55 protein-coding genes (2 of these 55 running past the window's edge) are annotated in these 55,945 nt (G+C 71.5%); 29 read left to right on the plus strand and 26 right to left on the minus strand.

Going from position 1 to position 55,945, the window contains the following annotated elements; all coding sequences use genetic code 11:
* The 6 genes from ABD361_RS19595 to ABD361_RS19620 all read right to left on the minus strand — a co-directional run.
* Positions 1–1,163: the beginning of a SpoIIE family protein phosphatase gene (locus ABD361_RS19595; protein ID WP_344436737.1), read on the minus strand. 1,369 nt of this gene lie to the left of the window's left edge; the window shows 1,163 of its 2,532 coding nt (coding positions 1–1,163); the start codon lies at positions 1,161–1,163; the stop codon falls past the left edge of the window.
* Between the two features lie 188 nt (positions 1,164–1,351).
* Positions 1,352–1,771 carry an ATP-binding protein gene (locus ABD361_RS19600; RefSeq protein ID WP_344436711.1) on the minus strand — a complete coding sequence of 140 codons (420 nt, stop codon included), beginning with the start codon at positions 1,769–1,771 and terminating at the stop codon, positions 1,352–1,354.
* 168 nt (positions 1,772–1,939) lie between these two features.
* Positions 1,940–2,341, minus strand: coding sequence for a (deoxy)nucleoside triphosphate pyrophosphohydrolase (locus ABD361_RS19605; protein WP_425583264.1), 402 nt, complete (start codon positions 2,339–2,341; stop codon positions 1,940–1,942).
* Between the two features lie 59 nt (positions 2,342–2,400).
* Complete coding sequence (locus ABD361_RS19610) at positions 2,401–2,580, minus strand: SPOR domain-containing protein (protein WP_344436710.1); 180 nt, start codon at positions 2,578–2,580, stop codon at positions 2,401–2,403.
* A gap of 159 nt (positions 2,581–2,739) precedes the next feature.
* Positions 2,740–4,383, minus strand: a complete 1,644-nt coding sequence (locus tag ABD361_RS19615; RefSeq protein ID WP_344436709.1) for an APC family permease — start codon at positions 4,381–4,383, stop codon at positions 2,740–2,742.
* Positions 4,384–4,645: 262 nt separating this feature from the next.
* The gene (locus ABD361_RS19620; protein WP_344436735.1) at positions 4,646–5,398 is read right to left on the minus strand and encodes a GntR family transcriptional regulator; all 753 of its coding nucleotides are present in this window, start codon (positions 5,396–5,398) and stop codon (positions 4,646–4,648) included.
* A gap of 329 nt (positions 5,399–5,727) precedes the next feature.
* On the opposite strand from ABD361_RS19620, the gene ABD361_RS19625 reads away from it, so the two are divergent.
* Entirely contained in the window at positions 5,728–6,480 is a 753-nt protein-coding gene (locus ABD361_RS19625) for a carbonic anhydrase (RefSeq protein ID WP_344436708.1), read from the plus strand.
* A 142-nt stretch (positions 6,481–6,622) separates the two neighbouring features.
* On the opposite strand, the gene ABD361_RS19630 is transcribed toward ABD361_RS19625, so the two are convergent.
* Entirely contained in the window at positions 6,623–8,290 is a 1,668-nt protein-coding gene (locus ABD361_RS19630; RefSeq protein ID WP_344436707.1) for a DUF262 domain-containing protein, read from the minus strand.
* A gap of 214 nt (positions 8,291–8,504) precedes the next feature.
* Here ABD361_RS19630 and ABD361_RS19635 point away from each other — a divergent pair, with 214 nt between their 5' ends.
* The gene (locus tag ABD361_RS19635; RefSeq protein WP_100828042.1) at positions 8,505–8,774 is read left to right on the plus strand and encodes a type II toxin-antitoxin system Phd/YefM family antitoxin; all 270 of its coding nucleotides are present in this window, start codon (positions 8,505–8,507) and stop codon (positions 8,772–8,774) included.
* Positions 8,767–9,030 (plus strand): type II toxin-antitoxin system RelE family toxin, encoded by a 264-nt coding sequence (locus tag ABD361_RS19640; RefSeq protein WP_344436706.1) that lies wholly within the window; start codon positions 8,767–8,769, stop codon positions 9,028–9,030. Before ABD361_RS19635 ends, ABD361_RS19640 begins: the two co-directional genes overlap by 8 nt.
* Before the next feature lie 106 nt (positions 9,031–9,136).
* Here the strand turns inward: ABD361_RS19640 and ychF are convergent, their stop codons facing one another.
* Entirely contained in the window at positions 9,137–10,225 is a 1,089-nt protein-coding gene (ychF, locus tag ABD361_RS19645) for a redox-regulated ATPase YchF (protein WP_344436705.1), read from the minus strand.
* Positions 10,226–10,466: 241 nt separating this feature from the next.
* Here ychF and ABD361_RS19650 point away from each other — a divergent pair, with 241 nt between their 5' ends.
* The gene (locus ABD361_RS19650) at positions 10,467–11,018 is read left to right on the plus strand and encodes a DUF6542 domain-containing protein (RefSeq protein WP_344436704.1); all 552 of its coding nucleotides are present in this window, start codon (positions 10,467–10,469) and stop codon (positions 11,016–11,018) included.
* On the opposite strand, the gene ppgK is transcribed toward ABD361_RS19650, so the two are convergent.
* A complete protein-coding gene (gene ppgK, locus ABD361_RS19655; protein WP_344436703.1) occupies positions 10,915–11,679 on the minus strand; it encodes a polyphosphate--glucose phosphotransferase in 765 nt (254 codons plus the stop codon). The genes ABD361_RS19650 and ppgK overlap by 104 nt on opposite strands.
* Before the next feature lie 30 nt (positions 11,680–11,709).
* Entirely contained in the window at positions 11,710–12,714 is a 1,005-nt protein-coding gene (locus ABD361_RS19660; protein ID WP_344436702.1) for a 4-hydroxy-3-methylbut-2-enyl diphosphate reductase, read from the minus strand.
* 76 nt (positions 12,715–12,790) lie between these two features.
* Here ABD361_RS19660 and ABD361_RS19665 point away from each other — a divergent pair, with 76 nt between their 5' ends.
* From ABD361_RS19665 to ABD361_RS19680, 4 genes are all read left to right on the plus strand, one after another.
* Positions 12,791–14,149, plus strand: coding sequence for an APC family permease (locus tag ABD361_RS19665; RefSeq protein ID WP_344436701.1), 1,359 nt, complete (start codon positions 12,791–12,793; stop codon positions 14,147–14,149).
* A gap of 195 nt (positions 14,150–14,344) precedes the next feature.
* The gene (xseA, locus tag ABD361_RS19670; RefSeq protein WP_344436700.1) at positions 14,345–15,604 is read left to right on the plus strand and encodes an exodeoxyribonuclease VII large subunit; all 1,260 of its coding nucleotides are present in this window, start codon (positions 14,345–14,347) and stop codon (positions 15,602–15,604) included.
* A gap of 10 nt (positions 15,605–15,614) precedes the next feature.
* Positions 15,615–15,881: an exodeoxyribonuclease VII small subunit gene (locus ABD361_RS19675; RefSeq protein ID WP_344436699.1), complete on the plus strand. Its 267-nt coding sequence runs from the start codon at positions 15,615–15,617 to the stop codon at positions 15,879–15,881.
* 208 nt (positions 15,882–16,089) lie between these two features.
* Complete coding sequence (locus ABD361_RS19680) at positions 16,090–16,680, plus strand: malonic semialdehyde reductase (RefSeq protein WP_344436698.1); 591 nt, start codon at positions 16,090–16,092, stop codon at positions 16,678–16,680.
* A 45-nt stretch (positions 16,681–16,725) separates the two neighbouring features.
* Here the strand turns inward: ABD361_RS19680 and ABD361_RS19685 are convergent, their stop codons facing one another.
* A complete protein-coding gene (locus ABD361_RS19685) occupies positions 16,726–17,265 on the minus strand; it encodes a DUF4245 domain-containing protein (protein ID WP_344436697.1) in 540 nt (179 codons plus the stop codon).
* 189 nt (positions 17,266–17,454) lie between these two features.
* Between ABD361_RS19685 and glpX the strand changes: the two genes are divergently transcribed.
* Positions 17,455–18,486, plus strand: coding sequence for a class II fructose-bisphosphatase (gene glpX / locus ABD361_RS19690; protein WP_344436696.1), 1,032 nt, complete (start codon positions 17,455–17,457; stop codon positions 18,484–18,486).
* A gap of 99 nt (positions 18,487–18,585) precedes the next feature.
* Here the strand turns inward: glpX and ABD361_RS19695 are convergent, their stop codons facing one another.
* On the minus strand, positions 18,586–18,942 hold the full coding sequence (locus ABD361_RS19695) for a WhiB family transcriptional regulator (RefSeq protein ID WP_344436695.1): 357 nt from the start codon (positions 18,940–18,942) through the stop codon (positions 18,586–18,588).
* Between the two features lie 172 nt (positions 18,943–19,114).
* A complete protein-coding gene (locus ABD361_RS19700; RefSeq protein ID WP_344436734.1) occupies positions 19,115–19,825 on the minus strand; it encodes a DUF1707 SHOCT-like domain-containing protein in 711 nt (236 codons plus the stop codon).
* A 197-nt stretch (positions 19,826–20,022) separates the two neighbouring features.
* Between ABD361_RS19700 and ABD361_RS19705 the strand changes: the two genes are divergently transcribed.
* Positions 20,023–21,696: a fumarate hydratase gene (locus ABD361_RS19705; protein ID WP_344436693.1), complete on the plus strand. Its 1,674-nt coding sequence runs from the start codon at positions 20,023–20,025 to the stop codon at positions 21,694–21,696.
* A 63-nt stretch (positions 21,697–21,759) separates the two neighbouring features.
* Here ABD361_RS19705 and ABD361_RS19710 read toward each other — a convergent pair whose 3' ends face one another.
* Positions 21,760–23,292 carry a ricin-type beta-trefoil lectin domain protein gene (locus tag ABD361_RS19710; RefSeq protein WP_344436692.1) on the minus strand — a complete coding sequence of 511 codons (1,533 nt, stop codon included), beginning with the start codon at positions 23,290–23,292 and terminating at the stop codon, positions 21,760–21,762.
* 107 nt (positions 23,293–23,399) lie between these two features.
* Between ABD361_RS19710 and ABD361_RS19715 the strand changes: the two genes are divergently transcribed.
* The 5 genes from ABD361_RS19715 (at position 23,400) to ABD361_RS19735 (ending at position 30,635) form a co-directional block, all read left to right on the plus strand.
* Positions 23,400–24,794 (plus strand): class II fumarate hydratase, encoded by a 1,395-nt coding sequence (locus tag ABD361_RS19715; protein ID WP_344436690.1) that lies wholly within the window; start codon positions 23,400–23,402, stop codon positions 24,792–24,794.
* A gap of 75 nt (positions 24,795–24,869) precedes the next feature.
* On the plus strand, positions 24,870–25,661 hold the full coding sequence (gene fomD / locus ABD361_RS19720; protein WP_344436689.1) for a cytidylyl-2-hydroxypropylphosphonate hydrolase: 792 nt from the start codon (positions 24,870–24,872) through the stop codon (positions 25,659–25,661).
* The gene (locus ABD361_RS19725) at positions 25,658–26,332 is read left to right on the plus strand and encodes a class I SAM-dependent DNA methyltransferase (protein WP_344436688.1); all 675 of its coding nucleotides are present in this window, start codon (positions 25,658–25,660) and stop codon (positions 26,330–26,332) included. The genes fomD and ABD361_RS19725 overlap by 4 nt, the downstream gene beginning before the upstream one ends.
* A gap of 738 nt (positions 26,333–27,070) precedes the next feature.
* Positions 27,071–29,050, plus strand: coding sequence for a SpoIIE family protein phosphatase (locus ABD361_RS19730; protein ID WP_425583268.1), 1,980 nt, complete (start codon positions 27,071–27,073; stop codon positions 29,048–29,050).
* 103 nt (positions 29,051–29,153) lie between these two features.
* The gene (locus ABD361_RS19735) at positions 29,154–30,635 is read left to right on the plus strand and encodes a catalase (RefSeq protein WP_344436687.1); all 1,482 of its coding nucleotides are present in this window, start codon (positions 29,154–29,156) and stop codon (positions 30,633–30,635) included.
* Positions 30,636–30,699: 64 nt separating this feature from the next.
* On the opposite strand, the gene ABD361_RS19740 is transcribed toward ABD361_RS19735, so the two are convergent.
* Entirely contained in the window at positions 30,700–32,994 is a 2,295-nt protein-coding gene (locus ABD361_RS19740; protein ID WP_344436686.1) for a transglycosylase domain-containing protein, read from the minus strand.
* A gap of 241 nt (positions 32,995–33,235) precedes the next feature.
* Here ABD361_RS19740 and ABD361_RS19745 point away from each other — a divergent pair, with 241 nt between their 5' ends.
* The 5 genes from ABD361_RS19745 (at position 33,236) to ABD361_RS19765 (ending at position 38,046) form a co-directional block, all read left to right on the plus strand.
* Complete coding sequence (locus tag ABD361_RS19745) at positions 33,236–34,180, plus strand: SPFH domain-containing protein (protein WP_344436685.1); 945 nt, start codon at positions 33,236–33,238, stop codon at positions 34,178–34,180.
* Positions 34,177–34,410 (plus strand): type II toxin-antitoxin system antitoxin, encoded by a 234-nt coding sequence (locus ABD361_RS19750; protein WP_344436684.1) that lies wholly within the window; start codon positions 34,177–34,179, stop codon positions 34,408–34,410. The genes ABD361_RS19745 and ABD361_RS19750 overlap by 4 nt, the downstream gene beginning before the upstream one ends.
* A gap of 107 nt (positions 34,411–34,517) precedes the next feature.
* A complete protein-coding gene (locus ABD361_RS19755) occupies positions 34,518–35,045 on the plus strand; it encodes a PadR family transcriptional regulator (protein ID WP_344436683.1) in 528 nt (175 codons plus the stop codon).
* Positions 35,042–35,731 carry an ABC transporter ATP-binding protein gene (locus ABD361_RS19760; RefSeq protein ID WP_344436682.1) on the plus strand — a complete coding sequence of 230 codons (690 nt, stop codon included), beginning with the start codon at positions 35,042–35,044 and terminating at the stop codon, positions 35,729–35,731. Before ABD361_RS19755 ends, ABD361_RS19760 begins: the two co-directional genes overlap by 4 nt.
* Positions 35,728–38,046: an ABC transporter permease gene (locus ABD361_RS19765; RefSeq protein WP_344436681.1), complete on the plus strand. Its 2,319-nt coding sequence runs from the start codon at positions 35,728–35,730 to the stop codon at positions 38,044–38,046. Before ABD361_RS19760 ends, ABD361_RS19765 begins: the two co-directional genes overlap by 4 nt.
* Positions 38,047–38,069: 23 nt before the next feature.
* Here ABD361_RS19765 and ABD361_RS19770 read toward each other — a convergent pair whose 3' ends face one another.
* Positions 38,070–39,032: a hydrogen peroxide-inducible genes activator gene (locus ABD361_RS19770; protein ID WP_344436680.1), complete on the minus strand. Its 963-nt coding sequence runs from the start codon at positions 39,030–39,032 to the stop codon at positions 38,070–38,072.
* Positions 39,033–39,164: 132 nt separating this feature from the next.
* Between ABD361_RS19770 and ABD361_RS19775 the strand changes: the two genes are divergently transcribed.
* Both ABD361_RS19775 and ABD361_RS19780 read left to right on the plus strand, forming a co-directional pair.
* The gene (locus ABD361_RS19775; protein WP_344436679.1) at positions 39,165–39,719 is read left to right on the plus strand and encodes a peroxiredoxin; all 555 of its coding nucleotides are present in this window, start codon (positions 39,165–39,167) and stop codon (positions 39,717–39,719) included.
* 11 nt (positions 39,720–39,730) lie between these two features.
* Complete coding sequence (locus tag ABD361_RS19780; protein WP_344436677.1) at positions 39,731–40,264, plus strand: alkyl hydroperoxide reductase; 534 nt, start codon at positions 39,731–39,733, stop codon at positions 40,262–40,264.
* Positions 40,265–40,343: 79 nt separating this feature from the next.
* Here ABD361_RS19780 and ABD361_RS19785 read toward each other — a convergent pair whose 3' ends face one another.
* The 4 genes from ABD361_RS19785 to ABD361_RS19800 all read right to left on the minus strand — a co-directional run bounded on the left by ABD361_RS19785 (position 40,344) and on the right by ABD361_RS19800 (position 45,550).
* Positions 40,344–41,687: an AI-2E family transporter gene (locus tag ABD361_RS19785; RefSeq protein ID WP_344436676.1), complete on the minus strand. Its 1,344-nt coding sequence runs from the start codon at positions 41,685–41,687 to the stop codon at positions 40,344–40,346.
* A gap of 123 nt (positions 41,688–41,810) precedes the next feature.
* Entirely contained in the window at positions 41,811–42,521 is a 711-nt protein-coding gene (locus ABD361_RS19790; RefSeq protein WP_486387911.1) for an aggregation-promoting factor C-terminal-like domain-containing protein, read from the minus strand.
* 404 nt (positions 42,522–42,925) lie between these two features.
* Entirely contained in the window at positions 42,926–44,248 is a 1,323-nt protein-coding gene (gene phoH2 / locus ABD361_RS19795; protein WP_344436674.1) for an RNA 5'-3' helicase PhoH2, read from the minus strand.
* Between the two features lie 540 nt (positions 44,249–44,788).
* Positions 44,789–45,550: an isoprenyl transferase gene (locus tag ABD361_RS19800; protein WP_344436672.1), complete on the minus strand. Its 762-nt coding sequence runs from the start codon at positions 45,548–45,550 to the stop codon at positions 44,789–44,791.
* A 110-nt stretch (positions 45,551–45,660) separates the two neighbouring features.
* Between ABD361_RS19800 and mgrA the strand changes: the two genes are divergently transcribed.
* A complete protein-coding gene (mgrA, locus tag ABD361_RS19805) occupies positions 45,661–46,698 on the plus strand; it encodes an L-glyceraldehyde 3-phosphate reductase (protein WP_344436671.1) in 1,038 nt (345 codons plus the stop codon).
* A 449-nt stretch (positions 46,699–47,147) separates the two neighbouring features.
* On the opposite strand, the gene ABD361_RS19810 is transcribed toward mgrA, so the two are convergent.
* The gene (locus ABD361_RS19810) at positions 47,148–47,867 is read right to left on the minus strand and encodes a prepilin peptidase (RefSeq protein WP_344436670.1); all 720 of its coding nucleotides are present in this window, start codon (positions 47,865–47,867) and stop codon (positions 47,148–47,150) included.
* Between the two features lie 68 nt (positions 47,868–47,935).
* Here ABD361_RS19810 and ABD361_RS19815 point away from each other — a divergent pair, with 68 nt between their 5' ends.
* On the plus strand, positions 47,936–48,316 hold the full coding sequence (locus ABD361_RS19815; protein WP_425583260.1) for a DUF192 domain-containing protein: 381 nt from the start codon (positions 47,936–47,938) through the stop codon (positions 48,314–48,316).
* 253 nt (positions 48,317–48,569) lie between these two features.
* A complete protein-coding gene (locus ABD361_RS19820; protein WP_344436669.1) occupies positions 48,570–49,706 on the plus strand; it encodes an amidase domain-containing protein in 1,137 nt (378 codons plus the stop codon).
* 59 nt (positions 49,707–49,765) lie between these two features.
* Here ABD361_RS19820 and ABD361_RS19825 read toward each other — a convergent pair whose 3' ends face one another.
* Positions 49,766–51,025, minus strand: coding sequence for a hypothetical protein (locus tag ABD361_RS19825; protein ID WP_344436668.1), 1,260 nt, complete (start codon positions 51,023–51,025; stop codon positions 49,766–49,768).
* Between the two features lie 289 nt (positions 51,026–51,314).
* Here ABD361_RS19825 and ABD361_RS19830 point away from each other — a divergent pair, with 289 nt between their 5' ends.
* Complete coding sequence (locus ABD361_RS19830) at positions 51,315–51,590, plus strand: hypothetical protein (protein WP_344436666.1); 276 nt, start codon at positions 51,315–51,317, stop codon at positions 51,588–51,590.
* A 61-nt stretch (positions 51,591–51,651) separates the two neighbouring features.
* Here the strand turns inward: ABD361_RS19830 and ABD361_RS19835 are convergent, their stop codons facing one another.
* Together ABD361_RS19835 and ABD361_RS19840 are read right to left on the minus strand one after the other, a co-directional pair.
* Positions 51,652–51,831, minus strand: a complete 180-nt coding sequence (locus tag ABD361_RS19835) for a hypothetical protein (protein WP_344436665.1) — start codon at positions 51,829–51,831, stop codon at positions 51,652–51,654.
* A 117-nt stretch (positions 51,832–51,948) separates the two neighbouring features.
* Positions 51,949–52,479, minus strand: coding sequence for an ATP-binding protein (locus ABD361_RS19840; RefSeq protein WP_344436664.1), 531 nt, complete (start codon positions 52,477–52,479; stop codon positions 51,949–51,951).
* Between the two features lie 242 nt (positions 52,480–52,721).
* Here ABD361_RS19840 and ABD361_RS19845 point away from each other — a divergent pair, with 242 nt between their 5' ends.
* From ABD361_RS19845 to ABD361_RS19855, 3 genes are read left to right on the plus strand one after another with little or no spacing between them, the layout of a single operon-like run.
* A complete protein-coding gene (locus tag ABD361_RS19845) occupies positions 52,722–53,573 on the plus strand; it encodes a helix-turn-helix domain-containing protein (protein ID WP_344436663.1) in 852 nt (283 codons plus the stop codon).
* Positions 53,574–53,583: 10 nt separating this feature from the next.
* A complete protein-coding gene (locus ABD361_RS19850) occupies positions 53,584–53,775 on the plus strand; it encodes a hypothetical protein (protein WP_344436662.1) in 192 nt (63 codons plus the stop codon).
* 21 nt (positions 53,776–53,796) lie between these two features.
* The gene (locus ABD361_RS19855; protein ID WP_344436661.1) at positions 53,797–53,988 is read left to right on the plus strand and encodes a hypothetical protein; all 192 of its coding nucleotides are present in this window, start codon (positions 53,797–53,799) and stop codon (positions 53,986–53,988) included.
* Positions 53,989–54,009: 21 nt separating this feature from the next.
* On the opposite strand, the gene ABD361_RS19860 is transcribed toward ABD361_RS19855, so the two are convergent.
* Both ABD361_RS19860 and ABD361_RS19865 read right to left on the minus strand, forming a co-directional pair.
* The gene (locus ABD361_RS19860) at positions 54,010–55,029 is read right to left on the minus strand and encodes a hypothetical protein (RefSeq protein WP_344436660.1); all 1,020 of its coding nucleotides are present in this window, start codon (positions 55,027–55,029) and stop codon (positions 54,010–54,012) included.
* A 10-nt stretch (positions 55,030–55,039) separates the two neighbouring features.
* Positions 55,040–55,945, minus strand: partial view of a S53 family peptidase gene (locus ABD361_RS19865; RefSeq protein ID WP_344436659.1) — the 3' portion only. The gene runs 666 nt beyond the window's last position; 906 of the gene's 1,572 nt are visible here — the last part of the coding sequence; the start codon falls outside the window, past its right edge; it ends in the stop codon at positions 55,040–55,042.

Genomic DNA, 55,945 nt, shown 5'->3' on the forward strand with positions numbered 1-55,945 from the left:
ACGGCGCCGAGCTCGGGGCCCTCCTCGGGCTCGCGGCCGGGGACGACCTGGACGTGGGCGGTGCGCAGGGCCTGGGCGCAGGGCGAGTGGAAGGGGTAGCGGTGGACCTCGCCGACCTGGACGGGCTTGCTGTCGGCGGCGTCGAGGGGGGCGCCGGAGACGGCGCTGGAATAGGCGACGCGGCGCAGTTCGGCGCTGCCGTCGGCGAGCCCGGGCGGGGCCTCGTCGCCGGCGAGCAGGCCCTGGTAGAGGTCGACGGAGGCCAGGTCGCAGAACTGGGGGACGGCCACGTCGAGCAGTTCGCGGGCGGTCTTCTCCAGGTCGAGGGAGTTGCCGATGCGGGCGCCGGCCTCGTTGAGCAGGGCCAGGTTGCGGCGTACGCCGGCGGCCTCGCGCTCGGCGCGGCGGCGGCCGGTGACGTCGGTGGCGATGGCGGCGACGCCGATGGGCCGGCCGCTGCCGCCGTGCAGCCGGTAGAGGGAGACCGACCAGCGGCGCCGTTCGCTCTGGCCGGGGACGGGTCCGACGAGTTGGATGTCGGCCACCGGTTTGCCGGTGTCGAGGACCTGGCGCAGGGCGGCGGTGAGGCGGTCGGCCTCGGCGCGGGGCAGGAAGTCGTGCGGGGTGCGGCCGCGGTGCCAGGCGGCGGGGCGGCCGAAAGTCTGGGCGAAACTCTCGTTGACGCGGAGCAGGGTGAGGTCGGTACCGAAGAAGAAGAAGCCGAGCGGAGATTGGCCGAAAACGGCTTCCGAAGCGGCAATGTCGGTCTCTATTCCGCGCAACGCCTTGACGTCGAAGGCGACGCAGAGGGCGGTGCGGTCGCCGGAGGCGTCCTCGCCGGGCATCACGTAGATCTCGGCGAGTCCTTCGGGGCCGCCGCGGGCGCCGTCGCGCTGGTAGGGCACGAGGCCCGTCCAGGCCCGGCCGTCGGGCCCGTCGCCGGCGAGGAAGGGCGCGGGCGCGCCGGGCCGGCGTCCGTACCGGCCCTCGCCGGCGGGGGCGAAGACCTCCTGGGGGTCCTTGCCGACGGCGTGCCGTGCCGTTATCCCGAAGAGCTCGGCGGCCCGGTCGCTCCACTGCGCGATGCGGCCGTCGGCGCCGAGCGAGAAGGAGGCCACGCGGATGTGGTCGTAGAGGGAGCCGGGCGGGCTGTTCTGCCACATCGAGGTGGCGCCCGCACCCTCCGGCCTGCCCGCCGTACCCGCTGGCTTCTCGCTCACGTGCCCGTCCCCTCCGGCTCTCGTGCTCGCACCGGCATCAGAAGGCCGAGTATCCAGCACAGGGGGCCTTCGGAACACGGACTTCACGATCACAGCACGGTCTCAACCCGCTATGTGTTCTCCCTGGGTTACTAACCGGGCAGGCTCAGCTCGAACCACACGGTCTTCCCCTGGTTACCAGGGCGGGTTCCCCAGCGGCGGGAGGCCGATGCCACCAATTGCAGGCCACGACCGCCCTCGTCGTCGGTGTCGGCCGCGCGTTCGCGGGGCGGGTCGGGCAGCGGGTCGGAGACCTCGACCAGCAGGCTGGGGCCGGCGTGGGAGTACATCCTCAGGCCGATGGGGCCGGTGGCGTGGCGCAGGGAGTTGGTGACGAGCTCGCTGACGAGCAGCACGGTGACGTCCACGACGGCGTCCAGGCCCCACTCGTGCAGGGTGTCGCGCACGAGCGTGCGCGCAGTGCGCACGGCGCCGGCCTCCGCGGGGAAGCTCCACTCGGCGAAGCCGGGAGTCGACGCCAAGGTCCCCGTGCTGTCGCTCACGCCGACCACTTCCCAGACCGCTGCACGACCCCTCCGGCATGTCCGTCTTTGGGGCTAATAATCAGCACATACCCGGTATGGGGGTCGGACTATCTTCCCTGACCGGAACCGTCCGCCCTAGGTGCCGCATTCGGCGTACAGAACGTGGTCAGGAGATGCCGGTCAGGAGATGCCGGGTCAGGAGGCGCCGGTCAGGAGGCGGGCGGCCGCGGCGACCGCGGGGCGGTCCTGCTCCAGCCAGTCGACGTCGTCGATGTCGCCGGGGGCCAGCCAGCGCAGCTCGTCGTGGTCCTGCAGCGGCTGCGGGTCGCCCGCCACCAGCCGGGCCGTCCAGACCTGCAGGACGTAGCCGGGCTTCAGCGGCCACTGTCCCGCGATGCGCTCCAGCGGCTCGGCCTCGACGCCGAGCTCCTCGCGCAGCTCCCGTACGAGCGCCTGCGGGGCGCTCTCGCCGGGCTCCAGCTTGCCGCCGGGCAGCTCCCAGCGGCCGGCGAGCTCGGGCGGGGCGCTGCGCCGCGCGGCCAGCAGCCGTCCTTTGTGGAGAACCGCTCCGCCCACCACCACACGCTCGCTCGTCACGAGGGGTAAGCGTAAGGCCCGGCACCCTGGGGGTGCCGGGCCGGGGCGGCGCCGGAGCACTAGGTGACGGCCCGGCCGACCCGCTCGACGACGTACAGCCGTCGGTTGCCCTCGGCGTCGAGCCGGTCGGCCACGCGCTCCGCCTCCGTCCTGGTGGCGTAGCGGCCGACGCGGTAGCGGTTGCCGTTCTCGTCCTGGCGGATCACGAGCCAGGGCAGGACCGGTCCGGTGTCCGTCATCGCTCCTGCCCTCCCGCTGTCGCCGCGTGCACCGGCGCACGCCCTTCGGTGACTACTTCCGAAGAAACCGCAGTCCGCATATGCCCGAGCGTACGCCCGGACTTTACGCAGCGGATACGGGTTTTCACGAAGAGGTACGCATTCGGCCACGCGAGCGGATCACTTCGCCGGGGCGAGCTCCTGCTCCTCGGCGACGTCGGTCGCGGCGAGGTCCTTCATTTCCTTCTCGACCTGCTCAAGGGTGGGGTTCCGCCACGCGCTGCGCACGCCCCACACGTAGAAGACCAGAGCGATCAGGACAACCACGGCGATGTCGACGCCCTGCGGCAGGTAGCCCTTGCCGCCGAACTCGGTGCCGCCGGCCCACGAGACCAGCGCCATCACCAGCAGGTAGGTCACCATCCAGGCGCCGGCCTGCAGGTGCGGCTTGAGCTCGGCCCACGGCTTGCGCAGCTCGTACCAGGCCCAGATCGGCAGGCCGATGGCCATGATGAAGATGACCTTGCCCGTCAGCGGCCAGCGGGCCCAGTACATGACCAGCGAACCGAAGATCATCGCGATGGGGGCGATGACCGGCATGGCCTTGAGCTTGACCGGGCGCTTCATGTCCGGCGCGATGCGGCGCAGCGACATCACGGCGACGGGGCCGGTGATGTAGGAGATGACGGTGGCGACACCGACGATCTCGGCGATGGAGCCCCAGCCGCGGAAGACGGCGAGGAAGACGAAGGAGATCGCCAGGTTGAGCAGCAGCGCGGGGCGCGGCACACCGGTCTTGGGGTCGACCTTGCCGAAGACCTTGGGCAGGTGGCCGTTCTCCTGGACACCGTGGATCATGCGCGAGGTGGTGGCCGCGTAGATCATGCCGGTGCCGGACGGGGAGATGAAGGCGTCCGCGTAGAGCAGCAGGGCGAGCCAGTTCAGGCCCCAGGTGATGGACAGGTCCGCGAGCGGGGACTTGTACGCCAGGGTGTTCCAGCCACCGGAGAGGTCCGCGGCCGGGACGGCCATCAGGAAGGCGACCTGCAGCGCGATGTAGATGACCAGCGCGATCAGGATGGAGCCGACGACGGCCTTCGGCAGCGACTTGCCGGGGTTGCGGGCCTCGGCGGCCATGTTCAGCGGCGACTGGAAGCCGTTGAAGGCCCAGACGATGCCCGCGACGGCGACGGCGCTGAAGACGGCGCTCCAGCCGTTGGGGGCGAAGCCGCCGTGGGCGGAGCCGATGTTGCTGGTGTCGAAGTGCGCGAAGATCAGCGCGCCGGCGGTCAGCGCCGGGACCACGACCTTGAACACGGTGATCGCGTTGTTCGTCTTGGCGAACAGGGTGATGGCGAACCAGTTCAGGAAGAAGTAGAAGACGACCAGCACGCTCGCCGCGGCGAGGCCGGTGCCGGTGAGCTCCTTGCCGTCGAACAGCTTGCCCGCCCAGTCGAACTTCCACGAGCTCATGTACTGGATCGACGCGGTCGCCTCACCGGGGATCACGGAGACGATGGCGATCCAGTTGGCCCAGGCGGCCATGTAGCCCGCCAGGGAGCCGTGCGAGAACTGCCCGTACCGCACCATGCCGCCCGCCTTGGGGAACATCGAGCCGAGCTCGGTGTAGGTCAGGGCGATGGTCAGCGCCACCACGGCGCCGATGACCCAGGCAAAGATCGCGGCCGGGCCGGCGAGCACGGCGGCGCGCTCGGCGCCGAAGAGCCAGCCGGAGCCGATGATCGACCCGAGGCCGACGGCCGTCAAGGCCGTCGTGCCGAGGGTCCGGCGGTAATTCGAGTGGGAACCCTGTTCGGTACTCAACGCCCCGGATCTCCTTTTCTTTCTCATCCCCCACGGCAGGAACACAAACCGCGCCATCGTACGGGCGATTTGGCCGAGTTGGTTAATGCCAAAAGGCCCTGAGCTGGGCGTCTGTGAGGTTTGCAACATCGGAAGCGGGGGTTCCGGACCGGGGCGAACCGGGACAATCCCTACGCTTCCTACCCGCCGGTACCGGCCGGCGGGCAGGGCGGGGCACGGGTCGTGACACTGACCCGCGAGTAAGTTCACATCGGGTTCACGCCTACTTCACGGGCAGGTGGTAGGCGACCCGGTACCGCTCGGCGAGCATCACGACGTCCGCCGTCTCCACGGGGCAGCCGCCCGCGTAGTACGTCCGCGAGACCACCAGCACGCCGTGACCGGGCACCCCGCCGAGCGCGAGCGTCTCCTCGGCCAGCCCGGGGCGCGCGCTGACCTCCTCGGTGACGTTGTCCACGATCAGGTCGATGGCCGCCATCCGGTCCACCACGCCCCGGCCGGCCAGCGGCCCCTCCTCCGGCAGCATCACCGGCGTGCGCCCGGTCAGCGCGAGCGGCTCGAAGGAGGTCGAGAGCATGCAGGGCTCGCCGCCGGAGCGGAAGAGGTAGTCGGTGCGCATCACCCGGTCGCCCGGCCCGATCCGCAGCCGCCGCGCGATCCGCGCGTCGGCCGGCACCTGCTCGCTGCGGGACTCCCAGGTGCCCTTGACCCGCTCGTTGGCCTGCTCCTGGCGGAACGGCGTGGACTCCCCCACCCCGCGGTAGCCCGTGCGCACCACGGCCCGGGGCACCGGCTGCTCGCGCACGTACGTCCCCGAACCGGATCTGCCCTCGACGAGCCCCTCCGCCATCAGCACCTTCCGGGCCTCCAGGGCCACGGTGTCCGAGACGCCGTACTGCTCCCGGATGCGGGCCTGGGACGGGAGCCGGGTGTGCGGCGGCAGCTCGCCCGCGATGATTTTCTGCCGGAGATCGCCGGCCACTCGAAGGTATGCGGGCTGGTCACCGAAGGCCACGTCCACTCCCAAGGGGTTGACAGTCCGCAACAGCTTGGCAACCGAACGTTGCGGTCCGCAACCTCTGGCCATGGCGCGACCCTCCGCAGCGAACCCCAGCTCAGCCCGCGCACCCCCGCGCCCCGCCACCGCACGCGCGCCAGGCCCCCGCCCACGGCACCTCCGCGCCCCCTCCCCCACCGGCGAGCACGCAGCGCTACGGACCGTCCGGTCCGCATGCCGCGGGGCCGCCGCCCGGGCGAGTTCTGCGGGCCACCGGTGGCGCCTTCCGCCGGTTGACCCCGCCCGGCTCAACAATCGCCCTGGTCATGAGCGAGAGGAGCCGACCGATGCACACCACGAGGCACCCGGACCGCAGGGCCCTGTTCGATCGCAGGACCCTGCTCGCCGGCGGACTGGCGACCCTGGGCGCCGCCCTGGTGGGCTGCACCCCGACGAGCGCCGACCCCTCGGCGACCGGCTCCCCGTCGGCACGGCCGACCACGCCCGCCACGGCCTTCACCCGGCTCATGGACGGCAACAAGCGCTGGGTGAACGGTCACCTCCAGCACCCCGACCGGGACCCGGACCGGCGCCACGCCGTGGCCCAGGCACAGGAACCCTTCGGATCGGTCCTTTCGTGCATCGACTCCCGCGTGCCGCCCGAGCTCCTCTTCGACACCGGACTGGGCGACCTGTACGTGATGCGCACCGGTGGCGTGACGGTCGGCCCGATCGTCACCGGCTCCGTGGAGTACGGGCCGATGACCAGCGGCACCCCCCTCGTCGTGGTCCTCGGCCACCAGCGCTGCGGCGCCGTCAAGGCGGCGTACGACTCCCTGCACAACGGCAAGCCGCTGCCGGGCAACCTGGAGGCGATCGCCCAGGCCCTGCGGCCGGCGTACGAGCGGACCACCCGCAAGGGCGGCGGCTCCGACCCGGTCGAGACCATGACCCGCACCCAGGTCGAACTGACGGCGTCCGACCTGCGCTCCAACAAGGACCTGGCCCCGCTCGTGAAGAAAGGGGCGCTCGCCGTGGTCGGCGCCTATTACTCGCTCGACACGGGCAAGGTCGAGGTCCTGGGCGGCGCACCGGCCTGACGGCATGAAAAGACGGCATGACGGCATGCAAAAGGGCCGGGCTCGACGGAGCCCGGCCCTTCGCCCGTGCGGCGGAAACGAAGTTCCTGATCCCGGAATAGCTCCTACGCCCCGCCTGCCGCCGCTACGGACGCCCGGAGCATCAATCCATCACTCCGGGTTCACGCTCGTCTTCCCGCCGATCGAGCAACGGCTCAACGGTCTCGAACTTCCATCCGCACATCTCGGTGAGGAAGCCCTGAAGGCACTCCTGGACGGCCTGCTCACGCAGCTGCAAGAATTCTACCGTTCTCCCCGACGCGAGCAGAGAGGCCATGTCGGGGGTTATCGCGTGTGACGCGAGAATGGCCTCCCATTCAGCGTCCCCGCGATGCACTGGCTGCATGGCGACGAGGCTGTCCACCTCATTCGCAGGGATTTTTTTCGAGCTGAGTATGATCCGATTTCCTGCGGAGAATCTGTGACTGCTACCCACGTTCCTGGGGTTGACGATGTAGCCGATCGCCGTGGCCGCGGTGTTGGAATCACCGACAGAACGCGCCAGCCGGGGCTGTTCGATACTGTCCGCCGTCAACAGGTCGCGTGGCCCCAGGGCCCAGAGCGAGCACAGGATGATCTTGCCGGCCCCTTCGTTCGTACGAAGGCGCGCCGCGTTAGGAACCGAACGCTCGGACCTCTCCACAACGTCGATGAGACCCTGCAGCGATTCGCTCATCGAGTGCGGGGAAATCCGGTAGTTCTGAGTCCTCATCGCCCCCGTGGCGCTGCCGCGGAAGATGTAGGGTCCCACCACCGAGGCACGCCAGAACCAACGCCTGAGGGTCTCCAAGGCATCGGGGCCGGGATCGGGGTGGTGCGCGAAGAAGCGCGACAGCACGACCAAGAGGAAGCGGTAGGGCAGCAAGTGGAAGTGCGGGACGCCCGCCTTCTCCTGGACGAATGTCACGGCTCGCAGCAAGGCTTCCTCGCCCGCCTTGTAAGCCGCGTCACGGTCCTCTCGGCCATCCTCAAATTCATGGTGGATATCTCGCGTCACGTCAGGGCCACGCCGAGCCAGGATCGCCCTCAGAATGGTGTCGTCGTCGATCGCACCGAACTGTCGCTCGATGTTGATCCCGTGGGCGATCCTTTCGATCGTGAGAGTCTCGTCCTGCTTGCTCTCGTCTCCCGCATAAAGCGCAGAGAAAACCTCGGCGCGCTTGAGTCTTTTCCCGTAATTGTTCATGCGGTCGAAAATGTCCTGCAGGACGTCCGGGCTGCCCTGCTTGACGACATAGGCCGGGATCGGAAACTGGCGGAGCCGCTTCGTCACGCTGGTCGCGGCATCGAGATGATCGGCGATCTCGGGGTACCTCGCGAACCATTTGAGGATCCGCTGGAGATCGAACACCACCGGCAGTGGAATGATCGCGGGGTCCGAGGAGGGCGGGGTCGAGATGAACGCACCGGTTCGTAGGTTGTACGAGAGCGCGAATCGCTGATCATCCTGACCCGATGGGTGCAACGTGTTAGCCAGCGCCGTGATGCGCTGCTGGCCGTCAACCACCCACTGGGCTGCGTCCGTGGCGGGAGCGTCGATGCGCAATGCCCCCAGACTAACGCGCTGCTCAGCTGCAGGACGCTCCCACAAGAGGAGGCTGCCCACCGGGTAGCCCTTCACTATGCTATCGAACAGACGTCGAACATCCTCGCGAGCCCATCGAAAGCCCCGCTGGAAATGCGGCACCCGAATCTCGCCGTTCCACGCCGCCGCCACCAGCGCCTCGACATCGAACGTGGCCGCCGTGGGCCTCTCCTTCAGGCTGGACATATCCGCCCCCCTCAAGCCGTACAACCCCACCGGAGTTGGTCCGTCACGATCAGGATCGCTCCATGCGGCCGTCCAGGAGACCAACTTCAGGATCTTGACGCAAAACAGCTCTACTTGTACGTGCCTCGCTAGAACAATCGATCAATTCCGGTGTTGGCGCACCGAGCCAACTCTGGCGTTGTGTACACCTGGCACACTCGGTACGCTTGAGCGCATGACACAGCCACTGCCCATAGAGTCCATTCGCGATGTCCGGGCACATCTGGCCGAGGTCGTGGAGCGAGCCGACCGGGACGACGTGCCCACAGTGATCACGCGCCGGGGCAAGCAGGTCGCCGCCGTCGTCTCCATCGAGGTGCTGCGCAAGTACCAGGAATGGGAAGAGCGCGAGATCAACCGGATCATCGACGAGCGCATGGCCAACCCGGCACCCGGCATCCCGATCGAGGACATCATGAGGGAGACGCTGGCGCGCAGTGAGTGAGTACCGCACCGTCTTCCGGCCCGAGGCGCAGGCCGAGCTGCGCAAGGTCCCGCGGGACATGGCTCTGCGCATTCTGGCCAAGCTGACCGAGCTGGAGACCGACCCTCTGGGGTTCAACACCACGGCCCTCGCCTCCCAGCCCGACCGCCGCCGCCTACGGGTGGGCGACTACCGCGTGATCTACACGATCGACAACGGCGAGCTGGTGGTGTGGGTGGTGCACGTCGGGCATCGCTCCACCGTCTACGGCACTTGACCACTCCTGATGCCAGGCCGGAATCGACGAAGGGGTCGGGCTCTCAGGAGCCCGACCCCTACTGACCAGCGTGTCAGCCGCGTCGGAGACGTGTTGTTTCGTCCGCTCAGACGTTGAAGCGGAACTCCACCACGTCGCCGTCCGCCATCACGTAGTCCTTGCCCTCCATGCGGGCCTTGCCCGCGGCGCGGGCCTCGGCTACGGAGCCGGTGGCGACGAGGTCGTCGAAGGAGATGACCTCGGCCTTGATGAAGCCCTTCTGGAAGTCGGTGTGGATCACACCGGCGGCCTCGGGGGCCGTCGCGCCCTTCTTGATCGTCCAGGCGCGGGACTCCTTGGGGCCGGCCGTCAGGTAGGTCTGCAGGCCGAGGGTGTCGAAGCCGACGCGGGCCAGGGTGGCCAGGCCGGGCTCCTCCTGGCCGACCGACTGCAGGAGCTCCAGGGCCTCCTCCTCGTCCAGCTCGGCGAGGTCGGCCTCCAGCTTGGCGTTGAGGAAGATGGCCTCGGCGGGGGCGACCAGGGCGCGCTGCTCGTCCTTGAAGGCCTCGTCGGTCAGCTCGTCCTCGTCGACGTTGAAGACGTAGAGGAAGGGCTTGGTGGTCAGCAGGTGGAGGTCGTGCAGGAGCTCGGCCTTCTCGGAGCCCTGGACGATGCCGGCCGAGAAGAGGGTGGTGCCCTCCTCCAGGATGGCCTTGGCGGCCTCGACCGCCGCGACCTTGGGCGCGACGTCCTTCTTGATCCGCATTTCCTTCTGCAGGCGCGGCAGGACCTTCTCGATGGTCTGCAGGTCCGCGAGGATCAGCTCGGTGTTGATGGTCTCGATGTCGTCCTTGGGCGAGACCTTGCCGTCGACGTGGACGACGTTCTCGTCCTTGAAGGCGCGGATGACCTGGCAGATGGCGTCCGACTCGCGGATGTTCGCCAAGAACTTGTTGCCCAGGCCCTCGCCCTCGCTGGCGCCGCGCACGATGCCGGCGATGTCGACGAAGTCGACGGTGGCGGGCAGGACGCGCTGGGAGCCGAAGATCTCGGCCAGCTTGGTCAGGCGGGCGTCGGGCACGCCCACGACGCCGACGTTCGGCTCGATGGTGGCGAACGGGTAGTTGGCCGCCAGGACGTCGTTCTTGGTCAGGGCGTTGAACAGGGTCGACTTGCCGACATTCGGCAGACCGACGATTCCGATCGTGAGCGACACGTGGCGACTTCCCGTGGGTTCCGTAGGGACGAGGGGCGCGCGCCCCGTGACGCGGCCGGTCCCCCAGTCTACGGGGCGGTGGCGCACACCGGCCCCTGACGGATGATCCCTCGAACGCACGCCCAAGGTGGTGCAAACGGCGTGTCCCGCCCCGGATTCCGCTCGGGGGCCTGCCTAGTTTGGTCGCGTGGAGCAACCCAGCACGCGCACCCCCCAGCGGGGGCCCCGCCGTGGATCCCCCGTGCCCCGCCCCTCCGCCCCCGTGGGGCAGCGCCATGGCGCCGCCCGCGAGCACGAGCGGCACCCCGGGCCCGGCCCGCGCCCGGTCCTGCGGCGGCTGCCCGCCGCCCGGCTGACCGGGCTGGGCAGCGGGCTGCTGACGACGCTGGCCATGCTGGCCGCCGGCTACCTGGACTCGCTGGTGGGCGGCTCGCCCCGGCTGTACGGGGGGTGCTTCCTGCTCGCCGCCGCGGCCTGCGCCCTGTGGGTGCGCCCGGTGGACCTGATGACCGCCCCGGTGAGCGTGCCCATCGCCTACGCGGTGGGCGCGATCCCGCTCAGCGACGCCTCGGGCGGCTTCGTGGGACGGGTGATGAGCCTGGTGACCATGCTGTCGCTGAGCGCGGCCTGGCTCTACAGCGGCACCCTGCTCGCCGGGCTGATCGCGCTCTGCCGCCGGATCGCCCTGATCAGGGTGCGCCGACGGGAACGACGGCAGCAGCGGCAGCAGCCATCGCGGCCCCCACGATCCCCGCGTTGTTCTGCAGACGGGCGGGGACGACCTCGGCGCTGACGCCCTCGATCAGCGGCAGGAACTTCTCCGCCTTGCGGCTGACGCCGCCGCCGATCACGAACAGCTCGGGCGAGAAGAGCATCTCCACGTGGGCCAGGTAGCGCCCCACCCGCTTGGCCCAGCGGCTCCAGGTGAGGTCTTCCTCCTCCTTGGCCCGGGTGGAGGCGCGGGTCTCCGCGTCGTGGCCCTGCAGCTCCAGGTGGCCCAGTTCGGTGTTGGGCACCAGCCGGCCGCCCGAGAAGAGGGCGCTGCCGATGCCGGTGCCGAAGGTCAGGACGACGACCGTGCCCGTACGGCCCTGGCCGGCGCCGTGCGTCATCTCGGCCAGGCCGGCCGCGTCCGCGTCGTTGAGCACCGTCACCGGCACCCCGAGGGCCTCGCCGAGCAGCGCGGCGGCATCCGTACCGACCCAGCTCTTGTCGACATTGGCGGCCGTGCGGGTCGTGCCGTCCACCACCACGCCGGGGAACGTCACCCCCACCGGCCCGCCCGGCCGGCCGAAGTGCCCGACGACCTCCCGCACGCCCTCGGCCACCGCCTGCGGGGTGGCCGGGTGCGGGGTGAGCACCTTGAAGCGCTCCTGCACGAGCTCCCCGCGGACCGGGTCCACGGGAGCCCCCTTGATGCCCGATCCGCCGATGTCCACGCCGAATGCGTTCATACCGAACACGCTACGGCGTGGCGGGGCCCGTCACCCCTCGGACGACGTGCCCTCGGCGGGGGCGACCAGGGTCGCGGCCTCGGCCCGCAGGTCGCGCCGGAGCTCCTTGGGGAGCGAGAAGGTGATCGACTCCTCGGCGGCCTTGATCGTCTCGACGTCCTCGTAGCCGCGCTGGGCCAGCCACTCCAGGACGCCGTCGACGAGAATCTCCGGAACGGAGGCGCCGGAGGTGACGCCGACGGTGTTCACGCCCTCCAGCCACGCCTCCTCGATCTCCTCGGCGAAGTCCACCAGGTGGGCGTCGCGGGCGCCGGCGCCGAGGGCGACCTCGACCAGGCGCTTGGAGTTGGAGGAGTTGCGCGAGCCGACGACGATGACGAGGTCGGCCTCGGCGCCCATCTGCTTCACGGCCAGCTGGCGGTTCTGCGTGGCGTAGCAGATGTCGTCGCTGGGCGGCGACTGCAGCAGCGGGAAGCGCTCCTTGAGCGCGTCGACGGTCTCCATGGTCTCGTCGACCGACAGCGTGGTCTGGGAGAGCCACACGACCTTCTCCGGGTCGCGGATCTCGACGTTCGCCACGTCCTTGGGGCCGTCGACGAGCTGGATGTGCTCGGGGGCCTCGCCGGAGGTGCCGATGACCTCCTCGTGGCCCTCGTGGCCGATCAGGAGGATGTCGTAGTCCTCCTTGGCGAAGCGGACGGCCTCCTTGTGCACCTTGGTCACCAGCGGGCACGTGGCGTCGATGGTGGCCAGCTTGCCGCGCGCGGCCTCCTCGTGGACGGTCGGGGCCACGCCGTGCGCCGAGAAGATGACGATGTTGCCCTCGGGCACCTCGAACGTCTCGTCGACGAAGATCGCGCCCTTCTTCTCCAGCGTCTTGACGACGTACTTGTTGTGCACGATCTCGTGCCGCACGTAGACGGGCGCGCCGTACTGCTCAAGGGCCTTCTCGACGGCGATGACGGCACGGTCCACACCCGCGCAGTAGCCACGGGGGGCTGCGAGCAGGACCTTGCGGGCGGAGGTGGCAGTCATGCGGTCCATCGTACGGGCCCCCACCCACCGGCGTGGCCCGCCCGGCCGCCCGCCGGCCGCACCGAATACTGGCCCCATGGCCCCTCGCTCCGCCCCGCGCGCCGCCGTGCCGCCGCCGCACGGGGACGAGTCGCTGCGCCGGTCCCTGTCCTTCCGCGACCTCGTCGTCTACGGGCTGCTCTTCATCGCACCCATGGCGCCGGTCGGCGTCTTCGGCACGCTGTCGGCCAAGTCGCACGGCGCGGTGGCGCTGGTCTACCTGGTCGCGACCCTGGCCATGGCCTTCACGGCGCACTCGTACGCCCGGATGGTGCGGGTCGCCCCGCAGGCCGGTTCGGTGTACGCGTACGCCCGGCTCGGGCTCGGCGAAGGGCCGGGCTTCGTGGCCGGCTGGATGGCGATGCTCGACTACCTGCTCATTCCTGCCGTCGCCTACCTCTTCTCCGGCATCGCCCTGCACGCCCTGGTACCGGCGGTCCCGCAGTGGGTGTGGACGACGATCGCCATCGCGGTGACCACCGGCCTCAACCTGTGGGGCGTGCGCACGGCGGCCCGCGTGGGGCTGCTGGTCCTGGCCATGGAGATCGCCGTCCTCGCCGTCTTCGTGACGGCCGCCACGGTCGCCCTGGCGCAGGGCGGGGCGCGCCGCGACTGGCTCGCGCCGCTCACGGGAGAGGGCGCCTTCGACACCGGAGCGGTACTGGCGGCCGTGTCGGTGGCGGTGCTGTCGTACCTGGGCTTCGACGCCATCGCCACCTTCGCGGAGGAGGCCGCGGGCGGCTCGCACAAGGTCGCCCGGGCAGTGCTCACGTGCCTGGCGGTCGCGGGCGTGCTCTTCGTCGCCCAGACCTACCTGGCCGCCCTGCTGGCCCCCGCCTCGCCCGCCGAACTGGCGGCGCACCCGGCACGGCAGGGGGCGGCCTTCTACGACACGGTCGACGCGGCCACCGGCACCTGGCTGCACCACCTGGTGGCGGCGAGCAAGGCGGTCGGCGCGGCGTTCGCGGCACTGGCCGGGCAGGCGGCGGCCGGACGCCTGCTGTACGCGATGGCGCGCGACCGGCGACTCCCGCGGGCACTGGCGAAGGTGGACGGCGCCTCGGGCGTACCGCGGCGGGCGCTGCTGGGCGCGGCCACGATCACGCTGATCGCGGCGGTGTGGGCGGCATGGCGCCCGGACGGGCTCGACCGGCTGGTGTCCGTGGTCAACGTGGGAGCGCTGTGCGCGTTCGCGCTGCTGCACGTGTCCGTCCTGGCGTGGTTCCGGGGACGGGGTGCGGTGGTGCCGGTGTGCGGGTTGGCGGTGGTGCTGGCGGTACTGGCGAATGCGGCGCCGACGGCGCTGCTTGTCGGCGTGGCCTGGCTGGCGGTGGGCTTCGTGGTGCTGGCCCTGCAGAGGCGCTCGGCGCCCCCATCCAGCCCGTCCGGCGTTTGAGGACCGGGGGTCCGGGGGCGGAGCCCCCGGGAGACGGGGAGAGGGCGGGGCCGGGGCTCAGCCCGCCGCAGGCGTACCCCGTACCGGGGAGCCCGGGGTGGTGCGGCCCGGTGGGCGGGTTGGTGCCCACCCGTTCCGCCCTGCGGAACGATTGCCCACCAACGGGCTGTCAGCCCTCCCCACTACGCTCGCCCCATGGCTGTGCACACCTCCCCCGACACCCCGCTGCCCGTCGGTCAGGTCAGTCGCCTCATCGGCGGGTGGATCGACCGGCTGGGCGCCATCTGGGTCGAGGGACAGATCACCCAGCTCTCCCGGCGTCCGGGCGCCGGCGTCGTGTTCCTGACGCTGCGCGACCCGTCGCACGACATTTCGCTCACCGTGACCTGTTACCGGGCCGTCTTCGACCGGGTCGCGGACGTCGTCTCCGAGGGCGCCCGGGTGGTTGTGCACGCCAAGCCAGAGTGGTACGCCCCGCGGGGGCAGCTGTCGCTGCGGGCGGCGGAGATCCGTCCGGTGGGGGTGGGCGAGCTGCTGGCGCGGTTGGAGCAGTTGAAGAAGTCGCTGGCCGCGGAGGGTCTGTTCGCGCCGGAGCGCAAGCGCCCGCTGCCCTTCCTGCCCCAACTGATCGGCCTGGTGTGCGGCCGGGCGTCCGCTGCCGAGCGGGACGTGCTGGAGAACGCGCGGCACCGCTGGCCGGCGGTGCGCTTCGAGGTGCGCAACGTGCCGGTGCAGGGGGTGCACGCCGTGCCCGCGGTGGTCGAGGCCGTGCGGGAGCTGGACGCGCACGCCGACGTGGACGTGATCGTCGTGGCGCGTGGTGGCGGCAGCGTGGAGGACCTGCTGCCGTTCTCGGACGAGGAGCTCGTACGGGCGGTGGCCGCCTGCCGTACGCCGGTGGTGTCGGCCATCGGCCACGAGCCGGACACGCCGCTGCTGGACCTGGTGGCCGACCTGCGCGCCTCGACGCCCACCGACGCGGCGAAGCGCGTGGTGCCGGACGTGGGCGAGGAGCTGGCGCGGGTGCGTCAGCTGCGCGAGAGGGCCCTGCGCTGTGTGACCGCGCACCTGGACCGGGAGGAGCGGGGGCTGGCGGCGGCGCGGGCGCGGCCGTGCATGGAGCGGCCGCAGCGGATGGTGGAGGAGCGTGCGGAACAGGTGGACGCGCTGACGGCGCGGGCCCGTCGCACGCTGGGCCACCTGCTGGACCGGGCGGAGTCGGAGCTCGCGCACACCCGGGCCCGGGTGGTGGCGCTCTCCCCGGCGGCGACGCTGCGCCGGGGGTACGCGGTGCTGCAGCGTGCGGACGGGCACGTGGTGCGCTCGCCGGAGGAGGTGGCGCCGCAGGAGCGGCTGCGGGCGCGGGTGGCCGAGGGCGAGTTCGCGGTGGAGGCCGTGGCGGGGGCCGACGCGCCTTCGGCGGCGGGGCCGGGCGCTGTCGCACCCCCCGCATAGGCTGGTGGGCATGGCGACGACGACTGGTGCCGGTGGGGCCGTGGACGATCTCGATGCGCTGGGCTACGAGCAGGCGCGCGACGAGCTGATCGAGGTGGTGCGCCGGCTGGAGGCGGGCGGCACGACGCTGGAGGAGTCGCTGGCCCTGTGGGAGCGGGGCGAGGCGCTGGCGAAGGTGTGCCGGCGCTGGCTGGAGGGGGCGCGGGCACGGCTGGACGCGGCGCTGGCGGAGGAGGAGGCCGCCGAGGCGGCGGGGGAGCCGGCGGAGTCCGACTGACATTTCCGGGCAGGTCGAGCGGGTCCGGCGGGCCGGGCAGGCCGGGCAGGCCGGGCAGGCCGGGCAAGTCGGACGGCAATTCAGGACATGGCGGTGTGGCGCAGATCTCACCAGCTTCCGAGTTAGTTGAAATTTCATCTATCTCGGCGTACGTTGAGGGAGTCGGCCAAGCCGCACCCCGTACCGCTTTTGGAAGGTTGCACCCGCCATGACCCTCGCCCTCGACGCCGCCGCCCAGGACCTGCTGTTCCGCGAGGCCCACACCGCCAACACCTTCACCGACGAGCCGGTGACCGACGAGCAGATGCAGGCCGTCTACGACCTGATCAAGCTCGCCCCCACCGCCTTCAACCAGTCGCCGCTGCGCGTCGTGCTGGTCCGCTCCGCCGAGGCGCGTGAGCGCCTGGTGCCGCTGATGGCCGAGGGCAACCAGGCCAAGACCGCGGCCGCGCCGCTGGTGGCCATCCTCGCCGCGGACAACGAGTTCCACGAGGAGCTGCCCGCCCTGCTGCCGCACTTCCCGCAGGCCAAGGAGCTGTTCTTCAGCGAGCGCCCGGTCCGCGAGCAGTCCGCCGCCATGAACGGCGCCCTGCAGGCCGCGTACTTCATCCTCGGCATCCGCGCCGCCGGCCTGGCCGCCGGCCCGATGACCGGCTTCGACTTCGCGGCCGTGCAGAAGGAGTTCCTGGACGACGACCACACCCCGCTGATGATCGTCAACATCGGCAAGCCGGGTGCGGACGCCTTCTACCCGCGCTCCCCGCGCCTGTCCTACGAGCAGGCCGTCACCACCGTCTGACGCGCCTGTCGCAGCTCTTGCCGGCCGCCGTGCGCGCGCCCTGGGTCAGCCCTTGGCCTTCCCGGTGCGCAGCGCGGCGGCCATTTCCATGAGCCGCTCCTGCGTGGCGCTGCCGGTCACCACGGTGGTCACGCCCGGCTCCTCGCGCACCAGCGCGTTGTACTTCGGCCCCTCGTAGCGCTGCCAGACGGCGTCGCCGATCTTCTCGGTGCGGCCGGTCCGCTCGGCGCGCTGCGTCACCTCGTCGACGAAGGCCGGCGCCGGGCCGTCGCTCTGCTCGACCGCCACGTACTTGCGCTGCGGGTCCAGGAAGCCCAGGTGCCACGCGGAGCCCTGCTTGCCGCCCGCCTTGTACGACACGGACGTCGCCCGCCAGCCCTCGCCCAGGCCCTCGGGGGCGGCCACCGGGTAGGGCGCGGCGCGGCGCGCGGTGTCGAGCTCGACGCGGTAGCCGATGGTGCGCACCGGGTCGCCGCTTTCGTCGTGCGGGATGAAGACGTAACTGAGCACGGCCACCGGGATCACCACCGCCAGCGACAGCAGCATGTTCCGGATGGTCTGGGTCTTGCCGTTCCTACCTGCCACGCCCCCATCGTCCCCCATGCCGTGAGGGATCTTGACGCCGACCTGACTGCTCAAACGTGGGGCGCCCTGCTCACTTAGGCAATCAACCGATAAAGTCATGGCACCCTCACCCTCCCGGCCCACCCGTGGCCCGGGAGGAGCCCCACGGCCGCCGCCGTACAGAGCCGCCGTACAGAAAGGTGCGCCCCGATGTCCGATCACCACCTGCCGTCCCAGCTCGAGGTCAGTCCGGAGGCACCCGACCGCAACCTCGCGCTGGAGCTCGTCCGTGTCACCGAGGCCGGTGCCATGGCCTCGGGCCGCTGGGTGGGCCGCGGTGACAAGAACGGCGCCGACGGCGCGGCCGTCCGGGCCATGCGCGCGCTGATCCACACCGTCTCCATGAACGGCGTCGTGGTCATCGGCGAGGGCGAGAAGGACAACGCCCCGATGCTCTACAACGGCGAGCGGGTCGGCGACGGCACCGGCGCCGAGTGCGACGTGGCCGTGGACCCGGTCGACGGCACCACGCTGACCGCCAAGGGCATGGCCAACGCGGTCTCCGTGCTGGCCGTCGCCGAGCGGGGCACGATGTTCGACCCGTCCGCGGTCTTCTACATGGACAAGCTGGTGACGGGCCCGGAGGCGGCCGACTTCGTCGACATCGACGCGCCCGTCGCGGTGAACATCCGCCGCATCGCCAAGGCGAAGCGTTCCTCCGTCGAGGACGTCACGGTCGTCGTCCTGGACCGCCCCCGGCACGAGGGCCTGGTCAAGGAGATCCGCGAGGCCGGCGCCCGCATCAAGTTCATCTCCGACGGCGACGTGGCCGGTGCGATCATGGCGGCCCGCGAGGGCACCGGCGTCGACCTGCTGCTCGGCGTCGGCGGTACGCCGGAGGGCATCATCGCGGCCTGCGCGATGAAGTGCCTGGGCGGCACGATCCAGGCCAAGCTGTGGCCGAAGGACGCCGAGGAGCGGCAGCGGGCGCTGGACGCCGGCCACGACCTCGACCGCGTCCTGCACACGGACGACCTGGTCAGCGGGGAGAACGTGTTCTTCGTCGCCACCGGCATCACCGACGGCGAGCTGCTGCGCGGCGTGCGCTACCGCTCCGAGACGGCGACCACCCAGTCGCTGGTCATGCGCTCGAAGTCGGGCACGATCCGCCTGATCGACTCCGAGCACCGGCTGTCGAAGCTGCGCGCCTACAGCACGATCGACTTCGAGCGCCCCAGCTGACGCACCGGCGCTTCCTGCGCACCGAACGGGCCGGGCCCCGCCGTCGAACGGCGGGGCCCGGCCCGTGGTGGAGACGACAGGCGGCCAAGGAGCGCGGCGTCAGCCCGCGGCGGCCACCCGTGCGGCGCGCTGGAGGTCGGCGTCCCGGCGGCGGCGCCTGGCGAGCACGACCCGGCGCTCGGCCGCGGTGAGCCCGCCCCACACCCCGTACGGCTCGGGCTGCAACAGCGCGTGCTCCCGGCACTCGACCATGACCGGGCACCGGGCACAGACGCGCTTGGCGGCCTCCTCGCGGGAAAGCCGGGCAGCGGTGGGTTCCTTTGATGGTGCGAAGAACAGCCCTGCCTCGTCCCGGCGGCACACCGCCTCCGAATGCCAGGGGCCGGCCTGTTCCCGAGCGGAAATCCGCTGGGACGGAACGGCGGCTTCCTGCAGGGGCTGATGCGGTAGCAGCACGGTCTACTCCTGACGACGGCTTTGCTTGGCCGATTTGAGTCACCTTTGCCCGCCTCGACGCGCACGGCCATTCGCACCCGCAGCCGTCCGAGAGGCGATGCACCAAGCTTTACCCGCTGTGCGCGAGCTTATTCACACCGTTGCCATGAGCGGAATATCCTCGCCTGCCCCCTCACCCCTCCCGGCTCAGCCGCTTGATCCGCCTGCCCCGCCGGGTCCGCGCCTCCACGCCGCCGAAGAGGGCGAAACCCGTGACGATCACCACCGGCGCATCCGGGTCGGGGGACTCGTTGGCCCGCACCTCGAAGCCGCCGAAGATGCCGGTTCCGGAGCCGCGCAGGGTCACATTCTCGGGCACCTTGATTTCCACGCCGCCGAAGGCGCACCAGGCGTTGATGACGACCTGCCGGTGCTCGAACAGCGCCTCCGTGAGGTCCACCTCCACACCGCCGAACACCGCGATTGCATTCGTGCGCGCACCCACCCGCCAACGGCCCTTGCGGGTGGCACCGCCGAAGACGGCGACGAGATTCTCGGCCGGCGCCGCGACGGGGCGTACGGAGGCGTCGTACGGGCGCGTGGCAGCGGGCCCCGCGGCTGCGGGGGCCCGGGCGGCCTCCGGGCCGCCGGGCAGGTCGTGCACCAGCGGCTCCAGTTCCGCGTGCGTCTTCGCGCTGTAGACCGCGCCGATGCGCTCGGAGTGCTCCTCGGCCGTCAGCCGGCCCTCGGCGAGCGCCTCGCGCAGGATGCCGGCGACCCGGTCGCGGTCGGCGTCGGAGGCGCGCAGCGCGGGCTGTGCGTGCTCTGCGGGCGGCTGCGACTGTCCGGTCGGCTGCGGCTGTGCGACCGGTTCCTGCTGCGCGGGCTGCTTGGTGAGCGAAATGCGCTCACGGGATGAGTCGTCCACGTCGTTCAGATTAGCGACACGCGATAGATCGCGATAGCGGCGCAGCGCGGAGCGGGCCGACCCAAGTGAGTCCTACCTCACCTGCGTCGGCACCGCCGGGGGTTTTAGGCTGTTTCAGCGCTGCCGAAGACGCCAGCGCACAGCCGTCTGCCGAGTGAGGAATGGCCGCCGCGATGCCCGCGAAGTCAGCGAACCCCGAGTTTGCGTACACCGACCTGCTGCCCCTGGGCGAGGACACCACGCCGTACCGCCTGGTGACCGCCGAGGGCGTGTCCACCTTCGAGGCGGACGGCCGCACCTTCCTCAAGGTCGAGCCGGAGGCGCTGCGCAAGCTCGCCGCCGAGGCCATCCACGACATCCAGCACTTCCTGCGGCCCGCGCACCTCGCGCAGCTGCGGAAGATCATCGACGACCCCGAGGCGTCCGCCAACGACAAGTTCGTCGCGCTGGACCTGCTCAAGAACGCCAACATCGCCGCCGCCGGCGTCCTGCCCATGTGCCAGGACACCGGCACCGCGATCGTCATGGGCAAGCGCGGCCAGAACGTGCTGACCGAGGGCGAGGACGAGAAGGCCCTCTCCCGCGGCATCTTCGACGCCTACACCGAGCTCAACCTGCGCTATTCGCAGATGGCCCCGCTGACCATGTGGGACGAGAAGAACACCGGCTCCAACCTGCCGGCGCAGATCGAGCTGTACGCCACCGACGGCGGCGCCTACAAGTTCCTCTTCATGGCCAAGGGCGGCGGCTCGGCCAACAAGTCCTTCCTCTACCAGGAGACGAAGGCCGTGCTCAACGAGGCGAGCATGATGAAGTTCCTGGAGGAGAAGATCCGCTCGCTCGGCACGGCCGCCTGCCCGCCGTACCACCTGGCGATCGTCGTCGGCGGCACCAGCGCCGAGTACGCGCTGAAGACCGCGAAGTACGCCTCCGCGCACTACCTCGACGAGCTGCCGGAGGAGGGCTCCCCGCTCGGCCACGGCTTCCGCGACAAGGAGCTGGAGGAGAAGGTCTTCGAGCTCACGCAGAAGATCGGCATCGGCGCTCAGTTCGGCGGCAAGTACTTCTGCCACGACGTCCGCGTCGTGCGCCTGCCGCGTCACGGCGCGTCCTGCCCGGTGGCCATCGCCGTCTCCTGCTCCGCCGACCGCCAGGCCGTCGCGAAGATCACCGCCGAGGGCGTCTTCCTGGAGCAGCTGGAGAGGGACCCGGCGCGCTTCCTGCCCGACACCACCGACGAGCAGCTGGCCGAGGAGGGGGACGTCGTCCGCATCGACCTCAACCGGCCGATGGACGAGATCCTCGCCGAGCTCACCAAGTACCCCGTCAAGACCCGCCTGTCGCTGACCGGCCCGCTCGTCGTCGCGCGCGACATCGCCCACGCGAAGATCAAGGAGCGGCTGGACGCGGGCGAGGAGATGCCGCAGTACCTGCGCGACCACCCGGTCTACTACGCGGGCCCGGCCAAGACCCCCGAGGGCTACGCCTCGGGCTCCTTCGGCCCCACGACGGCCGGCCGCATGGACTCCTACGTCGAGCAGTTCCAGGCCGCGGGCGGCTCGAAGGTCATGCTCGCCAAGGGCAACCGCAGCAAGCAGGTCACCGACGCGTGCGCCGCCCACGGCGGCTTCTACCTCGGCTCGATCGGCGGCCCGGCGGCGCGCCTGGCGCAGGACTGCATCAAGAAGGTCGAGGTCGTCGAGTACGAGGAGCTCGGCATGGAGGCGGTCTGGAAGATCGAGGTCGAGGACTTCCCGGCGTTCATCGTCGTGGACGACAAGGGCAACGACTTCTTCACGGACCCGGCGCCGGCACCGACGTTCATGACGATTCCGGTGCGGAAGTAGCAGCGGAAGCAGTCACCTGCGGGGGCCGGGGGCTCAAGCCCCCGCCCCCCGCAGTACGTGGCGCTACGCGAAGCGCTGCGCGCCCGAGCCGTCGCACTTCTGCAGGCGCACCGGCTCCTTCGCCCCCGCCAGCGTCAGGCACAGGTCCTGCGCCGCCGTCGGGCGCAGCGTCGGGCCCGACCGCACGAACTGCTGGTTCGCGCCGCCGTGGCAGTTCCACAGCGTCACCGCCGTCCCGGCCGCGTAGCGGCCGCCCGGTACGTCCACGCACCGGTCGTGCGTCAGCGCCGTGTGCAGGGAGCCGCGCCCGGCGTCGTACCACCACTGCTGGTTGCGGGCCCCGGCCGCGCAGGGCCAGCCGCCCACCGCGGTGCCGTTGGCGCTGGCGGCGCCGTACGCGTCCACGCAGGTGCCCGCCGCTTCGCCGCGCAGCGGCCGGTACGCGTCGTCCCACGCCCCCGCGTACAGCTGCGGGGTGCCCGTGCTCGCGGGGTCGGCGCAGCCGGCCTCGCGGTAGCCGGACCGGTACAGCTGGGTGAGGCAGGACGCGAAGGCGCCGTGGCCGGCCCGGTTGGGGTGGAAGGACTGCCGTACGGAGTTGGCGTCCGGCGGGAAGGGGTTGGACAGCTCGATCCACAGCCCGCGCGCCCAGGTGTCCTCCATGCACACCTCGTGCCCGTGGAAGAGGCGGGAGTTGTCGAGGAAGTAGACGCCGGTGTCCCGGGCCACCTGCCGCATGCCGCGTTCGAAGGCGGGCACCGCAAAGTTGCGGCCCCAGGCGGCGTCGGAGGTGTGGCCGACGCAGCCGCCGGGGATCTTGCCGGGGAAGTCGGGGTTGTCCTCGATGTCGGGTCCGATGGGGCTGGGGTAGCCCATGACGACGAGTTTGTAGTCGCCGTCGGTGTAGCCGGCGTCCGTCATGACCTTGCGCAGGTCCCGTACGGTCGCCTCGACCTTGGGCACCAGGCCGTCGACGCGTGCCTGCCAGCCGGGGGCGTACTTGGGCTCGCAGGGCCCCTGCAGCAGCAGGTAGCGCTCGACGCAGTCGGTCATCACGGGGCCGAACTGCAGGTCGTCGTTGGCGCCGGCGACGAGGAGCACCAGTTTCACGCGGGTGGTGCGGGCCTTGACGGCCAGGGCGTCGCTCTGGACGAGCTCGTCGGCGTACTGCTTGCTGCCGCCGATGCGGATGTTGACGGTGGAGGCGCCGGAACAGGCCACGTTGTACGTGAGGTCGGCGGGTATGCCGGTGCGGTGGATGGCGGCGTCGGGCGAGCGGTGGCACCAGTTGTCCGGGCCGTCGGTGCCGGGCTCGTACGTTCCGACGCCCTCGCCGGAGATCTCGCTGTCCCCCAGGGAGAGCAGCGAGGTCTTGCGCTGGTCCATGGGCCGCTCGGCGGCGTCGCCGTAGAGCTCGACGGACTCCGCTGCGCGGAGCTTTTCGAGGTCGGGGGCGAGGGGGGTGGACGCGGTGGTGGTGCGGGGCGCGGCGGCGGCCGCCGCCGGTCCGCCGACGGTCGGTCCGCCGACCGCCGCCGCGAGGGCGGCGAGCGCGGCGAGGGAACATCGCAGGGTGGGTCTGCGTGTCCGGGACATGGAGCCTCCCCGAGTTCTGTTGTTACTCGCGGTATTTAGTAGTCACGAGGGCCTTTTGGGAACACGGGGAACGAGACAAACGCTGTGTTTGTCAGGAGGTAATGACCATGACCGACAGTGGCCAGTTCCGGATCGAGCACGACTCGATGGGGGAGGTCCGCGTTCCCGCCCACGCCAAGTGGCGGGCCCAGACCCAGCGCGCCGTGGAGAACTTCCCCATCAGCGGGCAGCGGCTGGAACGCGCCCACATCGAGGCGCTCGGCCGCATCAAGGCCGCGGCCGCGAAGGTCAACGGCGAGCTGGGGGTGCTGGAGGCGGACGTGGCCGCGGCCGTCGCGGAGGCGGCCGGGGAGGTCGCCGAGGGCCGCTGGGACGACCACTTCCCCGTCGACGTCTTCCAGACCGGCTCGGGCACGTCCTCCAACATGAACGTCAACGAGGTCGTCGCCACCCTGGCCACGGAGCGGCTCGGCCGCCCGGTGCACCCCAACGACCACGTCAACGCGAGCCAGTCCTCCAACGACGTCTTCCCCTCCTCGATCCACATCGCCGCCACCGCCGCCGTCACCCGCGATCTGATCCCGGCCCTGGAGCACCTGGCGGCGGCGCTGGAGCGCAAGGCGACGGAGTTCGCGGACGTCGTCAAGGCCGGGCGCACCCACCTGATGGACGCCACCCCGGTGACCCTCGGGCAGGAGTTCGGCGGGTACGCCGCCCAGGTGCGCCACGGCGTCGAGCGGCTGCGCACCGCGCTGCCGCGCCTGGCCGAACTGCCGCTCGGCGGCACCGCCGTGGGCACCGGCATCAACACCCCGCCCGGCTTCTCGCCGGCCGTCATCGCCGAGGTCGCCCGGGTCACCGGGCTGCCGCTGACCGAGGCCCGCAACCACTTCGAGGCGCAGGGCGCGCGCGACGGCCTGGTGGAGGCCAGCGGGCAGCTGCGGACCATCGCCGTCGGCCTCACCAAGATCGCCAACGACCTGCGCTGGATGGGATCCGGCCCGCGCACCGGGCTCGCCGAGATCGCCCTGCCCGACCTGCAGCCCGGCTCCTCGATCATGCCCGGCAAGGTCAACCCGGTCGTCTGCGAGGCCGTGCTCATGGTCGCCGCCCAGGTCACCGGCAACGACCTCACCGTCGCCACGGCCGGCGCCGCCGGCAACTTCGAGCTCAACGTGATGCTGCCGGTGATGGCCAGGAACCTCCTGGAGTCGGTCCGGCTCCTCGCCAACGCCTCCCGCCTGCTGGCCGACCGCACGGTCGACGGCATCACGGCCAATGCCGAGCGGGCCCGCGAGTACGCCGAGTCCTCCCCGTCCGTCGTCACCCCCCTCAACCGCTACATCGGCTACGAGGAGGCGGCCAAGGTGGCCAAGAAGGCCCTTGCCGAACGCAGGACGATCCGGCAGGTGGTCCTCGACTCCGGGTACGTCGACCGCGGACTGCTCACCCTGGAGCAGCTCGACGAGGCACTCGACGTGCTGCGCATGACGCGTCCGTAATCCATGGAAGCCTGGACCGTACCTTTGCGGCGCAGGTCACGGCACATCGGTGGCCCGGGCACCTAAGATCTGTGCATGGCAGCGGAGACCACGGACGACACGACGGGAACCACCGGCGACGGCGCCTGGGCACCGGGCGACCAGATCCTGTGGCGCTACCGCGACAACCGCAGCGGCCAGGTGCACATCTGCCGGCCCGTCACCGTCGTCGAGGACTCCCCCGACCTGCTCGCCGTCTGGATGGCCCCCGGCACCGACTGCGTCAAACCCCTCCTCGCCGACGGCACGCCCGTCCACCGGGAGCCGCTGGCCACCCGCTACACCAAGCCCCGCACCACCACCGTCACCCGCTGGTTCGGGCCGGGCGTGCTCAAGCTCGCCCGGCCCGGCGAGCCCTGGTCGGTCTGGCTCTTCTGGGACCCGGGCTGGCACTTCCGCAACTGGTACGTCAACCTCGAGGAACCCCTCGCCCGCTGGGCCGGCGGCGTCGACTCCGAGGACCACTTCCTCGACATCTCCGTCCACCCCGACCGCAGCTGGGAGTGGAAGGACGAGGACGAGTTCGCCCAGGCCCAGCTCGTCGGCCTCATCACCGCCGAACGCGCCGAGCGCGTACGGGCCGCCGGGCGCGCCGCCGTCGACCTCATCGAATCCTGGGGCGCCCCCTTCGCCGCCGGCTGGCCCGACTGGCGGCCCGACCCCGCCTGGCCCGTGCCCGCCCTGCCCGCCGACTGGGACCGCCCGCCCGCGGCCCACCGCGAACCCGGGTGTGAATCAGGGCCGGAACCGCTTGCCGACTCCCCGCGCGACGATCGTAGGATCAGCCTCCGCGGTACCGGCACAGCTATGGGAGGGGCACAACCGTGAGCGCTGACGGTCGGCGGGACTACGACGGCTACGCCCGCTTAGGGCTGGACCGCAGCGGCCAGGCCGAGGCGTTCGACGCCATCGGCGACCGCTACGACGAGGCATTCCCGCACAAGGACGGCCAGCTCGCCTCCGGCGCCTGGCTGGCCACCACCCTGCCGCCCGGCTCCCGCGTCCTGGACGTCGGCTGCGGCACCGGTCTGCCGACCGCACGCCAGCTGGCGGACGCCGGGCACGAGGTCGTCGGCATCGACCTGTCCCCCGGCATGCTCGACCTCGCCCGCGCCAACGTCCCGGAGGCCGCCTTCCACCTCGGTGACCTCGCCGGGCTGCGCGACGGGCACCTGGGCACGTTCGACGGCATCGCCGCCTTCTTCTCCCTGCTGATGCTGCCGCGCGCGGAGATCCCGTACGCGCTGCGGATGCTGCACGACCTCCTCAGACCCGGGGGACTGCTGGCCCTGTCGATGGTCGAGGCCGACGTCGACGACTACGCCATGCCGTTCCTGGGCAACACGATCCGGGTATCCGGTTACCTGCGGGACGACTTGCGGCAGGTCGTGCGCGACGCGGGATTCGACATCGCCGGCGAGAACGCGCTGGCGTACGCCCCGGCCAGTACGGACGTCCCACCCGAGATCCAGATCTTCCTCGACCTGCGCCGCGCCTGAACCCCGTGTGCCCCAGCCGGGCGCACGGCCCCGACGGATGGAACCCCACGCGTGACGGAGCACCCCAACTCCCACGGCAGACCCCGCCCCGCCCCCCGGCCGGCGGCCACCCCCGCACGCCCCGACACCGCGCCGACGGGCCGCACGGGCCGTACGGGCACCATGCCCGGGGCCCAGCCGGACCCTGCGGGCGCCGGCAACCCCGCGGCCCGTACGCCGCGCCCGGCGGACGACGCGCCCACCGGTGGCGTGCCGCGCCAGGCACGCCGCGCGGGCGCAACGCCCATCCGCGACGGCAACCCCGCCACCCCTGCCCCGCGCCCGACGGGCCACGAGGAGACCCCACCCACCGCCGCGGGCCGCGTGCCGCGGCAGACGCGCGGTGCGGGCAACTCCCGTGCCGAGGGCGCCCGTACGCGACAGCCGACCGGCCGTCCGGAGGGCGACGGGGCCGCCCCGGGCCGGACGGACGGCATGGCCGCAGCACCCGCCGGCGGCGAAGGTGCGGCGGACCGCGCCCGTACGGGCGCCGGGCGCCGCGCGCGGCGGGCGGGGGGCCGACGCCGAACTGACGGTACGTCAACCGCTCGCCTCGGGCGCGAGATACCCACCGTCGCCGGCGGCGACGGCGAGCGGGCCCGGCCCGCCGCGGACGGCACCGGCACCGGCACCCCGCGGCGCAGCCGGCGCAAGGCGCCGGCCGTGCGGGCCGGGGCGCGGGCCGGAGCCGGGATGCGCATGGAGGGGTCCGACCAGGAGCCGGCCGACTGCGGCGCGGCGCAGGCGCCCGTCGTGGACGACGCGGACGGGGACGGGCACGCCCGGCCCCGGGCCCGTGGTGGCCGCCAGCGGGCCGGGGACGTGCGCGGCAGCCGCGACGGCACGGCGTCCGCCTCCGACGCGGGCGGCGGCGGTGCCGGCGGCGCCGGGGACGCCGCCGGCCACGGCAGCGGCGACGTGCCGCCCGGCGGCGGCGCGGGCGGCACGGGCGGGCCGGGCACGGCCGGTCTGGCGCAGGCCGCGGCCGGCGCCTCCGGCGGCGGCGAGCGGCTGCGTTTCGTGGGCGCCGCGACCCGCCGTATCGCCCGTGGCATCGATCTGGACGAGATCGTGCTGGGCCTGTGCCGGGCCACCGTGCCCACGTTCGCGGACGCGATCCTCGTCTATCTCCGCGATCCGCTGCCCGTCGGCGACGAGCGGCCCGTGGGTCCGGTGGTGCTGCGGCTGCGCCGCACGGACCGGTTGCCGGACAGTGCGCAGGAGAGTCCGGATCCCGGCCCGGAGCTGACGGAGACGGCGGCGGAGCGCTGCGAGGTGCGCATAGGCGGGCCGCTCGCGGAGGTGCTGAGGGGGGTCCGGCCGGTGTTCGGGGACTCCTCGGCCGCGCGGGCGGCCCTGCCCGAACTGCTCGGCGAGGGCCGGCACGTGCCGGATCGCCACCGTACGATCCTGGCGCCGTTGCGCGGCCGGCGCCGGGTGATCGGCGCGGCCGTGTTCGTCCGCCGCCTGGACCGGCCGCCGTTCGAGGGCGACGACCTGCTGGTGGCGGCGCAGCTGGCGACGCACACGGCGCTCGGCGTGGACAAGGCCGTGCTGTACGGCCGCGAGGTGTACATCGCCGACGAGTTGCAGCGCACGATGCTGCCGGACTCGCTGCCGCAGCCGACGGGCGTGCGGCTGGCCAGCCGCTATCTGCCGGCGGCGGAGACGGCCCGGGTCGGCGGCGACTGGTACGACGCGATCCCGTTGCCCGGCAACCGCGTGGCGCTCGTCGTCGGCGACGTCATGGGCCACTCGATGACGTCCGCGGCGATCATGGGTCAGCTGCGGACGACCGCGCAGACCCTGGCGGGCCTGGACCTGCCGCCGCAGGAGGTGCTGCACCACCTCGACGAGCAGGCGCAGCGCCTGGGCAGCGACCGGATGGCGACGTGCCTGTACGCGGTGTACGACCCGGTCGCGCACCGCATCGTGATCGCCAACGCCGGGCATCCGCCGCCGGTGCTGCTGCACCGCGGCGGCCGGGCGGAGGTGCTGCGGGTGCCGCCGGGCGCGCCGATCGGCGTGGGCGGGGTGGACTTCGAGGCGGTGGAGCTGGACGCGCCGGCCGGGGCGACGCTGCTGCTGTACACCGACGGTCTGGTGGAGTCCCGGATGCGGGACGTGTGGACGGGGATAGAGCAGCTGCGTGAGCGGCTCATCGAGACCGCGCGTCTGACGGGCCCCAATCCGCCTCCGCTGGAGCCGCTGTGCGACGAGGTGCTGGGCATGCTCGGCCCGGGGGACCGGGACGACGACATCGCGCTGCTGGCGGCCCGTTTCGAGGGCATCGCGCCGAGCGACGTGGCGTACTGGTTCCTCGACCCGCGCCCGCAGACGCCGCGCGAGGCGCGCCGCCTGGCCCGCAGGGCGCTGGCCCGGTGGGATCTGGAGGAGCTCACGGACGGGGTGGAGCTGCTGGTCAGCGAGGTGATCACCAATGCCGTGCGGTACGCCGAGCGTCCGATAACGCTGCGGCTGCTGCGCACGGACGTGCTGCGCTGCGAGGTCGGCGACGACGTGCCGCAGCTGCCGCGGCTGCGGCAGGCGCGGCCGTCGGACGAGGGCGGCCGGGGTCTGTACCTGGTCAACAGGATGGCCCGGCGCTGGGGTGCCACGCGGCTGAGCACGGGGAAGGTGGTGTGGTTCGAGCTGGCGCTGCCGTCGCGCGCCCGCTGACCGTGGCGGCACTGTTGCCGACGCGGTGTCGGCGCGCTTGACTGGCCCGGTCGAGGGGCGGCTTCCCTCCGCCCCCGCACGTTCCTCGTTCGGGAGGCGTCCCATGGCCGATTCGGCGCACAGCACCCCGTACACCCAGCAGGCCGCGTACACCACGAACAACGTCGGTATCCCGGTGGAGAGCGACGAGCACTCGCTCACCATCGGCGACACCGGCCCCGTCCTGCTCCAGGATCACTACCTCATCGAGAAGATGGCCCAGTTCAACCGCGAACGGATCCCCGAACGGGTGGTCCACGCCAAGGGCGGCGGCGCGTACGGGCGCTTCGAGGTGACCAACGACGTCAGCCAGTTCACCAAGGCCGACCTCTTCCGGCCGGGCAGCCGCACCGAGGCGCTGGCCCGCTTCTCGACCGTGGCCGGCGAGCAGGGCTCGCCCGACACCTGGCGCGATCCGCGCGGTTTCGCGCTGAAGTTCTACACCCGCGAGGGCAACTACGACCTGGTCGGCAACAACACCCCCGTGTTCTTCGTGCGGGACCCGATCAAGTTCCAGGACTTCATCCGCTCGCAGAAGCGCCGCCCCGACAGCGGCCTGCGCGACCACGACATGCAGTGGGACTTCTGGACCCTCTCGCCCGAGTCGGCGCACCAGGTCACCTGGCTGATGGGCGACCGCGGCATCCCGCGGACCTGGCGCCACATGAACGGCTACGGCTCCCACACCTACATGTGGATCAATGGGGGCGGGGAGAAGTTCTGGGTCAAGTACCACATCAAGACCGACCAGGGCATCGAGTTCCTCACCCAGGCCGACGCCGACCGCCTGGCCGGCGAGGACGCCGACTTCCACCGCCGCGACCTGTTCGACTCCATCGCCCGCGGCGACGCCCCGAGCTGGACGATGTTCGTGCAGGTGATGCCGTTCGAGGACGCCGCGGACTACCGCTTCAACCCCTTCGACCTGACCAAGGTGTGGCCGCACGGCGACTACCCGCTGATCGAGGTCGGCCGGCTCACCCTCGACCGCAACCCCGAGGACTACTTCGTCCACATCGAGCAGGCCGCCTTCGAGCCCTCCAACCTGGTGCCCGGCATCGGCCCCTCCCCGGACAAGATGCTGCTGGGCCGGCTCTTCTCCTACCCGGACACCCACCGCTACCGCATCGGCCCCAACTACACCCAGCTGCCGCCCAACCGCCCGCAGGCCCCGGTGAACTCCTACGCCAAGGACGGCGCCATGCGCTACGAGCCGTCCCGCGCCGCCCGCCCGTACGCGCCCAACTCCTACGGCGGCCCGGCGGCCGACACCACCCGCTTCGGCGACATCGCCGGCTGGGCGGCGGCCGGCGAGATGGTGCGCGAGGCGTACAAGCTGCACCGCGAGGACGACGACTGGGGCCAGCCCGGCACGCTCGTCCGCCAGGTCCTGGACGACGCGGCGCGCGAGCGCCTGGTGGAGAACGTCGCGGGACACCTGAGGGCAGGCGTGACCGCCCCCGTCCTCTCCCGCGCCCTGCAGTACTGGCGCAACATCGACAAGGAGACGGGCGACCGGATCGCCACCAAGGTCAACGGCGGATGACAAAGCAGCCGGCCGTCCTCCCCTTCAGGGGAGGACGGCCGGCTGCTGTTCACGTCGCCGTGGGTCAGAACGACGGCGGGGGCGGGTTGACCCCACCGTTGGGCCGGGTGTTGGGGTCGCCCCCGGTGCCTCCGCTGTTCGTCGGCTTCGGCGGGTTGCCGGACGAGCTGCTCGACGTCGGGCCGGGCGGCGTGTGGTGCGACGGGCCGGTGGACGGCGAGCGCGTGTTGCCGGACGGGGAGCCCGAGGACGAGCTCGACGGAGAGCGAGTGCCCGACGGGGTGCCCGAGGGGGACTTCGAGGCGCCGGGCGAGGCGTTGCCGGAGGGCGTACGGGCCGGGGCGACCGGCGGGACGTACTTGTCCTGCGTCTCCAGCTCGAACTTGGCGTCGTCGTCCTCGTCGTCGAAGACGGAGGAGGTGTAGGCGGCCCAGATCTTCGCGGGGTACGTACCACCGTTGACGCGGCCGCCGCCGCCCGTGCCCTGCAGGGTCACCTGCTTGCCGCCCTGGCCCTCACCGAAGAGACCGACGGAGGTGACCAGGCCGGGGGTGTAGGCGGTGAACCAGGCCGACTTGTCGTCGTCGGAGGTACCGGTCTTGCCTGCCACCTGGTAGCGGCCGCTGGCGACGACGTTCGCCGTACCGTCCTCGACCACACCGGTCATGACGGAGGTGACGCCGTCGGCGGTGTTGCGGGAGACCACGCGCTCGTCGGCGACCGGGTTGGGGAGCTTGTAGTTCTCGCCCTTCCAGGACACGGACTTGATGATGCTGGGTGTGGTCTTCTTGCCGTGGTTGTCGAGGGTGGCGTAGACGCCCGCCATCTCCAGCGGGCTCGCGCCCATGGAGCCCAGCGACATGGAGGGGACCTCTTCGAAGTCGCTCTTCATGCCGAGCTCGACGGCGGTCTTCTTGACCTTCGCCAGGCCGACGTCGACGGCCATCTGCGCGAAGACGGTGTTGACCGAGTCGTTCATCGCCTGCTGCACGGTGACGGCAGGCTTGGAGTAGCCGTCCTCGTTCTCGGGGGCGAAGCCGTCGCCGCCCGGTCCGACGACCGGACGCTTGTTGGTGCCGTCGTACGTCGTGGACGGCGTGATCGGCTGCCCGCCCTGGGTCTTCGACTCGTTCTGCAGGGCCGAGGCCAGGATCAGCGGCTTGAACGTGGACGCGGGCTGGTAGTCGCCGCGCGTGGCGTTGCTGAGCTGGTGCTTGAGGAAGTCCTGGCCGCCGTAGAGGGCCACGACGTGACCGGTCTTGGCGTCGACGGAGACGGCGCCCGGCTGGACGTGGCCGTCGACCTCGCGGGCCTTCGGGTCCAGGTCGTCGAGCAGCTGGTTCTTCATCGCCTTTTCGAGCGCGGCCTGCTTCTTCGGGTCGATGCTCAGCGTGATCGTCCAGCCGCCGGCGGCGAAGTCGCTCTCGGGGCGGCCCTGGCGCTTGAGGTCGCGGATCATCTCCTCGCGCGCGGCCTGGACGAGGTAGCCGTTCTGGCCGGTGAGGCCGGCCGGGGGCTTGGGCTGGCCCGGCGGCTTGAACTTCATCGCCTTGCGCTTCTCGGGGTCGAGCCACTTCTGCTCGACCATCTTGTCGAGGACGTAGTTCCAGCGCGCCTCGACGTTGCGCTTGCCGGCGTCGGTGGCCGTGCCCCAGTCGTACTGGCTCGGCGCCTGCAGCAGGGCGGCGAGGTAGGCGCCCTCCTCCAGGCTGAGCTTGTCGACGTCCTTGCCGTAGTAGGCGCGGGAGGCCGCCTGGATGCCGGAGGCGTTGCGACCGAAGTAGCTGGTGTTCAGGTACCCCGCGAGGATCTCGGTCTTGTCCTTCTTGTCCTGGACCTTCAGCGAGATGATGAGTTCCTTCACCTTGCGGCTGACGGTCTGGCGCTGGTCCAGGTAGTAGTTCTTGACGTACTGCTGGGTGATGGTGGAACCACCCTGCTTGCCGCGGCCCATGACGGTGTTGAGGATGCCGCGCGCGGTGCCCTTGAGGTCGACGCCGGGGTCGGTCCAGAAGTTCTTGTTCTCGGCCGCGACGACCGCGTTCTGGACGTCCTTGGGGACCTTGGAGAGGGGCACCTCCTCGCGGTTGACCTCGCCGAGGCGGGCGATGATCTCGCCCTTCTGGTTCTTGTAGACGTTGCTCTGCGCCTGCGCGGCTTTGTTCCCTTCGCCGGGAACGTCCACGTACAGGTAGAGCGCGTAGAACGCACCGGCGGCGAGGCCGATCAGGCCCACGAAGTAGGCCAGCAGCAACTTCCAGGTGAAGAACCGGCGTATGCCGGTCTTTCTGGGTTTCCCGCCGCCCCGTGCCGGGCGGCCGCCCTTCTTCTGCGCTCGTCGCGCTTCAGCTCGGCCCATTTCTCCTGTAGCTCCAGTCCGTCCGCCCCCAACCCAGCTCATGAAGCTAACACCGCAACTGCCACCAAACGCCCATCGATCACGGCAATAACGGACGTGACATACAGCACCCCGGGTGGCGGGAACCCGGTACGGAGTCGCGCGGGAAACCGTACAGGAGTGATCAAGGACGATAATGTGCTATCACTTTGATAGGCAGTGCACGAGGGTGCACGGCACCGACCGAACCGGGGGACCTCCCATGCCCGAGACGCCCGACACCAGCCCCGACGTTCCCCGCTTCGCGGACCGCCCGCGCGTGACGGAGAAGCCCGCCAACGACATAGGCGGCGGACTCGCACTCCTGTTCGGTCTGATCGGCCTGCTCGTCGGCACCGGCCTCGTCGTCGCCGGCGGGGTCACCAGCTCGCACGTCCCGGGCGGGGTGACCGTCGCGCTCATCTTCGTGGGCATCTCCGTCGGCGTCTGCTCCCTGATCGCCATGGCGGGCCTGAACACCATCGCCCCCGGCGAGGCGCAGGTCGTCCAGCTCTTCGGCCGCTACCGCGGCACGATCCGCACCGAGGGCCTGCGCTGGGTGAACCCCTTCACCAGCCGGCGCTCCCTCTCCACCCGGGTGCGCAACCACGAGACCGCCGTCATGAAGGTGAACGACGCGTACGGCAACCCCATCGAGCTCGCCGCGGTCGTGGTGTGGCGGGTGGAGGACACCGCGCAGGCGATGTTCGAGGTGGAGGACTTCCAGGAGTTCGTGGCCACCCAGACCGAGGCGGCCGTGCGGCACATCGCCATCGAGTACCCCTATGACGCGCACGACGAGGACGCGCTGTCCCTGCGCGGCAACGCGGAGGAGATCACCGAGAAGCTGGCGCTCGAACTGCACGCCCGGGTCGAGGCCGCCGGTGTACGCATCATCGAGTCGCGCTTCACCCATCTCGCGTACGCCCCCGAGATCGCCTCGGCGATGCTCCAGCGCCAGCAGGCCGGCGCGGTCGTCGCGGCCCGCAAAATGATCGTCGAGGGCGCGGTGGGCATGGTCGAGATGGCCCTGGAGCGGATCATGGAACAGGACATCGTCGCCCTGGACGAGGAGAGGAAGGCGGCCATGGTCAGCAACCTGATGGTGGTGCTGTGCGGTGACCGGGCCGCCCAGCCCGTCCTGAACACCGGCACCCTCTACCAGTGACGGAGGAGGGTGCGGGAGCCGCACCGCGCCGGCCGCAGCAGCGCAAGCAGGTGCTGCTGCGGCTGGACCCGCAGGTGCACGACGCGCTGACGCGGTGGGCGGCGGACGAGCTGCGCAGCGCGAACGCGCAGATCGAGTTCCTGCTGCGCAAGGCGCTGCACGAGGCGGGCCGCCTGCCCTCGGACGTCTCCGCCATCCGCCGCCGCGGGCGTCCGCCGAAGGACTCCTGACCCCTGTCCCCGGTGATCGCCGGACGGGCCGGCCACCGCGTCGGCCCGTCCGGCGTTTCCGGCGCGGCTATACACATCATGTATACACACGATGTAGAGTCCCGCCCATGTCAATCGGACACACCCTGCTCGGCCTCCTGGAGGCCGGCCCCCGCCACGGCTATGACCTCAAGCGCGCCTTCGACGAGCGCTTCGGCCACGACCGCCCGCTCCACTACGGCCAGGTCTACGCCACCATGTCGCGCCTGCTGAAGAACGGCCTGGTCGAAGTCGACGGCATCGAGCAGGGCGACGGCCCCGACCGCAAGCGCTACGCCATCACCGACGCCGGCGTCACCGACGTCGCCTCGTGGCTGGAGCGGCCAGAGAAGCCCGAGCCGTACCTGCAGTCGACCCTCTACACCAAGGTCGTCCTCGCCCTGATGACCGGCCGCGACGCCACCGGCGTGCTCGACGCGCAGCGCGCGGAGCACCTGCGGCTGATGCGCGAGCTGACGCAGCGCAAGCGCGAGGGGGACCTCGCCGACCAGCTGATCTGCGACCACGCCCTGTTCCACCTGGAGGCCGACCTGCGCTGGCTGGAGATCACCGCCGCCCGCCTGGACCGGCTCGCCGACACGGTGGTGCGCCCGTGACGCCCGCCGGTTCACTGCTGGCCGCCACCGGCCTGCACAAGGCGTACGGCCTGACCCGCGCCCTGGACGACGCGGAGTTCTCCGTGCACCCCGGCGAGGTCGTGGCCGTCATGGGCCCCTCCGGTTCCGGCAAGTCGACGCTACTGCACTGCCTGGCCGGCATCGTGCGGCCGGACGCCGGCACCGTCTGCTACGCGGGCCGGGAGCTGACGGCGATGCCGGACTCCGAGCGCAGTGCGCTGCGCCGCACGGACTTCGGCTTCGTCTTCCAGTTCGGCCGGCTCGTCCCCGAGCTGACCTGCGCCGAGAACGTCGCGATGCCGCTGCGCCTGAGCGGCGTGGGCCGCCGTGCGGCGGAGCGCAAGGCCGCCGAGTGGCTGGACGCCCTCGAAGTGGCCGGCGTGGAGCGCAAGCGCCCCGGGGAGATATCGGGCGGTCAGGCGCAGCGCGTGGCCGTGGCCCGTGCCCTGGTCACCGAGCCGGCCGTGATCTTCGCGGACGAGCCGACGGGCGCCCTGGACTCGCTCAACAGCGAGCGCGTCATGCAGCTGCTGACCGATGCGGCCCGGGCCTCCCGGGCGGCCGTCGTGCTGGTCACCCACGACGCCCGCGTGGCCGCCTACTCCGACCGCGAGGTCGTCGTGCGCGACGGCCGCGTCCGGGACATGGCGGGGGCGCTGCGATGACCTTCCTGCGGACGTACGCGCGCGACCTGGCCATGGGCGCCCGCTTCGCCGTCACCGGCGGTCGCGCGGGGTGGCTGCGCACGGCGCTGACAGCACTCGGCGTCGGCATCGGCGTGGCGTTACTGCTCGTACTGGCCGCGCTGCCCGAGGCGGTGGGCGCCCGCGAGGAGCGCGACAGGGCACGTCACGGCGCCCGGAGCGAGCAGCTCGCACGGCCGCGTCCGGACACCGTGCTGATCAAGGAGGCCGACACCGAGTACCGCGGCCGGCACGTCCGCGGCCGCCTCGTGCGCCCCGAGGGCCCCAAGGCTCCCGTACCGCCCGGGGTGAGCGCGCTGCCGCGACCGGGGGAGATGGTGGTCTCCCCCGCCCTGAAGGAGCTCCTCGCCTCCCCCGACGGAAGGCTGCTGCGCGAACGGCTCCCGCACCGCCTCGCCGGGACCATCGGTGCGGGCGGCCTCGTCGGGCCCGACGAGCTGGCCTACTACGCAGGCGACGACCGCCTGGCGATCCGTCACCACCTGCCGTCGGACCCGCACCGGATCACCTCGTTCCGCGGTCGCTTCCTGATGCCCCCGCTGGGCGAGGACGTTCCCGTCCTCGGCGGTCTGGCCTGTGCGGTGATGCTGCTGCCCGTCGCCGTCCTGATCGCCACCGCCGCCCGCTTCGGCGGCGAGCGCCGCGACCGCCGGCTGGCCGCACTGCGCCTGGTGGGCGCGGACAACCGGACGACGCGCCGGGTGGCCGCGGGCGAGTCCCTGTGCGGCGCGCTGTTCGGCCTGGCGGCCGGCACCGGGCTCTTCCTGCTGCTGCGGCAGGGCGGCCCGTGGGTGCGCCTGAACGGTGTCGGCGTCTACCCCGGCGACCTCGTCCCCTCCCCACTCTCCGCCGTCGTCGTCGCCGTGGCGGTACCGCTGCTGACCGTCGCCGTGTCGCTGTTCGCCCTGCGCGACGTGGCGATCGAGCCGCTGGGCGTGGTGCGCGGCGCACCACGCCGGCGCCGGCTGTGGTGGCGCGTGGCGCTGCCGGTGTTGGGGCTGGCCCTGCTGGCGGGCCTGAGCGCGAACGTCTTCGACACCCTCTTCCTGGGCTACAAGTGGCTGGTGGTGCCCGCTGCCGCCGTTCTGATCCTGCTGGGCGTCTCGGTGCTGTTGCCCTGGGTGGTGCAGGCCGTCGTCGGCCGGCTGCGGGGCGGGCCGCCGGCGTGGCAGCTGGCCACGCGCCGCCTGCAGCTGGACAGCGGCCCGGCCTCCCGTACGGTCGCCGGCATCCTCGTGGCCGTGGCGGGCGCGGTGGCGGTGCAGATGTTCTACAGCGGGATCCCCACCGAGGAGCCCGCTGCCGCCGGCAGCGACCGGGCGGCGACCGTCCGCATGATGATGGACGTGGCCTCCGGCCCCCAGGTGCAGTCGCTGGTGGCGAAGGTCCGCGGCGCCGAGGGCGTGCGGGAGGCCGCCGGATTCACCACCATGCTGGTCGACCGGGAGGACGCGGTGGGCGTCCACGAGCTGACGGTCGCCGACTGTGCCGGCCTGCGCCTGCTGGCCCGGGTGGGCGAGTGCCGCGACGGCGACTCCTTCCTTGTCCACCAGCCGCCCCACTCGTACGGGCCCGTGCCGCAGCCGGGCATGAAGGTGGTTCTGCCCGGTGCGCCGGACAGCCGCACGCACTGGACGGTGCCGCCGGCAGCCCGCGTCGTGGAGCCCGAGGGCGAGGGGGTCCTGCAGCACTGGACCACCGGCATCCTGGCCACTCCCTCGGCCGTGCCCACCGCGGGCGTCCGGGACGCCGGGGCGAAGGTGATCGCGCGGCTGGACCCCCGGGTGCCGGACGCCGTGGAGCACGTACGCAATGCCGCGGCGGCCGCATCCAGCGAGGTCAACGTCTTCGAGTCCCGCCTCGCCTCCGGCACCGGTGAGTCCGACTACCGCTCCCTGCTGCGCCTCCTGCCGGGCGGTACGGCCCTGGCCCTCGGCCTCGTCGCGGTGAGCCTGATGCTGGCGACGGTGGAGCAGCTGCGCGAGCGCAGGTCGGCGCTGTCGGTGCTCGCGGCCTTCGGCGCGAGCCGGTCGGTCATCGCCTGGTCCGTGATCTGGCAAACGGCCGTCCCGGTGGTCCTCGGCATGATGCTGGCCGTGGCCTTCGGGCTGGGGCTGGGCCGGCTGGTCATGACGATGACGCCGCTGCGGGTGGCCGACTGGTTCGGCTTCGTGCCGATCGTGGGCGCGGGCCTGGGCGTCATCACCCTCGTCACGCTCGCCGCGCTGCCGGCGCTGTGGCGGATGATGCGCCCGGACGGCCTGCGGGCCGAGTAGCAGCGCCTCGGTTCACGATCCGTTCAGTTCACGATCCGTACCGGAAGTCGTCGCAGCTCCGAGCGCAGGGCGGCGGCGAACGCCTCGAACTCGCCCTGGCGGGCGGCCCCCGTCCGCATCGCCAGGGCGATCCGGCGCGAGGGCGCGGGGTCGGCGAAGTGGCCGGTCGCGAGCCGTTCGCTGCGGCCGGTCTCCACCTGCAGGGCCGTGGCCGGCAGCAGGGTCACCCCGAGCCCGCCGCCGACCAGCTGGACGAGCGTGGAGAGCCCGGCGGCGCTGGTCGTCGCGGCGACCCCCGCGGTGCGGCCGGCCTCCCGGCACACGTCCAGGGCCTGGTCGCGCAGGCAGTGGCCCTCGTCGAGCAGCAGCAGGTCCAGCTCGCGCAGGGCCTCGCGGGGGATGTCGCCGCGCCCGGCCAGCCAGTGGTCGTGCGGGGTGACCAGCACGAAGTCCTCGTCGAAGAGCGGGAGTTCGGTGATCCAGGACATGCCGAGCGGCACGGCGAGCAGCAGCAGGTCGAGCCGGCCCTGGGCGAGCCCGTCGAGCAGGGAGCCGGTCTGCTCCTCGTGGACCTGCAGGTCCAGCTGCGGGTAGCGGTCGTGGACCAGGCGCAGGACGGTGGGCAGCAGGTACGGCGCGACGGTGGGGATGACGCCCAGGCGCAGGACGCCGGTGAAGGGGGCGCGGGCAGCTTCCGCCTCCTCCATGAAGGAGCCGACCGCCTCCAGGACGGCGCGGGCCCGGACGGCGAGCCGCTCACCCGCAGGACTGAGCAGCACCTTGCGGGTCGTACGCTCGAGAAGCTGAATTCCGAGGGTCTCCTCAAGGGTGGAGACGGCACCGGAGAGCGCGGGCTGGCTCATGCCGATGGCCGTCGCGGCGTCCCTGAAGTGCAGGTGCTCGGCCACGGCGGCGAAGGCGCGCAGCTGGGCGAGGCTGGGCTGGCGGGCGCGTCCGGGGGCTATGGACGAGGCCGACGACGTCACTGATAACCACCTCCAATCAACGCCACCCAGTCTACCTATTTCCCCTATCAATGCCTCCTGTGGCACTGTGTTCTTGTCCAACCCGCAGGAAACCCCCGAATCAGTGGGTTTCCTTCGTTGCAAGGAGAGCGCGTGCTCACTGTCGGTGACAAGTTCCCCGAGTTCGACCTGACCGCCTGTGTCTCGCTCGAGGCCGACAAGGCCTTCGCGCAGATCGACCACAAGACCTACGAGGGCAAGTGGAAGGTCGTTTTCTTCTGGCCGAAGGACTTCACCTTCGTCTGCCCGACCGAGATCGCCGCGTTCGGCCAGCTGAACGAGGAGTTCGCCGACCGTGACGCCCAGATCCTCGGCGTCTCCGGCGACTCGGAGTTCGTCCACCACGCCTGGCGCAAGGACCACAAGGACCTGCGCGACCTGCCCTTCCCGATGCTCGCCGACGCCAAGCACGAGCTGATGCGCGGCTGCGGCGTCGAGGGCGAGGACGGCTACGCCCAGCGCGCCGTCTTCATCGTCGACCCGAACAACGAGATCCAGTTCGTCATGGTGACCGCCGGTTCCGTGGGCCGTAACCCCAAGGAGGTCCTGCGGGTCCTCGACGCCCTGCAGACCGACGAGCTGTGCCCCTGCAACTGGTCCAAGGGCGAGGAGACCCTCGACGCGGTCAAGCTCCTCGCCGGCGAGTGAGCTGATCTCCCATGGCCCTCGATGAGCTGAAGTCCGCGATACCGGGCTACGCCAAGGACCTGAAGCTGAACCTCGGCTCGGTCATCGGCAACTCCACGCTGCCCCAGCAGCAGCTGTGGGGCACCGTGCTCTCCTGCGCGATCGCGACCCGTTCGCCGATCGTGCTGCGCGAGCTGGAGCCGGAGGCCAAGACCCACCTCTCCCCGGAGGCGTACGAGGCCGCCAAGGCCGCCGCCGCCATCATGGCGATGAACAACGTCTACTACCGGACCCGGCACCTGCTGTCGGACCCGGAGTACGGCAACCTTCGGGCCGGTCTGCGGATGAACGTCATCGGCAACCCGGGCGTGGAGAAGGTCGACTTCGAGCTGTGGTCCCTGGCGGTCTCCGCCATCAACGGCTGCGGCCTGTGCCTCGACTCGCACGAGCAGGTGCTCCGCAAGGCCGGTGTCGACCGGGAGACGATCCAGGAAGCGTTCAAGATCGCCGCCGTCCTCCAGGCCGTCGGCGCGACGCTGGACGCGGAAGCCGTGCTGAACGGCTGATCGCGGCCCACCGCATCGAGGGGCGGGCCCCCGACCTGAACCAGGTCGGGGGCCCGCCCCTTTTGCTCGGCTGTTCCGCTCAGCTGCCGCCCGCCGGCGGCGCGCCCGGCGCGCCCTCCGGCAGGCCGGCGTCCGTGCCGCGCTCGGTCGCCTCCCGCGCGTACGCGCGCAGATAGCCGACGACCGTGTTGGTCACCGCCACCAGGGGCACGGCCACGACGGCGCCGCCGATGCCGGCGATCATCGAGCCGGCGGCGACGGCGAGGACGACGGCCAGCGGGTGGACGCGCACCGCGCGGCCGAGGATGAACGGCTGCAGGACGTGGCCCTCGATCTGCTGCACCGCGAGCACGACCACGAGCACCATCATCGCCGTGAAGACGTCGCGGGTGACGAGCGCCACCACGACCGCCAGCGCGCCGGAGACCACCGCGCCGACCAGCGGGATGAAGGCGAACAGGAAGATGAACACGGCCAGCGGCACGGCCATGGGCACGTTCAGGAAGAACAGCCCGATGCCGATGAAGATCGCGTCGATCAGCGCCACTATCACCGTGCCGCGCACATAGGCGGTCAGCGTCGTCCACGCCCGCGGGCCGGCGCCCGCCACGCCCTCGCGGGCGGCGGCCGGCACCAGCTTGAGCAGCCACTGCCAGATGCGGGGGCCGTCGTAGAGCAGGAAGAGCGTCGAGAACATCGCGAGCAGGATGCCCGTGAGGACCTCGATGATGACCTGGACGCCTTCTATGCCCGCCGAGGTGATGTCCTTGGTATTGGTGCCGATGGCTTCGCTCAGCTTGTCGGCGATGTTGTTGATCTGGTCCTGCGTGACGTGGAACGGGCTGTTGAGCAGCCAGCGCTTGAGCTCGGTGATGCCGTGCTGCACCTGCTGCGAGAGGTCGTCGAGGTTCTCCGTCACCTGCCAGGCGACGAACCAGCCGACCAGCCCCATCACCACGAAGCCGGAGACGAAGGTCATGGCCGTGGCCAGGCCGCGCGGGACCCCGCGCCGCTTGAGCGCGCCCACCGTGGGCTGCAGCAGGGCGGTGATGAGCAGACCGGCCACGAAGGCCAGCACCACCAGCCGTACCGCACTGATCACGCGCATCAGTACGTACAAGGTGCCGGCGAGGATCAGCAGCCGCCAGGCGACCTCGGCCGCGACCCGGATGCCCCAGGGGACGGCCGTGACCGGGTCGGGCCGGGCGGCCTCGGGTCGTACGGCCGGAGCCGCGGCGGGCTCGGCCGGGGGCGCGGCAGCGGGCTGCGGAACGGAGGGTTCGGGCGCCGTGACGCGGGCAGGCGTGGGTACGGGCCCGGGTTGCGTGCCGGACTCGGCGGCGGCCCTGCGGGTTTCGAGCCGTTCGGCGAGCCGCGTCAGACCCGCTCCCAGCCCGCCCACCCATCGTGGCAATCTGGACATTCTTCTTCCTCTACCCCACTCCCCCGTGGCCATCCCTGCTGAGACGTTACCTGCCCGGACGTGACGAGACCCCGACCGGTACCGGTCGGGGTCTCGTCAGCGGTCAGCGGGGTCCGGAAGGACCTAGTACCACTGGTTGGCCTGCCAGAACGACCAGGCGCCGCACGGGCTGCCGTAGCGCTCGTTCATGTAGCTCAGGCCCCACTTGATCTGGGTGGCCGGGTTGGTACGCCAGTCGGCACCCGCCGAGGCCATCTTGGTGCCGGGCAGCGCCTGCACCAGACCGTACGCGCCGGAGGAGGCGTTGGTGGCCGTGTAGTCCCAGCTGCTCTCGTTGTTCACAATGTTGCTGAAGCACTGGAACTGGTCGCCCGGGACCATCTGCCGGGCGATCGCCTGGACCTCGGCGACGGAGTAGGAGCCCTTGACCGCGAACGAGGACGCGTCGCGCGCCGCGGAACGGCTGGCGATGTTCTCCTGGTCGCGCTTGGCGGCCTTCTCCTCCGCCTCCTCCTTCGCCTTCTTCTCCGCCTCTTCCTTCTTGGCGGTGGCGTCCTCGGCGGCCTGCTTGCGCGCGGCCTCCTCGGCTTCCTTCTTGGCGGCGGCGTCGGCGGCCTCGGTCTGCGACTCGGCCTGCTGCGTGAGGGAAGCGGACTGCGCCTGGACGTTCTGCGCGACGGGAATGCCCGCGAGAACAGTGGTGTCCGCGGCGGTGGCCTCGACCCGGTCGGTCGTACCCTGGTCGTGACCCGCGGCGACACCGACAACGGCGCCAACGGTGGTGACCGCGGTGGCGGATGCCACGGCGAATCCCCGGACCGAAATCCGGCTCACACGGTTTCCTTCCAGCATCGCCCGCATAGGTGACCTCGCGGACGCGATCGTGCCCCTGGCGCTGGCCTCCGAAGGCACCGGACCCCGAAAGGGCCGGCCGGTCACGGGAGGCACTGACCCGGTGGGCCCTCCGTGAGGGAGGTCCGCTCAGTGCTCGGGCGGCATACGGCGACGTTCTTCAGTTGTGTGTGATACGCGAGCCCCCTTCAGGGGCCCAAGTGCCGTATGCGGGGCCTGACAGGAACCAGACTCTGCCCGAACGACACGCCGCGAAGCAATTCTTGGGTACGTGGGAAAGCTCACACCTCGTTTATCCCGACCGGTTCACGGAAAGAGCCGCGGCACACGACGACGCGCGGCTAGGCTGCTGCGCCCGCCGCGCGCCGAACCGGGAACGGATCCCGCTAGATGCGGCCGTCCTCCAGCATTTCGGTCACCATCGCCGCGATCGGCGAGCGCTCCGAACGCGTGAGCGTCACGTGCGAGAACAGAGGATGCCCCTTCAGCTTCTCCACCACGGCGACCACACCGTCGTACCGCCCGACGCGCAGATTGTCCCGCTGCGCCACGTCATGGGTGAGAACGACCCGGGAGTTGGCCCCGATGCGCGAGAGCACCGTCAGCAGCACGTTCCGCTCCAGCGACTGGGCCTCGTCCACGATGACGAACGCGTCGTGCAGCGAGCGGCCCCGGATGTGGGTCAGCGGCAGCACTTCGAGCATCCCGCGGCCCACCACCTCCTCGATGACCTCCGCCGTCGTCACCGCCGAGAGGGTGTCGAAGACCGCCTGCGCCCACGGGCTCATCTTCTCGGCCTCGGTGCCGGGCAGGTAGCCCAACTCCTGGCCGCCCACCGCGTACAGCGGCCGGAAGACCATCACCTTGCGGTGCTGCCGCCGCTCCAGGACCGCCTCCAGCCCCGCGCACAGGGCCAGCGCCGACTTGCCCGTACCGGCCCGGCCGCCCATCGAGACGATGCCGACCTCCGGGTCCAGCAGCAGGTCCAGCGCCACGCGCTGCTCGGCGCTGCGGCCGTGGATGCCGAACGCCTCGCGGTCGCCGCGCACCAGCCGCACCGCACCGTCGGCCGTCACCCGGCCCAGCGCGCTGCCCCGCTCCGACTGCAGGACGAGCCCGGTGTGCACGGGCAGTTCCGCCGCTCCGGGCACGGACACCCGCTCGGCGGCGAAGAGTTCGTCGACCTGCTCGGAGGTGACGGTCAGCTCCGCCATGCCCGTCCAGCCGGAGTCGGTGACGGCCAGCTCCGCCCGGTACTCCTCCGCCAGCAGCCCCACCGCCGACGCCTTGATCCGCAGCGGCAGGTCCTTGGAGACGACGGTGACGTCGTAGCCCTCGGCCTGCAGGTTGCGGGCGACCGCGAGGATGCGCGAGTCGTTGTCGCCGAGGCGGAAACCGGCGGGCAGTATGCCGGGATCCGAGTGGTTCAGCTCGACGCGCAGCGAGCCGCCCAGCTCACCGATCGGCACGGGCGCGTCCAGCCGCCCGTGCTGCACCCGGTAGTCGTCCAGCAGGCGCAGGGCCTTGCGGGCGAAGTACCCGAGCTCCGGATGGTGCCGCTTGGCCTCCAACTCCGTGACCACCACCACGGGCAGCACGACCTCGTGCTCCTCGAAGCGGGTCATCGATCCTGGGTCGGCCAGCAGGACGCTGGTGTCGAGGACGAAGGTGCGCCGGTCGGCATCACGGCGCTTCTTGCTGGTCACCACGGGTGGACGTACCCCCTCGTGCAGAGGTGAGACGCGCCGCCGGCGTGAGGTACGGGGGCGCGGGGAACGGGCCGGGTGCCGGCCCCGCCAGGGTCGCCGGACCTCCGGCCCGCCGCGTCGGCCGTGCGGGCGCTTGCCACCGCTCGGTGCCCACGGGCGTCGTCCTGGTGCAAAGGGCCTCCCGGGCGGGCGACCCCATGCCGCCCGCTGGCAGAGCGACGGTCCCGCTGAAGACCGCCGGCCTGCAGGGGATATTCCCGCTCCTTCGCGTGACCATGCAACGGCATATGCGACGAGCAGGTGAACGATCGATCCCCCGTTGCCCGCACTTCAGTTCGCGCAACGGCGCCCCCGCCGCTGCGTCGGACCGCGCACCGGTGCGCCCCGTAGGGGCGCGGGGAACTGCGCGATCGGCCCCCGACGGCCCGCAGGCGACACGCCGCCCCGCGGCCCGGGTGAAGCACGGCACCCCACCTGCGGGCACGTCGTGGCTTGTCGCGCAGTTCCCCGCGCCCCTATGGGGCGCCGTGCGGCCAGGCCCTAGTAGCCGTACCGCCGGTGACGCGCCGCGTAATCCCGCAGCGCACGCAGGAAGTCGACCTTCCGGAAGGCGGGCCAGAAGACTTCGCAGAAGTAGTACTCGGAGTGGGCGCTCTGCCAGAGCATGAAGCCGGACAGCCGCTGTTCACCGCTGGTGCGGATGATGAGGTCGGGGTCGGGCTGGCCCTTGGTGTAGAGGTGCTTGGTGATGTGGTCGACGTCGACCATCTCGGCCAGCTCCTCGAAGGACGTGCCGCTCTCCGCCGCCTCCAGGATCAGCGAGCGCACCGCGTCGGCGATCTCCTGCCGGCCGCCGTAGCCGACGGCGACGTTGACGAGTATTCCCTTGCGGTCGAGCGTGTCCTGCTCGGCCTCCTTGAGCACCTGCTGCGTGCGGCCCGGCAGCAGGTCGAGGTTGCCCACGTGGTGCACGCGCCAGCGGCCGTCGGCGGCCAGGCCGCGCACGGTGTTCTCGATGATGGCGAGCAGCGGCATGAGCTCCTCGGCCGGACGGTCGAGGTTGTCCGTGGAGAGCATCCAGAGGGTGACGACCTCGACGTCGGTCTCCGCGCACCAGCCGAGCAGCTCGGAGATCTTGTCCGCGCCGGCCTGGTGACCCTGTTCGGTCGTCCGGCCGTCCGCCCGCGCCCAGCGGCGGTTGCCGTCGAGGATGACGCCGATGTGCTTGGGCACCTGGGCATGGTCGAGGCGGCCCTCCACCCGGCGTGCGTAAAGCCTGTACACCAGGTCGCGCAACTTCACTCTTCCTGCCCCTCCATGCCATGGCGGTCGCCCCGAGGGCGCCACCCTACTGCCAGCGTGTCGCGAGGACCCAACTAGCCCTGTCACAAGACCGTGATAGTCAGGTGCACATGACCGATCCCTCGCTCTACCGGGCGGCCCCGGCGCGCTACGACTCCATGGAGTACCGGCGCACCGGCCGCAGCGGGCTCAAGCTGCCCGCGATCTCCTTGGGACTGTGGCACAACTTCGGCGACGACCGCACCCTCGACTCGCAGCGGGCGATCCTGCGCCGCGCCTTCGACCTGGGGGTCACCCACTTCGATCTGGCCAACAATTACGGGCCGCCGCCGGGCTCGGCCGAGCTGAACTTCGGCAAGCTGCTGGAGCAGGATTTCCGGCCCTACCGGGACGAACTCGTCATCTCGACGAAGGCCGGCTACCTCATGCACCCCGGCCCGTACGGCGAGTGGGGCTCCCGCAAGTACTTGTTGTCGTCGCTGGACGCCTCGTTGCGCCGGATGGGTCTGGAGTACGTCGACATCTTCTACTCGCACCGTTTCGACCCGCACACGCCGCTCGAAGAGACGATGGGCGCGCTGGCGTCCGCGGTGCAGCAGGGCAAGGCGCTGTACGCGGGGGTGTCCTCCTACAACGCCGAGCAGACACGCGAGGCCGCGCGGCTGCTGCGCGAGATGGGCGTGCCCGCGCTGATCCACCAGCCGTCGTACTCGATGATCAACCGGTGGACCGAGGACGACGCGCTCCTCGACACGCTGGAGGACGAGGGCATGGGCTGCATCGCCTTCGCGCCGCTGGCGCAGGGCCTGCTCACCGACAAGTACCTCCAGGGCGTCCCGGAGGGCTCGCGCGCCTCCAGGGGCACCTCGCTGGACCCCGCGCTGCTGACCGGGCAGGTCGTGGAGCGGCTGCGCGGGCTGAACGCGATCGCGCAGCGCCGGGGCCAGACGCTGGCGCAGCTGGCGCTGAGCTGGGTGCTGCGGGACGAGCGGATGACCTCGGCGCTGACGGGGGCCTCCAGCGTGGCCCAGCTGGAGGCGAACGTCGCCGCGCTGGGCGGGGCACCGCTGACCAAGGAAGAACTGGCCGAAATCGATGCCCTTGCCGTGAGTGCCGAAGGCGTCAATATCTGGGCCCAGCGCGGCTGACCCGGGCCCGCGGAACCGGCTTCCGCACGGCTCGTCACGGAGAGTGACCAGAGGGAAAGAAAAACGGGCCGGTCCGTGGGGGGGATACGGACCGGCCCGAGGGGGGGTTTCCACCATAACCGGTCCGGGGCCGTGTTCGGTGCATCGAGGGGGGTGACAATCCGTGGCGTGCTGACCCGGAGCCCCCTATTCGATCTTGAATACACCTCTGCGCGGGGCCCCGCCGATGGCCGGAGGACCCTTCAGTACTGGGCCTACGGCGTAGAACCGGCCATCCTGGCGCGTTGTTCAAAGGCGTCCGGCGTGTCAGCCGAAAATGTCTTGCAAAGTCATCATCCGCTTGACGCCATTCCGCATTTTGGACGTGATCATGGCGAGAACGTAGCCGACATCACACCCGGATGGCGGCAGGTACGGGCGCGGCGCGGGCCACCGGCCCGTCCATGACGTCATCCCCCGGCCCGCAGCAGCACCCCCACCCATGCCCCCGCGATCAGGAACGGCCCCAGCGGGATCGTGGCGCCGCGCGCTGCGCGCCCCGTCAGGCGCAGGGCATTGCCGTAGAGGGAGCCGAGCAGCAGGCCCGCGAAGGCGCCCGCGAGCAGCGCACCCCAGCCGTACCAGCCCAGCACGCAGCCCAGCGCCGGGGCGAGCTTGACGTCGCCGAAGCCCATGCCCGCCGGATGCAGCAGGAACAGCACCAGGTATCCCCCGCCCAGCACGGCTCCGCCGAGCAGGGCCCGCGGCCAGGAGCCGGCCGCGCCCGGTATCAGGGCGGCGACGCCGAGCAGCACTGCCACGCCCGCCGCCAGCGGCAGCGTGAGGACGTCCGGCAGCCGGCGCACCGACCAGTCGACGCCCGCCAGCACCACCCCCACCGGTGCGGCCAGCAGCCACACCCCGAGCTCCGGCCGCGCCCCGGCCGCCGCGGCCAGCGCCGCGCACGCCAGGGCCGTCCCGGCGGCGGACCACGGCGCACCCGGCCCGTACCGCCCGCCGCACACCGCGCAGCGGGCCGGGCCCAGCCAGCCCGCAACGGCGTGGCCGCAGGGTGCGGCCGTGCGCCACGGCTCCTCCGGCGCCACGGCCAGCCGGTACCGCGCCCGCGCCGCCAGGGCACCGGCCAGCGCCCCGTACACACCGCACACGGCGATCAACAGCGAGTACATGCCGCGAGATTACGCACGTTCGGCGCATCCCGTCCGGGCCTGTGGAAAACTCCGGCTACCCTCTGGCCATGGCTCGCCGGCAGCACGACTGGGTACGGGACGGTTCCGCCCAACTCCGCGTCCCCGCCTCGGGCGTGACGATGCCGGTCGAGGTGGCCGCCTCGGCACGGTCCCGCACCCGCGGGCTCCTCGGGCGGGACGGGGTGGAGGGCGGTCTGCTGCTCGTCCCCGCCTCCGGGGTGCACACCCTGGGCATGCGCTTCCCCATCGACGTGGCGTACCTGCGCCGTGACTTCACCGTCCTCGCCGTGCGCACCATGCCGCCGGGCCGCATCGGCCTGCCGCGCCTGCGTGCGCGCATGGTGCTGGAGGCCGCGGCCGGGGCCATGAGCGCCTGGGGGCTGCGGCCGGGCGACCGGCTGGAGCCCGTCCCCCGGCCAGGGCCGTAGGACCGGGGCACAGGACCGGGCGCAGGACCGGGCACAGGAACAGGACGGGAACACAACCGGAACAAGATCGTGACAGTCGCGGGGCAGCACCACGAAACACCCGGACAAAACGTCATCCGCCGCCCACCGACCGCTATATCAGATTGACTTCGCCTTCGGTCCGGGATTCCGGCACGCATTCAATATGACGAAACTTCGTGCGAAGATTCCGACTCACCGGTCAGCCCAGGCCGGTTTGACAAGAGGAAACTTCGTGAAGCGAAAGACGCTCATATCCGTTATCGGAGCAGGACTCACCGTGGCCGCCGCGGGTGTTCTGCTGCCGTCCACGGCCATCGGTGCACAGGACAACAACACGGTGGACAGGGCGACGACCGATTCCTTCGGCCGCCTCGCCGACGCGGTGCTGAACGAGCGCACTGCGGCCCTCCTCGACGGCCGCCGGGTCACCAGACCGGGCGACCTGCACGACAAGAAGGTGCGCGTGGCCTCGGGCCTGGCCCGCACCGAGACCTCCGGCCTGAGCTCGCTGCGCGACCGCAAGAAGGTCCTGGAGCAGCTGGGCGAGGTCTACAGCAACGCCGAGACCAAGGTCAGCACGGACGGCGTCCGCATCAAGGGCCGCACCGCCACCGTCCAGGTCACCGAGACCACGGTCCTGACGTACAAGAAGGTGCGCGGCGACGAGCCGACGACCACCGGCTTCCAGGCCCACCACGAGCTGACGTTCACCCGCGGCTCCAAGGGCAGCTGGGAGCTGTCGACCATCCGCGCCAAGGACGAGGGCCCGCGCGCCGTCAACCAGCCGGTGACGGCTCCGGCGCCCGCGACCGACGGCGACGGCTACCCGAAGGCGACCCCGGCCGCCATCACCTGGCCGGCCCGCCCCGCGCCGAAGACGCAGAAGGCCGGCGGTTACGACTACAAGGCCATGGCGGCCTATGCGGAGAAGTACTGGAGCCGGTACAACCCCGCCTACCCGAGCTTCAACAAGGGCGGCGGCGACTGCACGAACTTCATCAGCCAGGCCCTGAAGGCCGGTGGCTGGAAGGACGCGCCGGGCTCGGAATCCGACTACACCAAGTGGTGGTACAACTCCTCGAACCGGAGCCTGAGCACCTCCTGGGTCGGCGCCAACGAGTGGTCGTGGTTCACCCTGTCGCAGAAGCGCGCGACCAACCTGCAGAACGTCTACCAGATGGACGTCGGTGACATCCTGCAGATGGACTTCGACCGCGACGGGTCCAAGGACCACTCGATGATCGTCACCTACCGCAGCCGCATGGGCGTGCCGTACGTGACATACCACTCCACCAACACCTTCCGGAAGTCGGTGGCGAGCATCATCGCCTCCAACCCCGACGCGGTCTACTACGCGTACCGCACCTGACAGGTGCCCTTTTCCGCGGTGGGTCCGGCCGGGCCCACCGCCCACTCGTCTCACTTCTCTCACTCGTCGCGGCGGCGCGCCGCCAGGCTCCATGCGCCGAGCCCGATCAGCAGGGCGCTGCCCGTGCCGATCCCCGCGTAGCCGAGGATCCGCAGCCGCTCGCCGCGCCGCGCCGCCCCGGCCGCCGCGACCGGCTCCACGCCGGTGACCTGCCGGCCCCCGCCGCCCGCGCCGCCGCCCGTGGCGACCGCCGGCCGCGCGCCGGCCACGGACACGGCGAGCGCGACCGGCACTCCCCCGTCCCCGCGGACCTTGGGGCTCACGCTCACCTGCAGGTAGTACCAGCCGGGCAGGCTCATCCCGCGGGCCGCCTCCCCGCCGTCACCGCCGTCGTTCGCGGCCGGGGGCGTGGCCAGGGAGACGGTGGCCGGCCGGCCCTGGTAGCTGCCGGTGCGGTTCATGACGTAGCCGCGCCCGGGGTTGTTCAGGCCGACCCGCAGCCCGCCGACGACGTACGGGCCGCGGTCCGCCGCGCCCGCCCCGAACTCGGCGTCCGCGAAGAGCTGTTCGCCGGCGTCGACCCGCACCCGGTAGAAGCGCGTCTCGCCCGGACGGATCGTGTCCTGCCACGCCCCGGGCGCGATCTCGGCGGCGTCGTCGAAGCCCGTGCCGCCGTGCACCCCGCGGGCGCGGCCCGTCGGACGCGGCGACGGCGGCTGCGAGCTCCAGCCGCCGGGCGCGGTCGGCAGCGCGGCGGCGATCGTGTGCCGCGGCGGCCCTGCGGTGTACTTCAACTCCAGCTGTACGGGCGCGGCATCGCCGCCCGTCGCGTCCCCGCGCCGGACCACGAAGCGGTACGTACCGGCCTTGGCGCACGCCCCGCCCGACGCCTTCACCACGCGCTCGGCGTAGTCGGCCAGCGGGTACGCGCCACCGGTCGACGCGAAGGAGCGGTGGCGCACACCGCCGCAGGCGGTGCCGTCCGGTGCCAGCAACAACACGTCGATGCCGTCGCGTAAGCCCATCCGGCTGCCGGGCCGGGGCACGGCGACGACGGAGACGTACGCGCTGGCGCGGTCGTCCAGTTCCACGCCGTAGGAACGGGTCTCGCCGGGGGCGATGCTGTCGGTGTACGCCGCCGGGTCCGCCGCGAGCACGGGGGCGTCCCCGCCGGCGCCGGCGGCCCCCCGCACCGGGCTCGCTCCGGCGGCCGGCCGGTAGGCGGCCGGCCCCTCGGCGGCCTGTGCGCCTGCCGTTCCCGCCGCCAGCACTCCCGCCACCCCCATCGCCGTCGCCGCCCCGACGAGCCGGCCCCTCATCTCCCGCCTCCCTCACCGCGCTCCCCTGCCGTCCCCCGCCGCCGCGCGGGCCCCATCCTGCCGCGCGGGGGACGGCCGCGCGAGCGTACGACCCTTCCGGGCAGGGCGAGTTGGGCGAGCAGCGGGACGTGCGGTGTCCGATGCAACCGAAATCGCCTGTTCGGTCCGCCCGTTGGAACCGGAAGCGGAGATACCGCGTCCTCAACAGCAGTGCGTCTCCGGTACGGTTACCGATCAGTTCCCGCCACGGCTATGGCTGGAACTGATCGGCAATTCGAAAGGAGCGACCATGCGTCGCCGCATGACCGCCATTGTTCTCGCCGCCGCCCTCGCCGGTGGCGTCGCCGCCACCGTCGCCCCGGCCGCCCAGGCCGCAGGCATCACCTGTGACGTCGCCAAGCTGCACAAGGAGGCCGACACGCTCAAGCGCGAGGCCGCCCGCCAGAAGAGCCAGGGCCAGCGCGAGGCCGCCCGCCGCACCCTCGACCGCGCCAGCCAGATCGAGAAGCGCATCCACCAGTGCGAGGCCGCCGACCGCAACACCAGCGGCCCCTTCGGCGGCTGACCACCCCTCCTGACGGCACACCGCTCCGGCCTTCCGTACGGGAGGCCGGAGCGGTCGTCTTTCACGGCAGGACGACGAGCCCGTTCCGCTCCGGAGCCCCGGAGTGCCACGGATCCGCGCTGACGGCGTTGGCGTTCACACTCACCATCCGGCTGAACGGCCCGTCATCCGCACTCGCCGGCCCGGCGAGCAGCCCGAAGAACGCGGTGATTCCGACGAGGACGACGGTGAGACGGCGCACGATGTGCCTCCAGATGCAGAACGGGTCGAAACACACCCGCTCTGCCCGGACCCGGACGGCCCGATGCACCCCATCACCCGTACGGGAGCGAGGAATCGATCCTCCGCCGCTCCCCCCTCAAGCGATCGCCGCAGCGTAGTCGGCAGCCCCGGCCCGGGGCAGGTTCACCCAGACCTTGGTGCCTTCGCGCCCGGGCGCGGGCCGGATGACGCCCCACTTGCCCTTGCACTCGTGCACGACGCACGCCAGCAGATACAGCATCCGGTTGCGCCGCGCCGCGCACCGCGCGGAACCGTCCGCCTCGGAGTGACCGGAGTGCGGATCCCACAGCGTGATGCACACCCCCTCCACTTCCCGCCGCCACCGCAGCGACAGGTACAGCACCTGACCGGGCTCGAACAGCGCCGCACACGCGACGAGTTCACCGGTCGCCTGCAGGGCGGGCGGCACGAGGTCACCGAGCCCGTGCGCCTCCAGGGCCCGGAGCACACCGGCCCGGGCCACCGCCACGGCATGCGGCTCACCGGGGATGGCATAGCTGTAGGCAAGGTCGTACGGATCCCGGTGCTGGATCGAGGCGTGCCGTACGTGCTCGGCGACATCGGGTACGGCGGGGTGGACGACCGGGCAAAGGCTGACGGATGCCATGCGGCGCTCCCGTAGGGGGTGGGTGAGTGATGAGCACGCGCCCCCGGCCCTCGCGGTGGCCTGTCCCCCGCCCGTGGAACGGACGTCGGATGCGCTTCCGCTGCGCGGGGCTTTGGCGGTGCGGCATCGAAGCTAGGCCGGATCCGTGGCACAGTGCCACTGCTCCAGTGGCTATTGCCCCTAACGAGTGAGGGTTCGTGCACATGGGTACGTCCGCGCCGATCCGCCGGTAGGAAGGTGGCATGCCACCCAGGAAGACACCGACCGAGCGCCAGAAGCGGCTGGGAGCCGAACTGCGCAGGATGCGGCTCGCCGCCGGGCGATCGACCGACTACGCAGCCGGGTTGCTCGGCGTCGACCGTACGAAAATCTCCAACATCGAGGCCGGAGTGCGCGTGATCACGCCGGAACGCGTGCGCTCGCTCGCCTGCAACTACGCCTGCTGCGACGAAAAGTACATCGAGGCACTGGCCGCCATGGCCGCCGAGCGGGAGCGGGGGTGGTGGGAGGACTTCAGGGGCACGGTGCCCGCGGGCATGCTCGACATCGCCGAGTTGGAGTGGCACGCCACACGGGTATTCACCTCACAGGTCATGCACCTGCCGGGCCTGCTGCAGACCGAGGACTACGCCCGGGCAATCTTCGCGGCAGTTCTGCCTCCCATGCCGCGGCTGGAGGTCGAGCTCCGCGTGGCACACCGCATGCAACGACAGCAGGCTTTCGAGCGGCAACGGCCCCAGCACTACGTGGGATACATCCACGAGGCCGCCCTGCGCATGCAGTTCGGAGGGAGACGAGTGACGGGCCGCCAGCTGAACCACCTGCTGCTCATGTCGGAGCGGGACCACATCGTGCTCCGGGTCGTCCCGGTCGAGACGGGCGCCTTCCCGGGCGCCGGCCACGCGATGTTGTATGCGGAAGGCCCCGTACGGCAGCTCGACACAGTGCAGCTGGACTCGGCGGACGGGCCGATCTTTCTCTGCGCCGAGTCACAACTGGAGCGGTACCGCTCGCACCTGGACTGGATGGAACGGTCCGCGCTGGATTCCGCCCGTTCACGGGACTTCATCCACGGCATCGCAAGCGACCTCTGAGGAGGCTGCCATGCCCGAGATCACCTGGGAAGACCCCTACTGCGCCGAAGGAAGCGCATGTTTCCGCTTAGGCACCGACGAGGCCGGCAACGGCTACATAGCTGTCGCCGGAGACGAGGACCACTACCTCACCGACACCCGCGAAGCACTCCGCACCCTCATCCGCGACATCAAAGCCGGCAAGGCCGACCACTTGCTGTGACAATGGAGGAAGGCACTCACCATGGACCGCATCACCTGGGAAGCCCCGTTCTGTGGCGCAGGAAACAACTGCTTCCGCTTAGGCACGGACGAGGCCGGCAACGGTTACATAGCCGTCGCCGGAGACGAGGACCACTACCTCACCGACACCCGCGAAGCACTCCGCACCCTCATCCGCGACATCAAAGCCGGCAAGGCCGATCACTTGTTGTGACGTGCCGGGCCCGGAGGGCGGTCACTTTGCCTCCACTCCTCGCGTGGAGTCGCGCGCGCTGTCCAGGACCTTCTTGCCCTGCCGGTCGATCAGGCGAGTCACCGATTCCTGCAGGACGCCGAAGATGACCGCCCAGGCGACGATCTGGGGGCCGTTGTCCAGGGCCGTCAGGCCGGGGACGACGCCGCCGTGGATCAGGAAGATCCCGAAGAGTGCGGCCAGGGCGCCGACGGGGAGCCTGAGCAGGATCAGCATCATGGGGACGGAATAGGGCGTGGTCGTGCCCTGGATGTCCCGCAGCGAGATGGCCCCGGCCAGGGCCGCGGCGCCGAGGCCCGACAGCTCCACGAGCAGGACGTCGCGTCCGGAGGCGTGGGGGCCGACGGGGCAGGCGACGGCCGGGTGCAGGTTGTCGGGGGTGGGCGGCTGCTCGAAGCACAGGTTGCGGGGGACGACGTGCGGTGCGGCGTACCCCCAGATGACGAACCCTGCTGCGATCAGACCGGTCGCTATCACCGAAATCAGCAGAATGTTGCGGAAGCTGCGCACCCGGGCACGCTCCGTCTCCTCCGCGTCGTGTGCCGCCAGGAGCGTGCTGATGGCCAGCTCCCTCATGTGCAGGCCGAGCTGATTGTTGGACGTCTTCAGCTCGCTTTCGAGGGCTCTGAGCCGAGGATCCTCGGAGCCGAGGTGCTGCCGCGCCTGGGCGAGGACGACCATGCCGTACCAGCGGAGTTCGTCCCTCGGCACGAGGCGCACGATCTTCACCTCGGCCTTGTGGATGTTCGAAAATATCCGGTCGATCGTTGCGCTCTTCGCGGACCGGGAATGGTAGTTCACGGCGTTTCGCGCTGCTGCCAGATGCGCGTTGGCCTTCTTTGCGAGCGCGGCGTCCTCGGGCTGGAGCGGTTGCGTGGTGATCCGGTCCATCTGCGCCTGCAGGTGGGCGATGTGTGCGCTCACCCGCTGGCGCCACGCCTGCGAGCTTCCTTTCGCGGCGACGTCGCCTGCGGCGTCCGGATCGAGGTGGGGCGCGGACATGACGGGCCCCTCAGGCCGGGACGGAGCGCAGCCGGTCGAGGAGTTCGGCGCCGTTCGGGGAGCCGAGGCCGGTGCAGGCGTCCCAGCCGTTCGCCGCGGTGAAGTGGCCGTTGTCGCCCTGGGTGATGTCGCGGAACCCGGGAGCCGTGTGGCCGGGGATCGCGCCCGGGTACAGCAGGGGCTGCAGCAGGCCCAGGGGGCGCCCGAGGGCCTCGGAGAGGCGGCAGGCGAGGGCCGCCCACAGCGGTGCCACCGCGCTCGTCCCGCCGACGACCTGCGGCTGACCGTCGACGAGGACCTCGTAGCCGGTCTCGGGGTCGGCGACGGCGGAGACGTCCGGCACTCCGCGCCCGGCGGGGTGGCCGGGCACGGTCGGCACTCCGGCCTGGGACTGCCAGGTCGGCAGCCGGAACGCGTGGCTCACGCCTCCCCCGGTGCCCTGGCCGTCGGTGTGCCACACCGTCTCGGACCGTACGGTGCCGTGCACCGGGTCGGCGTCCAGGCGGGTGCCGCCGCAGGCGACGACGTGCGGGCTGGAGGCGGGGAAGTCGGTGTGCGGCCTGCCGTCGGCCGCACCGTCGGTGCTGGCGTCGTCGCCGGAGGCGGCGAAGACGGACACGCCCAGGGCGGCGGCGTCGACCAGTGCCTCGTCGAAGAGGTTCCTGGACTGGGCGGTCCAGTTCGACTCGGCGGCACCCCAGCTGATGCTGACCGCCGCGGGAGTCGGGTCCGCGGCGACGGCGGTGGCCAGGGCGTCGACGAAGCCCTGGGCGCTGTTCGGGGCGAAGTAGACCACCTGACGGGCCCCGGGTGCGAGGGCGCCGGCCACCTCGATGTCGAGCATCACCTCTCCGTCGGGCCCGTCGGGGTTGCCGTCGGGGGCGTTCCCGGCACCCCCGATGCCGGCGGGGACGAC

Source organism: Streptomyces luteosporeus (assembly GCF_039532865.1).
GTDB classification, from domain to species: Bacteria; Actinomycetota; Actinomycetes; order Streptomycetales; family Streptomycetaceae; genus Streptomyces; species Streptomyces luteosporeus.

Coding starts and splice junctions, on each gene's coding strand:
- ABD361_RS19765 (WP_344436681.1), top strand. CDS start 35,728: ATGACCTTCCTGCGGACGTACGCGCGCGACCTGGCCATGGGCGCCCGC.
- ABD361_RS19730 (WP_425583268.1), top strand. CDS start 27,071: ATGGAGGGGTCCGACCAGGAGCCGGCCGACTGCGGCGCGGCGCAGGCG.
- ABD361_RS19845 (WP_344436663.1), top strand. CDS start 52,722: ATGCCACCCAGGAAGACACCGACCGAGCGCCAGAAGCGGCTGGGAGCC.
- ABD361_RS19755 (WP_344436683.1), top strand. CDS start 34,518: ATGTCAATCGGACACACCCTGCTCGGCCTCCTGGAGGCCGGCCCCCGC.
- ABD361_RS19710 (WP_344436692.1), bottom strand. CDS start 23,292: ATGTCCCGGACACGCAGACCCACCCTGCGATGTTCCCTCGCCGCGCTC.
- ABD361_RS19830 (WP_344436666.1), top strand. CDS start 51,315: ATGCGTCGCCGCATGACCGCCATTGTTCTCGCCGCCGCCCTCGCCGGT.
- ABD361_RS19635 (WP_100828042.1), top strand. CDS start 8,505: ATGACACAGCCACTGCCCATAGAGTCCATTCGCGATGTCCGGGCACAT.
- ABD361_RS19715 (WP_344436690.1), top strand. CDS start 23,400: ATGACCGACAGTGGCCAGTTCCGGATCGAGCACGACTCGATGGGGGAG.
- ABD361_RS19825 (WP_344436668.1), bottom strand. CDS start 51,025: ATGAGGGGCCGGCTCGTCGGGGCGGCGACGGCGATGGGGGTGGCGGGA.
- ABD361_RS19675 (WP_344436699.1), top strand. CDS start 15,615: ATGGCGACGACGACTGGTGCCGGTGGGGCCGTGGACGATCTCGATGCG.
- ABD361_RS19625 (WP_344436708.1), top strand. CDS start 5,728: ATGCACACCACGAGGCACCCGGACCGCAGGGCCCTGTTCGATCGCAGG.
- ABD361_RS19850 (WP_344436662.1), top strand. CDS start 53,584: ATGCCCGAGATCACCTGGGAAGACCCCTACTGCGCCGAAGGAAGCGCA.
- mgrA (WP_344436671.1), top strand. CDS start 45,661: ATGACCGATCCCTCGCTCTACCGGGCGGCCCCGGCGCGCTACGACTCC.
- ABD361_RS19680 (WP_344436698.1), top strand. CDS start 16,090: ATGACCCTCGCCCTCGACGCCGCCGCCCAGGACCTGCTGTTCCGCGAG.
- ABD361_RS19665 (WP_344436701.1), top strand. CDS start 12,791: ATGGCCCCTCGCTCCGCCCCGCGCGCCGCCGTGCCGCCGCCGCACGGG.
- ABD361_RS19705 (WP_344436693.1), top strand. CDS start 20,023: ATGCCCGCGAAGTCAGCGAACCCCGAGTTTGCGTACACCGACCTGCTG.
- ABD361_RS19735 (WP_344436687.1), top strand. CDS start 29,154: ATGGCCGATTCGGCGCACAGCACCCCGTACACCCAGCAGGCCGCGTAC.
- ABD361_RS19840 (WP_344436664.1), bottom strand. CDS start 52,479: ATGGCATCCGTCAGCCTTTGCCCGGTCGTCCACCCCGCCGTACCCGAT.
- ABD361_RS19815 (WP_425583260.1), top strand. CDS start 47,936: ATGGCTCGCCGGCAGCACGACTGGGTACGGGACGGTTCCGCCCAACTC.
- ppgK (WP_344436703.1), bottom strand. CDS start 11,679: ATGAACGCATTCGGCGTGGACATCGGCGGATCGGGCATCAAGGGGGCT.
- ABD361_RS19810 (WP_344436670.1), bottom strand. CDS start 47,867: ATGTACTCGCTGTTGATCGCCGTGTGCGGTGTGTACGGGGCGCTGGCC.
- ABD361_RS19630 (WP_344436707.1), bottom strand. CDS start 8,290: ATGTCCAGCCTGAAGGAGAGGCCCACGGCGGCCACGTTCGATGTCGAG.
- ABD361_RS19780 (WP_344436677.1), top strand. CDS start 39,731: ATGGCCCTCGATGAGCTGAAGTCCGCGATACCGGGCTACGCCAAGGAC.
- ABD361_RS19610 (WP_344436710.1), bottom strand. CDS start 2,580: ATGACGGACACCGGACCGGTCCTGCCCTGGCTCGTGATCCGCCAGGAC.
- xseA (WP_344436700.1), top strand. CDS start 14,345: ATGGCTGTGCACACCTCCCCCGACACCCCGCTGCCCGTCGGTCAGGTC.
- ABD361_RS19855 (WP_344436661.1), top strand. CDS start 53,797: ATGGACCGCATCACCTGGGAAGCCCCGTTCTGTGGCGCAGGAAACAAC.
- glpX (WP_344436696.1), top strand. CDS start 17,455: ATGTCCGATCACCACCTGCCGTCCCAGCTCGAGGTCAGTCCGGAGGCA.
- fomD (WP_344436689.1), top strand. CDS start 24,870: ATGGCAGCGGAGACCACGGACGACACGACGGGAACCACCGGCGACGGC.
- ABD361_RS19860 (WP_344436660.1), bottom strand. CDS start 55,029: ATGTCCGCGCCCCACCTCGATCCGGACGCCGCAGGCGACGTCGCCGCG.
- ABD361_RS19660 (WP_344436702.1), bottom strand. CDS start 12,714: ATGACTGCCACCTCCGCCCGCAAGGTCCTGCTCGCAGCCCCCCGTGGC.
- ABD361_RS19785 (WP_344436676.1), bottom strand. CDS start 41,687: ATGTCCAGATTGCCACGATGGGTGGGCGGGCTGGGAGCGGGTCTGACG.
- ABD361_RS19740 (WP_344436686.1), bottom strand. CDS start 32,994: ATGGGCCGAGCTGAAGCGCGACGAGCGCAGAAGAAGGGCGGCCGCCCG.
- ABD361_RS19745 (WP_344436685.1), top strand. CDS start 33,236: ATGCCCGAGACGCCCGACACCAGCCCCGACGTTCCCCGCTTCGCGGAC.